57 protein-coding genes, 2 tRNA genes and 7 pseudogenes (1 of these 66 only partly in view) are annotated in these 55,059 nt (G+C 61.7%); 35 read left to right on the plus strand and 31 right to left on the minus strand.

Annotated features, from left to right (window positions below; genetic code table 11):
• The 5 genes and pseudogenes from QN413_RS05095 to QN413_RS05115 form a co-directional block, all read right to left on the minus strand.
• A pseudogene (locus QN413_RS05095) lies at nt 1-328 on the minus strand (IS6 family transposase); the annotation flags it as partial.
• Between the two features lie 283 nt (nt 329-611).
• The gene (locus QN413_RS05100) at nt 612-1,061 is read right to left on the minus strand and encodes a cupin domain-containing protein (RefSeq protein ID WP_323495563.1); all 450 of its coding nucleotides are present in this window, start codon (nt 1,059-1,061) and stop codon (nt 612-614) included.
• Nucleotides 1,062-2,134: 1,073 nt separating this feature from the next.
• A complete protein-coding gene (locus tag QN413_RS05105; protein WP_323495564.1) occupies nt 2,135-2,284 on the minus strand; it encodes a hypothetical protein in 150 nt (49 codons plus the stop codon).
• 724 nt (nt 2,285-3,008) lie between these two features.
• Nucleotides 3,009-3,791, minus strand: coding sequence for an anti-sigma factor (locus QN413_RS05110; protein ID WP_323495565.1), 783 nt, complete (start codon nt 3,789-3,791; stop codon nt 3,009-3,011).
• The gene (locus tag QN413_RS05115; protein ID WP_323495566.1) at nt 3,788-4,363 is read right to left on the minus strand and encodes a sigma-70 family RNA polymerase sigma factor; all 576 of its coding nucleotides are present in this window, start codon (nt 4,361-4,363) and stop codon (nt 3,788-3,790) included. Before QN413_RS05115 ends, QN413_RS05110 begins: the two co-directional genes overlap by 4 nt.
• 203 nt (nt 4,364-4,566) lie before the next feature.
• Here QN413_RS05115 and QN413_RS05120 point away from each other — a divergent pair, with 203 nt between their 5' ends.
• Genes QN413_RS05120 through QN413_RS05130 form a run of 3 tightly spaced genes read left to right on the plus strand, consistent with a single transcriptional unit; the run spans nt 4,567 to nt 6,163 of the window.
• Nucleotides 4,567-5,442: a metallophosphoesterase family protein gene (locus QN413_RS05120; protein ID WP_416352137.1), complete on the plus strand. Its 876-nt coding sequence runs from the start codon at nt 4,567-4,569 to the stop codon at nt 5,440-5,442.
• 4 nt (nt 5,443-5,446) lie between these two features.
• Nucleotides 5,447-5,812 (plus strand): cupredoxin domain-containing protein, encoded by a 366-nt coding sequence (locus QN413_RS05125; RefSeq protein WP_323495568.1) that lies wholly within the window; start codon nt 5,447-5,449, stop codon nt 5,810-5,812.
• Between the two features lie 48 nt (nt 5,813-5,860).
• The gene (locus QN413_RS05130; RefSeq protein ID WP_323495569.1) at nt 5,861-6,163 is read left to right on the plus strand and encodes a high-potential iron-sulfur protein; all 303 of its coding nucleotides are present in this window, start codon (nt 5,861-5,863) and stop codon (nt 6,161-6,163) included.
• A gap of 40 nt (nt 6,164-6,203) precedes the next feature.
• Here the strand turns inward: QN413_RS05130 and tnpC are convergent, their stop codons facing one another.
• The 4 genes from tnpC to tnpA form a co-directional block, all read right to left on the minus strand.
• On the minus strand, nt 6,204-7,982 hold the full coding sequence (tnpC, locus tag QN413_RS05135) for an IS66 family transposase (protein ID WP_323495570.1): 1,779 nt from the start codon (nt 7,980-7,982) through the stop codon (nt 6,204-6,206).
• The gene (locus tag QN413_RS05140) at nt 7,919-8,317 is read right to left on the minus strand and encodes a transposase (protein WP_323495571.1); all 399 of its coding nucleotides are present in this window, start codon (nt 8,315-8,317) and stop codon (nt 7,919-7,921) included. The genes tnpC and QN413_RS05140 overlap by 64 nt, the downstream gene beginning before the upstream one ends.
• Nucleotides 8,318-8,401: 84 nt before the next feature.
• Nucleotides 8,402-8,740: an IS66 family insertion sequence element accessory protein TnpB gene (tnpB, locus tag QN413_RS05145; protein WP_323495572.1), complete on the minus strand. Its 339-nt coding sequence runs from the start codon at nt 8,738-8,740 to the stop codon at nt 8,402-8,404.
• Nucleotides 8,737-9,132, minus strand: coding sequence for an IS66-like element accessory protein TnpA (gene tnpA / locus QN413_RS05150; RefSeq protein ID WP_323495573.1), 396 nt, complete (start codon nt 9,130-9,132; stop codon nt 8,737-8,739). The genes tnpB and tnpA overlap by 4 nt, the downstream gene beginning before the upstream one ends.
• 301 nt (nt 9,133-9,433) lie before the next feature.
• Between tnpA and QN413_RS27310 the strand changes: the two genes are divergently transcribed.
• From QN413_RS27310 to QN413_RS05180, 7 genes are all read left to right on the plus strand, one after another.
• Entirely contained in the window at nt 9,434-9,757 is a 324-nt protein-coding gene (locus tag QN413_RS27310) for an IS3 family transposase (protein ID WP_416352138.1), read from the plus strand.
• A gap of 43 nt (nt 9,758-9,800) precedes the next feature.
• Nucleotides 9,801-10,361: a DDE-type integrase/transposase/recombinase gene (locus QN413_RS27315; RefSeq protein WP_416352139.1), complete on the plus strand. Its 561-nt coding sequence runs from the start codon at nt 9,801-9,803 to the stop codon at nt 10,359-10,361.
• A 431-nt stretch (nt 10,362-10,792) separates the two neighbouring features.
• A complete protein-coding gene (locus QN413_RS05160) occupies nt 10,793-11,170 on the plus strand; it encodes a hypothetical protein (protein WP_323495575.1) in 378 nt (125 codons plus the stop codon).
• Nucleotides 11,171-11,206: 36 nt separating this feature from the next.
• Complete coding sequence (locus tag QN413_RS05165) at nt 11,207-11,731, plus strand: sigma-70 family RNA polymerase sigma factor (protein ID WP_323495576.1); 525 nt, start codon at nt 11,207-11,209, stop codon at nt 11,729-11,731.
• Nucleotide 11,732: 1 nt separating this feature from the next.
• Entirely contained in the window at nt 11,733-12,569 is an 837-nt protein-coding gene (locus tag QN413_RS05170) for an anti-sigma factor (RefSeq protein ID WP_323495577.1), read from the plus strand.
• Nucleotides 12,570-12,625: 56 nt separating this feature from the next.
• Complete coding sequence (locus tag QN413_RS05175; RefSeq protein WP_323495578.1) at nt 12,626-13,009, plus strand: class I SAM-dependent methyltransferase; 384 nt, start codon at nt 12,626-12,628, stop codon at nt 13,007-13,009.
• A gap of 9 nt (nt 13,010-13,018) precedes the next feature.
• Nucleotides 13,019-13,240, plus strand: coding sequence for a hypothetical protein (locus QN413_RS05180; protein WP_323495579.1), 222 nt, complete (start codon nt 13,019-13,021; stop codon nt 13,238-13,240).
• 18 nt (nt 13,241-13,258) lie between these two features.
• Here QN413_RS05180 and QN413_RS05185 read toward each other — a convergent pair whose 3' ends face one another.
• The 11 genes and pseudogenes from QN413_RS05185 to QN413_RS05235 all read right to left on the minus strand — a co-directional run bounded on the left by QN413_RS05185 (nt 13,259) and on the right by QN413_RS05235 (nt 20,978).
• Nucleotides 13,259-13,648: a hypothetical protein gene (locus tag QN413_RS05185; RefSeq protein ID WP_323495580.1), complete on the minus strand. Its 390-nt coding sequence runs from the start codon at nt 13,646-13,648 to the stop codon at nt 13,259-13,261.
• Between the two features lie 378 nt (nt 13,649-14,026).
• Nucleotides 14,027-14,440 (minus strand): annotated as a pseudogene (locus tag QN413_RS05190) (hypothetical protein); the annotation flags it as partial.
• 92 nt (nt 14,441-14,532) lie between these two features.
• The gene (locus tag QN413_RS05195) at nt 14,533-15,927 is read right to left on the minus strand and encodes a hypothetical protein (RefSeq protein WP_323495581.1); all 1,395 of its coding nucleotides are present in this window, start codon (nt 15,925-15,927) and stop codon (nt 14,533-14,535) included.
• A 56-nt stretch (nt 15,928-15,983) separates the two neighbouring features.
• A complete protein-coding gene (locus QN413_RS05200; RefSeq protein ID WP_416352140.1) occupies nt 15,984-16,406 on the minus strand; it encodes a DUF305 domain-containing protein in 423 nt (140 codons plus the stop codon).
• Nucleotides 16,385-16,705, minus strand: coding sequence for a high-potential iron-sulfur protein (locus tag QN413_RS05205; RefSeq protein ID WP_323495582.1), 321 nt, complete (start codon nt 16,703-16,705; stop codon nt 16,385-16,387). Before QN413_RS05205 ends, QN413_RS05200 begins: the two co-directional genes overlap by 22 nt.
• A 63-nt stretch (nt 16,706-16,768) precedes the next feature.
• The gene (locus QN413_RS05210; protein WP_323495583.1) at nt 16,769-17,458 is read right to left on the minus strand and encodes a c-type cytochrome; all 690 of its coding nucleotides are present in this window, start codon (nt 17,456-17,458) and stop codon (nt 16,769-16,771) included.
• 9 nt (nt 17,459-17,467) lie between these two features.
• On the minus strand, nt 17,468-18,739 hold the full coding sequence (locus QN413_RS05215; protein ID WP_323495585.1) for a molybdopterin-dependent oxidoreductase: 1,272 nt from the start codon (nt 18,737-18,739) through the stop codon (nt 17,468-17,470).
• A gap of 37 nt (nt 18,740-18,776) precedes the next feature.
• Entirely contained in the window at nt 18,777-19,604 is an 828-nt protein-coding gene (locus tag QN413_RS05220) for a substrate-binding domain-containing protein (RefSeq protein WP_323495586.1), read from the minus strand.
• 71 nt (nt 19,605-19,675) lie between these two features.
• Nucleotides 19,676-19,855: a putative sulfate exporter family transporter gene (locus tag QN413_RS05225; protein ID WP_323495811.1), complete on the minus strand. Its 180-nt coding sequence runs from the start codon at nt 19,853-19,855 to the stop codon at nt 19,676-19,678.
• 30 nt (nt 19,856-19,885) lie between these two features.
• A pseudogene (locus QN413_RS05230) lies at nt 19,886-20,550 on the minus strand (IS630 family transposase); the annotation flags it as partial.
• A gap of 95 nt (nt 20,551-20,645) precedes the next feature.
• Nucleotides 20,646-20,978 (minus strand): hypothetical protein, encoded by a 333-nt coding sequence (locus tag QN413_RS05235; RefSeq protein ID WP_323495812.1) that lies wholly within the window; start codon nt 20,976-20,978, stop codon nt 20,646-20,648.
• Between the two features lie 179 nt (nt 20,979-21,157).
• Between QN413_RS05235 and QN413_RS05240 the strand changes: the two genes are divergently transcribed.
• The 4 genes from QN413_RS05240 (at nt 21,158) to QN413_RS05255 (ending at nt 23,892) form a co-directional block, all read left to right on the plus strand.
• Nucleotides 21,158-21,859 (plus strand): hypothetical protein, encoded by a 702-nt coding sequence (locus QN413_RS05240; RefSeq protein ID WP_323495587.1) that lies wholly within the window; start codon nt 21,158-21,160, stop codon nt 21,857-21,859.
• 160 nt (nt 21,860-22,019) lie between these two features.
• Nucleotides 22,020-22,298 carry a hypothetical protein gene (locus QN413_RS05245; protein WP_323495588.1) on the plus strand — a complete coding sequence of 93 codons (279 nt, stop codon included), beginning with the start codon at nt 22,020-22,022 and terminating at the stop codon, nt 22,296-22,298.
• Nucleotides 22,295-22,594 (plus strand): hypothetical protein, encoded by a 300-nt coding sequence (locus QN413_RS05250; RefSeq protein WP_323495589.1) that lies wholly within the window; start codon nt 22,295-22,297, stop codon nt 22,592-22,594. The genes QN413_RS05245 and QN413_RS05250 overlap by 4 nt, the downstream gene beginning before the upstream one ends.
• A 137-nt stretch (nt 22,595-22,731) precedes the next feature.
• Nucleotides 22,732-23,892, plus strand: a complete 1,161-nt coding sequence (locus QN413_RS05255) for an IS30 family transposase (RefSeq protein ID WP_323495590.1) — start codon at nt 22,732-22,734, stop codon at nt 23,890-23,892.
• 127 nt (nt 23,893-24,019) lie between these two features.
• Here QN413_RS05255 and rpsU read toward each other — a convergent pair whose 3' ends face one another.
• Both rpsU and QN413_RS05265 read right to left on the minus strand, forming a co-directional pair.
• On the minus strand, nt 24,020-24,232 hold the full coding sequence (rpsU, locus tag QN413_RS05260; RefSeq protein ID WP_323495591.1) for a 30S ribosomal protein S21: 213 nt from the start codon (nt 24,230-24,232) through the stop codon (nt 24,020-24,022).
• A gap of 1,107 nt (nt 24,233-25,339) precedes the next feature.
• On the minus strand, nt 25,340-25,489 hold the full coding sequence (locus QN413_RS05265) for a hypothetical protein (protein ID WP_323495592.1): 150 nt from the start codon (nt 25,487-25,489) through the stop codon (nt 25,340-25,342).
• A 181-nt stretch (nt 25,490-25,670) separates the two neighbouring features.
• On the opposite strand from QN413_RS05265, the gene QN413_RS05270 reads away from it, so the two are divergent.
• The 3 genes from QN413_RS05270 to QN413_RS05280 are packed head-to-tail and all read left to right on the plus strand — an operon-like array spanning nt 25,671 to nt 31,287.
• Nucleotides 25,671-27,110 (plus strand): TolC family protein, encoded by a 1,440-nt coding sequence (locus QN413_RS05270; protein WP_323495593.1) that lies wholly within the window; start codon nt 25,671-25,673, stop codon nt 27,108-27,110.
• Nucleotides 27,107-28,171 carry a hypothetical protein gene (locus QN413_RS05275; RefSeq protein WP_323495594.1) on the plus strand — a complete coding sequence of 355 codons (1,065 nt, stop codon included), beginning with the start codon at nt 27,107-27,109 and terminating at the stop codon, nt 28,169-28,171. The genes QN413_RS05270 and QN413_RS05275 overlap by 4 nt, the downstream gene beginning before the upstream one ends.
• On the plus strand, nt 28,168-31,287 hold the full coding sequence (locus tag QN413_RS05280) for an efflux RND transporter permease subunit (protein ID WP_323495596.1): 3,120 nt from the start codon (nt 28,168-28,170) through the stop codon (nt 31,285-31,287). Before QN413_RS05275 ends, QN413_RS05280 begins: the two co-directional genes overlap by 4 nt.
• 72 nt (nt 31,288-31,359) lie before the next feature.
• Here the strand turns inward: QN413_RS05280 and QN413_RS05285 are convergent, their stop codons facing one another.
• Together QN413_RS05285 and QN413_RS05290 are read right to left on the minus strand one after the other, a co-directional pair.
• On the minus strand, nt 31,360-31,608 hold the full coding sequence (locus QN413_RS05285) for a hypothetical protein (protein ID WP_323495597.1): 249 nt from the start codon (nt 31,606-31,608) through the stop codon (nt 31,360-31,362).
• A pseudogene (locus QN413_RS05290) lies at nt 31,605-31,820 on the minus strand (transposase domain-containing protein); the annotation flags it as partial. The pseudogene QN413_RS05290 and the gene QN413_RS05285, both read right to left, overlap by 4 nt.
• Here QN413_RS05290 and QN413_RS05295 point away from each other — a divergent pair.
• Nucleotides 31,816-32,169: pseudogene (locus QN413_RS05295) on the plus strand (transposase); the annotation flags it as partial. The pseudogenes QN413_RS05290 and QN413_RS05295 sit on opposite strands and share 5 nt — an antisense overlap.
• A gap of 130 nt (nt 32,170-32,299) precedes the next feature.
• Here QN413_RS05295 and QN413_RS05300 read toward each other — a convergent pair.
• The gene (locus QN413_RS05300) at nt 32,300-33,262 is read right to left on the minus strand and encodes a LysR family transcriptional regulator (RefSeq protein WP_323495598.1); all 963 of its coding nucleotides are present in this window, start codon (nt 33,260-33,262) and stop codon (nt 32,300-32,302) included.
• Nucleotides 33,263-33,382: 120 nt separating this feature from the next.
• Here QN413_RS05300 and QN413_RS05305 point away from each other — a divergent pair, with 120 nt between their 5' ends.
• The 4 genes and pseudogenes from QN413_RS05305 (at nt 33,383) to QN413_RS05320 (ending at nt 36,322) form a co-directional block, all read left to right on the plus strand.
• The gene (locus QN413_RS05305) at nt 33,383-34,366 is read left to right on the plus strand and encodes a tripartite tricarboxylate transporter substrate binding protein (RefSeq protein WP_323495599.1); all 984 of its coding nucleotides are present in this window, start codon (nt 33,383-33,385) and stop codon (nt 34,364-34,366) included.
• A 29-nt stretch (nt 34,367-34,395) separates the two neighbouring features.
• Nucleotides 34,396-35,448: a methyltransferase gene (locus tag QN413_RS05310; protein ID WP_323495600.1), complete on the plus strand. Its 1,053-nt coding sequence runs from the start codon at nt 34,396-34,398 to the stop codon at nt 35,446-35,448.
• A 109-nt stretch (nt 35,449-35,557) separates the two neighbouring features.
• Nucleotides 35,558-35,653 (plus strand): annotated as a pseudogene (locus tag QN413_RS05315) (IS5/IS1182 family transposase); the annotation flags it as partial.
• 62 nt (nt 35,654-35,715) lie between these two features.
• Nucleotides 35,716-36,322, plus strand: a pseudogene (locus QN413_RS05320) (IS6 family transposase).
• A gap of 110 nt (nt 36,323-36,432) precedes the next feature.
• Here the strand turns inward: QN413_RS05320 and QN413_RS05325 are convergent.
• Nucleotides 36,433-38,310, minus strand: coding sequence for a potassium transporter Kup (locus QN413_RS05325; RefSeq protein WP_323495601.1), 1,878 nt, complete (start codon nt 38,308-38,310; stop codon nt 36,433-36,435).
• Nucleotides 38,311-39,089: 779 nt separating this feature from the next.
• On the opposite strand from QN413_RS05325, the gene QN413_RS05330 reads away from it, so the two are divergent.
• The 4 genes from QN413_RS05330 (at nt 39,090) to QN413_RS05345 (ending at nt 41,139) form a co-directional block, all read left to right on the plus strand.
• Nucleotides 39,090-39,467: a hypothetical protein gene (locus QN413_RS05330; RefSeq protein WP_323495602.1), complete on the plus strand. Its 378-nt coding sequence runs from the start codon at nt 39,090-39,092 to the stop codon at nt 39,465-39,467.
• Nucleotides 39,468-39,850: 383 nt separating this feature from the next.
• On the plus strand, nt 39,851-40,522 hold the full coding sequence (locus QN413_RS05335) for a hypothetical protein (RefSeq protein WP_323495603.1): 672 nt from the start codon (nt 39,851-39,853) through the stop codon (nt 40,520-40,522).
• A gap of 51 nt (nt 40,523-40,573) precedes the next feature.
• The gene (locus tag QN413_RS05340; RefSeq protein ID WP_323495604.1) at nt 40,574-40,774 is read left to right on the plus strand and encodes a hypothetical protein; all 201 of its coding nucleotides are present in this window, start codon (nt 40,574-40,576) and stop codon (nt 40,772-40,774) included.
• Nucleotides 40,771-41,139 carry an HIRAN domain-containing protein gene (locus QN413_RS05345; RefSeq protein WP_323495605.1) on the plus strand — a complete coding sequence of 123 codons (369 nt, stop codon included), beginning with the start codon at nt 40,771-40,773 and terminating at the stop codon, nt 41,137-41,139. The genes QN413_RS05340 and QN413_RS05345 overlap by 4 nt, the downstream gene beginning before the upstream one ends.
• A 115-nt stretch (nt 41,140-41,254) precedes the next feature.
• On the opposite strand, the gene QN413_RS05350 is transcribed toward QN413_RS05345, so the two are convergent.
• Together QN413_RS05350 and hrcA are read right to left on the minus strand one after the other, a co-directional pair.
• Nucleotides 41,255-41,331 (minus strand) — tRNA-Ile (locus QN413_RS05350).
• A gap of 26 nt (nt 41,332-41,357) precedes the next feature.
• Nucleotides 41,358-42,362 (minus strand): heat-inducible transcriptional repressor HrcA, encoded by a 1,005-nt coding sequence (gene hrcA, locus QN413_RS05355; RefSeq protein ID WP_187052970.1) that lies wholly within the window; start codon nt 42,360-42,362, stop codon nt 41,358-41,360.
• 28 nt (nt 42,363-42,390) lie between these two features.
• Here hrcA and QN413_RS05360 point away from each other — a divergent pair, with 28 nt between their 5' ends.
• Genes QN413_RS05360 through rapZ form a run of 3 tightly spaced genes read left to right on the plus strand, consistent with a single transcriptional unit; the run spans nt 42,391 to nt 45,843 of the window.
• On the plus strand, nt 42,391-43,287 hold the full coding sequence (locus tag QN413_RS05360) for an NAD kinase (RefSeq protein WP_323495606.1): 897 nt from the start codon (nt 42,391-42,393) through the stop codon (nt 43,285-43,287).
• Nucleotide 43,288: 1 nt separating this feature from the next.
• Entirely contained in the window at nt 43,289-44,971 is a 1,683-nt protein-coding gene (gene recN, locus QN413_RS05365) for a DNA repair protein RecN (protein ID WP_323495607.1), read from the plus strand.
• Nucleotides 44,968-45,843 carry an RNase adapter RapZ gene (rapZ, locus tag QN413_RS05370; protein WP_323495608.1) on the plus strand — a complete coding sequence of 292 codons (876 nt, stop codon included), beginning with the start codon at nt 44,968-44,970 and terminating at the stop codon, nt 45,841-45,843. Before recN ends, rapZ begins: the two co-directional genes overlap by 4 nt.
• Before the next feature lie 33 nt (nt 45,844-45,876).
• On the opposite strand, the gene mutY is transcribed toward rapZ, so the two are convergent.
• The 3 genes from mutY to mutM form a co-directional block, all read right to left on the minus strand.
• Nucleotides 45,877-46,947, minus strand: coding sequence for an A/G-specific adenine glycosylase (mutY, locus tag QN413_RS05375; protein WP_416352141.1), 1,071 nt, complete (start codon nt 46,945-46,947; stop codon nt 45,877-45,879).
• Nucleotides 46,937-48,898 (minus strand): dynamin family protein, encoded by a 1,962-nt coding sequence (locus QN413_RS05380; protein ID WP_323495609.1) that lies wholly within the window; start codon nt 48,896-48,898, stop codon nt 46,937-46,939. The genes mutY and QN413_RS05380 overlap by 11 nt, the downstream gene beginning before the upstream one ends.
• 72 nt (nt 48,899-48,970) lie before the next feature.
• Nucleotides 48,971-49,786, minus strand: a complete 816-nt coding sequence (mutM, locus tag QN413_RS05385; protein WP_323495610.1) for a bifunctional DNA-formamidopyrimidine glycosylase/DNA-(apurinic or apyrimidinic site) lyase — start codon at nt 49,784-49,786, stop codon at nt 48,971-48,973.
• Nucleotides 49,787-49,882: 96 nt separating this feature from the next.
• Between mutM and QN413_RS05390 the strand changes: the two genes are divergently transcribed.
• The 6 genes from QN413_RS05390 to QN413_RS05415 all read left to right on the plus strand — a co-directional run.
• On the plus strand, nt 49,883-51,721 hold the full coding sequence (locus QN413_RS05390; protein ID WP_323495611.1) for a tetratricopeptide repeat protein: 1,839 nt from the start codon (nt 49,883-49,885) through the stop codon (nt 51,719-51,721).
• A complete protein-coding gene (locus tag QN413_RS05395; RefSeq protein WP_323495612.1) occupies nt 51,718-52,230 on the plus strand; it encodes a lipoprotein insertase outer membrane protein LolB in 513 nt (170 codons plus the stop codon). Before QN413_RS05390 ends, QN413_RS05395 begins: the two co-directional genes overlap by 4 nt.
• Entirely contained in the window at nt 52,227-53,099 is an 873-nt protein-coding gene (gene ispE, locus QN413_RS05400) for a 4-(cytidine 5'-diphospho)-2-C-methyl-D-erythritol kinase (RefSeq protein WP_323495613.1), read from the plus strand. The genes QN413_RS05395 and ispE overlap by 4 nt, the downstream gene beginning before the upstream one ends.
• Nucleotides 53,100-53,151: 52 nt before the next feature.
• Nucleotides 53,152-53,228, plus strand: a tRNA-Gln gene (locus QN413_RS05405).
• A gap of 97 nt (nt 53,229-53,325) precedes the next feature.
• A complete protein-coding gene (locus QN413_RS05410) occupies nt 53,326-54,300 on the plus strand; it encodes a ribose-phosphate pyrophosphokinase (protein ID WP_187052977.1) in 975 nt (324 codons plus the stop codon).
• Between the two features lie 114 nt (nt 54,301-54,414).
• Nucleotides 54,415-55,059 carry the 5' portion of a 50S ribosomal protein L25/general stress protein Ctc gene (locus QN413_RS05415; RefSeq protein WP_187052978.1) on the plus strand. It continues 66 nt past the right edge of the window, so only the first 645 of its 711 coding nucleotides appear in the window; it begins with the start codon at nt 54,415-54,417; its stop codon lies beyond the right edge, outside the window.

Genomic DNA, 55,059 nt, shown 5'->3' on the forward strand with positions numbered 1-55,059 from the left:
AGTCGATGGTATTGCCATCGCGATCGACAGCTCGGTACAGATACTTCCATTGGCCGGCGACCTTGATGTAAGTCTCATCTATCCGCCAGCTCGTGCCAACAGGGCGTTTGTGCGGTCGGAACACGGCGGCCAGCACGGGCAGGATTTTGATCGCCCAGCGGTGCACGGTGGCGTGATCAACGACGACTCCGCGTTCGGCCATGATCTCCTCAATGGGGCGCAAGCTCAGCGGGTAAGCCGCCTACCAGCGCACACAGGTCAGCATGATTTCAAGCGGATAGTGCGCCCGCTTGATTACCTTGCGCAACGCCTTGATCATCGCCTTCATCCCGTTGTCAGTCTCGCCTCAGCTTAGCTGCAGCGGCTTACTGCGACAGAACCAGTTACTGCCGCATTGCTGGACGCCGGGCACGAACTGAATAGGTACCGCGTTGACGCTTGCCAGCGGTGCGGCGTCAAGATGTATTTGCCGGGTGCTTACGTTGGGCATGACCATCACCCGGATGAAGGACTACTTCGACCTGTGGGTACTTCTGGACGAAGGCACGCCAGAACGTGAATGCTTTGCGGTTACCACAGGCACGGCTAGAACGTTCTGCTGCGCAGACCCCCTAGGCTGCGACCGTAACCCCATGGCGCTTGAGCACCTCCAAAACCTTTGGGAAATCCGGTGGGCCAACAGGAATCTCATTGTTGATGGCCGTGAACATCTGAGCGGCCAGCGCGTCCTGGCCGGAAATCTCCAACATCTCACCACCACTCTTTCCGAAGCGAAAGCCGTGCACCGTTCCCCCTGGGACGTGTACCAGCGTGCCGGACTTGCAGGCCTGAGACTTTCCGTCGCAAAGAAATTCAATCTCACCCTTCAGGACGTAGAACGATTCGTCCCAGTGGTGGCTGTGCGGCGGCGGGCCGGTTCCCTCGTCGCCTTGTTGGAAGGTGATGCCGTAGCTTTGTGTTGTGGCGTTTGGCGCCAACACCGTCACCTTTGTGCCAATGACGTTCAAGGCGGGTTCGCGTTGATCGGGTCTTAATACAAAATACTGGGCCTTCTTGCTCATACTGCCTCCTATGAAAAGGGGATGAATGTGCTCAATGACGTCTAAGGAAGCGAGTGTTTTGTATTGAACGAGCACTGAGCGATGGCTCGCTACAAACTCATTGGCACCAACCAGTAGTTTCTCGCCGTGGGCCTCGAAGCCCAACCACTGGGCGGTGCCTTGTAGGCTGCGCTCAAACACATGCTTGTGTCAACTGTCTAGGGTTTCCCAGGCGGTTGAACTTTGCTAAATATGTACTCCTCGATCCGGCCCTGAACGTAACTTGCGCAGGTGTTTCTGCGTGTACGATTAAGCCTCGCGGAGTACTTGGCGGGTCTGTTAATCCGTAGGTCCCTGGTTCGAGCCCAGGTCGAGGAGCCAAGATAAGCCTCATAGGCATTGAAGACCCTGCTATCAATAGGTAGCAGGGGTTTTTCTTGTCTGTTGCTTGTAGGCGATCTGTAGGCAATTTGCCCAACTGCGGCAGTCCCGAAGGGTCATGGCGATGCGCCCTACGGTTGTGGCTGACGACCATTGAGGATCGCCCAGCCTCGCGCGCGCGGGCGAAAGGTCACTTCAGCTGGTCGAATCTGTTGAATATGTGGCGACGCAATCACTCGATCGATATCGCGGCCGCATGCGGCGTCACTTTCGCGTCCGGGGCGTCCATGTCGGGCGCCGCCGCCAGAGCGCATTTACCGTATCGACCTGTTTACTCGTCACGCGAAACAAGCGCGCCCAGATCCCTCGCGCAGGGGGTTTCGCTGGTGGAGGTGTTCGATCTTCGATGCTCATAAAGGTGCCGGTTTGGAACTGGATGAACTTTGTACGACGTTCATTCCCGTGATGCAGGACGACGTGCACGTCGCGAGCCAGACAACTCCACGACTCAGCCGAACAATGCCTTCGCCCGGTACGCGAGCGTCCGCAACCCTTTGCGTAAGCTTAGCGTCGCTGCGACCCTTGTGGAAACCTTGGGGTCCACACCTGGTGTTGCGCGCTACCCTTGCCGTAACCTTGCCGTAACCTTGCCGTAACCTTGCCGTATTTTCTCTGCGTGGATTGGCTCACCTATCCCCGCACCCGGTGCGGAGTTAATTGGCCGGTGTGCCGGCTCCATCGATCAGCGCCTGAAGCAAGATCGTCAGCTTCTCGATGCGGGCGATCATCCGCAGCATTGCGCCGACGTAACTCCTAACCTTTTGGGTCACCGTCTTCTCGCCCTTCGGCGTCTTGATGGTCACGGAGACGCTGTACACCTCCGACTGGCCCTCGGCCGCTTCCTCTTGCGCCAAGACCCTTGCGAGAAGGATGCGCGTTAGGCACAGAACGTCGTCGAGTGAACCGGGCTACAGCGCCTCTACCTCCGCCCATTTCTCGGGCGTGAAGCGGTTGCTGTAGATCCCGTGCTTCACCGCACGGGTGCCCGCGCATCTGAACAGCCGCATCGACGAACTGCTCCCACACAACTGGCAGCCCGGCGGCTGATCAGCACAGCGCGTACCGGGATTCGCCAACCGTCGTCAATGTGGGACGGCCAGCCGCTTACGAAACGACAACCGGCCGACGGGTAACATTAATTCACGAGGCAATACGACCGGACATCATGAGCGTCGCTATCTATCATTGATGGCAATGAGTTGACGCACACGGTCAAGAGGGGACAACTCAACAGCGCTGCAGGCCATGTCTGGCCCGCAGCATCGCAGGTCTACCGTCGGCCGTTTCTAACGGCAGGCGATGGGCTAGCGCCACTGGGCTCGGTGCCGCTACCGTGACAGAACCCGCTTCTGGTGCGCGGGCGCATGGTCAAAGCAGCGGCCATGCTATCCAATGTGCGTTGCGATGTCTCCATCGAGCGAGCAATCTCCAAGCGTACGCACGACAGTATTCCTCGCCTTGGTGCTTCAAAAGTTACTTTTGCGTCACTGATCAAAGCGCCCAACGTTTTACTGCGCTTCGCAGAGATCAAGGTTCGCTGCGGAACATTTCGATTGCACGAGCGATAGCGCTGAACTCTTCGCGGTTCACATCTGAGATCACCCAATGGCTCATTCCAGCGCGTGACCAGTGCGCTATCTGATATCCCCTTTCTGCTGAGAACAAGATGGCGCTGTCAGCGGCAGGCGTGGGCCACACAAACGAGTTAACGACATGCTCGCCTTGTTGGTAGACCAACGCTGCAACCGGCCGACCGTCAAGATAGTCAACACGCCCGCCCAAAAATACCGAACCCGGCAGCAGCGATTCCGGCATGGGTGGCGAGAAGTTGAGCTTTAAAGACAGCCATGGCTTGACCTTATGGCGGTCCGCCGACGCCACATCGACAAGATGCTGGCTGAGGGTCGAGCGAACATGGCTCGCAACCACTTCCTCACGAAGTCGGTCGTTCGGACTCAGTCCCCACCACGTCAGGTTCAAAGTCAAGACCGCCAACGACATCGCCGCGAACGAGACCAGCATCGGGCGCCAATCAAACCAATGTTGCACGATGCCCTTGCCAACCGACCAGCGTGTCGACAGGGGTGCCGACACCGGCACCATTGATTCGATGCGCTGCCGCAGGGCCTTTGGCGCGACATGGTAATCCGCAAGGTTACGCACGTTTTGGCGCAACTGCCGCAGCGCTGTCACCTCAGCGCGCAGCCTGTCGTCACGCGCCATGCGCTCCTCGATCGCGCGCTGGCTAAGGGCATCGAGCTCGCCATCGACAAATGCGTTCAAGGTCTGTGGTTCGATTTCGGGTCTCATGGTATTGATTCACTCTGTCTTGACTTCGGCACGGCACCGAGCCGGGACCATTCACTGGGCCGCAACGCCTGTTGCATCAGGCTGCGGGCGCGGGCCAGGCGCGACATCACCGTTCCGATCGGGATGTCCGCGATTCGCGCAATGTCCTTGTACGAGAAGTCCTCTAGTTCGCGCAGCACCAATACCTCGCGGTAGACGATGGGCAGCGCTGCGATCGCCTGATTGATCTGCAAGCGGTCAGCGTTACGCATCGCCATCGCCGGAGGCTCATCGGCGGCCGGCGCGGCAGTCGCATGCAAGACCTCGTCGGCGTCTTCGAGCACGACGAGTTCGACCGGGCGGTTCTCCTTCAGCCACGAAAAACAAGTGTTTCGGACGATTTGCAGGAGCCACGCCTTTGCACTCTCACCGCGAAACCCGTCGATGAAACGAATTGCACGCATTGCAGCCTCCTGCATGACATCCTGTGCATCCTGGTCGTTGTGCGTTAACCATCGGGCCAGGTTCAAGCCCGCGTCCAAGTGCGGAAGAACCAGCAGCTCGAAGCGCCGGCGCTTCTCTTCATCCTTCATATCGGCCCCTTTTCATCAAGCCTGACTCCACCCGGCCTAACTTTATTCCCAATCCCGAGTAATTCGGTCGGATGTTGGCAGCAGTCGGGAATATCGAGCTTGGCTTCTCCGTCTAAGCACTGTGCCACTGCGGGAAAAGCCGCCAGCACACCTTCACCGCTTACTTAGGAGATCCCATGAATAGCTTCGATCGAAGACAATTTATGCACTTGGCCGGCATCGGCGGCGCCGTGTTCGCGTCCGGGCTTGGCGGTGTTGCAAATGCCGCCGACCCGATGACTGGCGCGGTCTATGACGATTTCTTCTTCGTCCAGTTGTCCGACAGCCACTGGGGCTTCGAAGGTGATGTTGCAAACCCCGATGCCATGGGCACGCTGCCCAAGGCTGTGGCCGCCGTGAATGCACTCTCGGTCCCCCCCGACTTCGTGATTTTTACCGGTGACCTGACCCACACCACCGATGACCCAAAGGAGCGCCGCAAGCGAATGGGCGAAGTGCGCGATATCGCGGCCGAGCTGAAAGTCAAGACCGTGCGCTTCATCCCAGGAGAGCACGATGCCTCGCTGGACAACGGCAAGGCATTCAAGGAGTTCTTTGGCGCGACGAACTACACCTTTGAGCACAAAGGCGTGCACTTCATAGTGCTCGACAACGTCAGCGATCCGGGTGCCAAGCTGGGCGACGAGCAACTCGCGTGGCTCGCCTCAGACCTCCAGCGCCAGGCCAACGACGCGCGCATCGTTGTCTTCGCGCACCGGCCGCTGTTCGATCTGTACCCGCAATGGGACTGGGCCACGCGCGACGGCGCGAAGGCCGTCGAATTGCTGATGCCGTATTCCAATGTGACGGTGTTCTACGGCCACATTCATCAGGAAAATCATCACATGACCGGGCATATCGCCCACCACTCGGCCAAGTCGCTCATCTTCGCGTTGCCGGTGGCGGGCTCGCAGCCGAAGCGCACACCGGTGCCTTGGGATCCCGCGCGGCCCTATCAGGGGCTGGGGTTTCGTGAGGTCGGAGCGCAAAAGAAGCCCAGCGAGTACGCCATCACCGAATTTCCGGTCCAGAAAGCGTGATGCCATGAACATCGATACCAAGAGGCGGACCCTAGTGAACGCGGCCGGCGCACTGGCCCTGAGTTCGGTCGCGATACTTGCGCTCTCCAAGCCAAAAGAGCGCGTTATCAAGATCATCGCCAAGAAGTTCGAGTACGTGCCTAGCGAGATTCGAGTGAAGCAAGGTGAAACCGTGATGCTGCAATTCACTGCACCCGAAGTGCCGATGGGCTTCAGCCTGCCCGACTTCGCCGTGCGCGCCGACATCATGCCCGGCAAGGTCACGACGTTGCGGTTGACGCCTGACAAAACCGGTAGCTTTGCGTTTCTGTGCGATGTGTTCTGCGGCACGGGACACGAAGATATGAACGGCATACTGATCGTTTCCTGAACCCGATGCGTCACACAACGCAACGGCGAATACACAAGGTAGCGACAAATGAATCAAGTTCAGATTGGTGCTCTTTCGCGACGGGTCGCCTTGCAACGCGGACTCGGAGCGATCACGGGCGTGGCGCTCGTCGGCATCGCAGGATCTTCGGCTTGGGCGGCCGAGCCCAAGCTTGCTAAAACAGCGGTGCAATACGTGGATGCCGGCAAAGACGAAGGCAAGGACTGCAATAACTGCGCGCAGTTCTTGCCCGGCAAGACCGAGAAGGACAACGGCACTTGTAAGATCGTTGACGGCACGATCAATCCGCGCGGGCACTGTATCGCGTTCACACCGAAGCCGACGAGGTGAAGCCCTGCAAGCCGCGTCTGCTCTGCAGGCCGGCTCGCATTCAACACGACGTGACCGCCAACGCGCTGCCACCATCCCGGCGTGCAAGTCTTGTGGCGAGTAGCCGCACCTTGGATGCGCCGGATGAGGGTATTTGCATGAGCAACGGGACCACGCAGAACACGATCGTGCCCACCAGGACCGGGCCCGTATAAAGCGCGGGCGAGCCAATCGGATGCTGATCGGGCGGAAAGAACGCAACCAGAAAGCTGAAAAGCACCCCCCACGAAACCGATGCCTGCGACTGCCGCCCGCCATGGATGGCAGCCCAGTGCGACGGCTGGGTCAGACGCTGGAGGACACTTTCGAACCTGCGTCGGTCTACCACCCATGCAAGGCATTTCCGATCCACTAAAACGTCAATGAAGATGCGCGTGTCCATCGAGTGGCGCAAGGTGTCCGCCAGCGAGCACAGAAATGGCAGGACTTCCAGGCGGGTGGGTACCAGATGCCGCCGCGCGACGGGTGCGTCAGCCGGGCTGGGCAGGAAGTGGCCTAGGTCGGAAGAACCATCGTCACATTCCATTAGGGTAAGCGGCTGGCCGTCCCACATTGACGACGGACGGCGAATCCGGGTATGCGCTGCGCTGTTCAGATGCGCGGGCAGCCGCGTGAGTACGTCCTTGAGGTAAGCCCACGGATCGTGCTCGTTGAGCTTGGCCGACTGCACGAGGCTCATCACGATCGCGGCACGCTGACCCGCAAGCTCGCTGCCGCAGAAGAGCCATGCCCGCCTGCCCATCGCCCAGGGACGAATCAGATTTTCGCAATGGTTGTTGTCTACGGGCACGTGGCCATCGAGCAGGTTGCGCGTGAGCGCCTCCCAGGCATTCAAGCTGTAGTTCAAGGCCTTGGCTGTCGTGCTGCCATCAGGCACCCGGCCTCGCTCCAGCCGCAGCCATGCATGCAGCTGCTCCCACAGGGGCCGAGCAATGTTCATTCTTCCGGCCAGGCGCTCTTCGGTGGGCATCTCCGCCAGCTCGCGCTCGATCCTGTAGATCTGGGCAATGCGCTGCAACGCTTCGACCGCGACTGCGCTCTTGCCGGCGTCGCGCTGCAACTCGTCGAACTTGCGTCTGGCGTGCGCAAGACATCCGGCAGGAATGCGTCCGGGCTGGGCGACCATCACCCTGTCATAGGCAGCGTATTCATCGCGCACCAATGTGCCGCGCCACGCCGTTGCGCCGTGCCCGTCATCATTCGGGCCGAGGAAGGCCACGGGGTACTGCGCACCTCGCCCGACGCAGAAGTCATAGATCACACCGCGCACCGGATCGAAGGCGCCGCGTGCGTAGGTCCAGACATAGGCCCGTTTGGTCTTGCCCCGCCCCGGATCGAGCATGGCCACCGGGGTCTCATCGGCATGCAGCACCTGTGCCGACAGTACGAAGCGTTTGTGCGCGTCGTACAGCGGCATGAGGGCTGCGCTGCCTTGCCCGGACCAACTCCCCAGCGTGGAGCGCGGAGTGTGTACGCCTGAGCGGGCGTTGATCGCCTCTTGCCGGTAGTAAGGCAGGTGGTCCAAGAAGCGACTGATCAACGTGTGCGCTACGAGCCCGGCAGCAGGCATGCCGCCATCGATGATCTGCGGCAGAGCTGCTTCCTGCACCAAGCATTGGCAGCAGCGGCAGGCCCACTTGCCATAGATGTGGCGGTGCACGAAGAACTCTGCGGGCACGATGTCCAGGCGTTCGCTGATGTCTTCGCCCACGCGCGTCATCGGCTTGCCGCGCTCCGCGTTCGGGCAGTTCGTGTTCTCCGGTTCGTGGTGGTGCTCCACGCGGCGCAAGTGATCGGGCAGTGGTCGACGACGTGGCTTGTGTTGGTTGTCGCCCGCTCGCCCCTGGCTTGTTCCAGTTGCGCCTGCAGGCTGGCCTCGTCCTCGGCCAGCGTCTCCTCGAACAAGCGTCGCTGTTCGGCGTTCATCGCTTCGGTCTTCGCGCCGAACTTCCAGGCCTTCAGCCGTGCGAGCTGGAAGGTGATCTTCTCGATCTTGGCGTCCTTGAACCTGATCTCGTTGTCCTGCTGGCGCAGCCGTTGGAGCATTTGCTGCGCAAGTGCAGCGATGGCCTCGGGCGCCAGACCTTGGAGGTCTTCGTCCTTCAGATCGTGCAATGCTTGCATGTATGAATCATGCCGATTCCGGCGGCCCGTCGCCACTCGGGGATGCGCTGTCAACGACCCGCTGCGGGCTCGTCGTCAGAGCCGCGTGATGGTGCTCATCTCGGGCAGGCGCTGCCACGGCAGTCCGACCACAAGCGCGTCGAACTGCGCTTGCGTCAGCGCGATCGGCTGGGTCGCATCGACTTCGCGTGGCCACACGAAGCGCCCGGCGTTCAATCGTCTCGCAGCGCACCACACGCCGAAGCCATCATGCACGAGCATCTTGATGCGTGTGGCCCGCGCATTGGCAAACAGGTAGCCGTGATGCGCGTTGGCGCTGCCCAGGGCGTGGACCACGTGCGCGAGCAGTCGCTCGGCGCCAGAGCGCATGTCTACTGGCTTCGTGCACAGCCACAGCGCGTCGAGGCGGATCATCGCAGCACCTCGCGCAGCCACGCTGCGCAGTCGGCTGCTGCCGAGACCGGCCACGTCACGCTGACTCCGAGCGTGCCGCGCTTGAACTCAAGGCGGATGTCCGCGGCACCGGTAACCGCTGCCGCCGACGTTGAACGCGGCGCTGAAGGTGGCGGTGGCGAGGGCAACGACAGCGCGATGAACTGGGGCGTCGAATCGGCAACCGTCGTCGGTGTTGCCGGTGAGACTGGATTCGCCCCGCGTCCGCGGCGCCATTGATGCACCAGGTTGTCGTTCAACTTCAACGACATTGCGACTGCTGCGACAGACGCTCCCGGCTCTGCACAGGCAGCGAGGACCTGCGCCTTGAACTGTGCGCTGTGACGGCGCCGTTGCTTCGGATTGACGTCCATTGATGCTGTCCAGCTAAATTAGATGGACAGCATCGTCTCCGGCTTGGCCTCAGTTCTCAAGGTGGGGTGACTGGCCGCTTACTCCATATCGGCCAAGTGTGCCGGGACATGCGATTGGGCGAGACGGCTGTGAGGCGCTGGCTGGCACAGGCCGATGCCGAACAACTCGGTCAACCCGGAATAGGCAAGCCCTTGACCGCCGGGCATCAGCGCATCCGAAACTCGAAGCCGAGAACAAGCAACTGCGAGGCGATGTGGATACGTTAAAAAAAACCTCGGCCTTCTTTGCCCGCGCATTGCGATGAGCTTCCAACTCATCGAGCGGCTGCAACACAAGGACAACGCCGTGCCGGTGGAGCAACTCTGCCGGGTGCTGGAGGTCAGCCGCTCAGGCTACTACGCGGCACGCAAACGCAGGCAGATCCCGCCTGCAGTATGCCAAGCCAGCGTGCATTTGAAAGCTGCATTCGCCGCCAGTGGTGGTGCTTACGCAAGCCGTCGTCTGCGGGCGGCAGTGGCCTTGCGAGGCGTCGTAATGGGCCGCTATCGCATGCGCAGTTTGATGCGCCAGCATGGCTTGCGCTCGGCGTGGAAGCGCAAGTTCGTACACACCACCGACAGCTAACATGCATTGCCGATCTGACCCAACGTGCTGGATCGACAGTTCAATGCGACGCGGTCCAACCCAGCGTGGGTCGCTGACATCACCTACATCAGAACGCGCAGCGGCTGGCTGTATCTGGCTGTATCTCGCAGTGGTGCCAGACCTGTTTGCGCGCAAGGTCGTGGGCTGGGCAATGGCCCCAGACATGCGGGCGATGCTGTTGTGTCAGGCGCTGCAGTTGGCCATCGCACAGCGTCAACCGGCGAGCGGCTTGATCGTACCTTCGGACCGTGGAAGTCAATATGCAAGCAACGCGCATGGAGCCCTGCTCACCAAGCACGGGCTGGTGGGCAGCATGAGTCACAAGGGAAATTGTTGGGACAATTCGGTCATGGAACGCTTCTTCCTGAACTTGAACTTGAACCTGAACCTGAGCCTGAAGATGCAGCGGATCTGGCAGCGAGACTACGCCAATCATGCCGAAGCCATGAGCGACATTGCCGACTACATCGTCGGCTTCTACAACAGTGTGCGGCTGCACTCCGCACTGGGCGACTTGCCACCCAATGCCTTCGAGCAGAAATCGGCAATCAATCAACCTATCGATGTGTCCGAAATAACTTGACCAGGACAGACCTACTGGAGCGGGTGGTAGATACCCGCTTGCGTTGGGTCGCGGGATAAGCGCGTGACCCATAAGCACGTCTGCGCCTCGTGTAAGAGCGCGCAGTTGCTGCGCCGGCAACTCGTCCGAGACCAACAACCTCTACTACGTTTGGAGACGAGCAGCAAAGCGAAGGTCACGGGTGGTGAATTGTTCCTGTCGAATTGGCAAATCAGGTGGGCTGTTCCTCCTCACCGGCGCCGGCGGTCTTGCGGCGGCGGCCGCGGTGTACTTGGCTGCCAGGGCGATGAGCGACGACCGCCGGCGTTTGCGTACGGATCTGCTTTCTTGAGCCTCTCACTTCACCGAAAAAATTTGAAGGCCGGTGGAATAGATAGGAGACGCCACGCGTCTATGCAGTGCCTTCTTCACTCACCCTTCAAAGGACTCCCATGAACAAGCACCTCGCATCGACTTTGATTCTCGCCATCGCTGCCGCGTCGGCCGGTCTGGCTCAGGCTGCCGCGCCCGTCAAGACGGCCGGCGGCATGCTGGTCAACACCAGCGGCATGACGCTCTACACCTTCGATAACGACGTGGCAGGCAGCGGCAAGAGCGCCTGCAACGGCCCGTGCGCCGGACTCTGGCCGGCAGTCGCTGCAGACGCAGACGCCAAGCCAGAAGGCGACATGACCATTGTCGCGCGCGACGACGGCACCAAGCAGTGGGCCTACAAAGGCAAGCCGGTCTATCTCTACAAGTCCGACATGAAGGCCGGCGACATGACGGGCGACAATTTCAAGAGCGTCTGGCACGTCGTCAAGCCCTGATCGACAACGACCCAACAAAGGACGACTGCCCAGCCCATGCGCGCACAGGACGAAGCTGCGATCGTTGCCTGCATTCCCAGCCTTCGCCGTTATGCGCGCGGGTTGGTGTCGGACCCCGCACGTGCCGACGACCTGGTGCAGGACACGCTCGAGCGGGCCTGGAGTCGCTTTTCCCTTTGGCAAAGGCGCGGCGAGATCCGCGCCTGGATGTTCGGCATCATGCACAACCAGTTCATCGATGGCGTTCGCGCGCGGCGCAGCCGCCCCGAGGACAGCGCCGGCGACGATCTGCCCGAGGTCGCGCAACGTGCGACGCAGTCGGACCGCATCGGAGTGCGTGACCTGGACCGGCTCTTGCAACGACTACCGGCAGAACAACGTGAAGTGATGCTGCTCATCGCAGTCGAAGAAATGACCTACGCAGAAGCCGCCATCGCACTCGTCGTACCGATTGGCACGGTGATGTCCCGGCTGGCACGCGGCCGCGAAAAGCTGCGCCAGGAATTGCAAGGCCGCGAGCCATCAGCCCACGTTGCGACGCCATTGCGCAGGATCAAGTGACATGGACTCCCCCCCCCTCAAACCCATTTCCACCGACGGCAGCCAGCCGGTGACCGGAGCCGATCTGCACGCTTATGCGGACCATCTTCTGGACCCCGCGCGGCATGTCGAAATCGATGCTTTCCTGGATGCACATCCAGCCGAACGCCAGCGCGTGGACGACTGGCGTGCCCAGAACCTGATGCTCAAACAGATGCTCGATCCGGTCATGTCCGAGCCCTTGCCATTGCGCCTGCCTTTGACGCCTGCGCCAAGGGCTGGCTGGCACGAATGGCCATTGCGATCGCTGGCAGCCGGCGTGGCAATCGCCGTCGTCAGCACCGGGTCGGCCTGGTGGGGCCGGGGCGCCTACGACGGGCAGCTGCAACGCACTGCCACGCTGGCCGCGGCGCAGGCCGGCACGCTCAACGGTTTTGCCCACCGCGCGGCCGTGGCCCACGTGGTCTACAGCCCGGACGTGCGTCGCCCGGTGGAGGTGGGCGCCGACCAGGAACAGGCGCTCATAACCTGGCTGACCAAACGCATGGGCACCGAAGTGAGACCGCCCGACTTGCGCGCCCTGGGCTACGGGCTCATCGGCGGGCGGCTGCTGCCGGGTGACAAGGGGCCGGTAGCGCAGTTCATGTTCGGCGGCGCAAAGGGTGAACGCCTGACGCTGTACGTCACCCGCGAAGACGCCGGACGGGAGACGGCCTTCAAGTTCGGCCAGGACGGCCCGGTGAATGTCTTCTACTGGGTCGACAAGAACTTCGGCTACGCCATCTCCTCTGGCGACAGCAAGAAGGAAATGCTGCGGGTCGCCGAGGCGGTGTATAGCCAGCTTGAAGCGCGCAAATAGCCCGGTCGTTTGAATGGCAAGATGGCGGGCTGGCACGCACTCAAAGAATCAGAACGATGCAAGACCAGTCGCATTGGGACCGTGTCTATGGCACTAATTCGTCCGATACCTTAAGCTGGTTTCAACCGCATGCGGACCAATCCCTCGGCCTCATCCAGCGAATTTCCAGTCGCGAGCGGAATCGCATCATCGACGTCGGGGGCGGTACTTCGACGCTGGTGGACGATCTGCTCGGACTGCATGGCTTCGACATCACCGTGCTCGACATCTCAGAGAGTGCTCTCGAAGTGGCACGTCAACGCCTCTCTTCAAACGCCCGGCGGGTGCGATGGCTGGTGGGAGACATCACCCGACTGGCCTTGCCTGCCCATGCGTACGACATCTGGCATGACAGGGCCGTTTTTCATTTCATGACCACGCCGGAGCAACGTCAGGCCTAGGTCACGCAAGTGCGTCGGGCCGTGCGGCCCGGCGGTCACGTGATCGTTGCGGTGTTCGGGCCGGACGGGCCACTGCAGTGCAGCGGACTCCCTGTGATGCGGTACGCACCAGACGCTTTGCATGCCGAGTTCGGCGATGCCTTCGAGCTGGTCGAACATACGTCGGAAGCCCACCGGACACCAGCCGGCGTGGAGCAGCAGTTCGTCTACTGCCACTGCGTGATGCACTGAACCTGGGCCCGCACGACTTCACAGTCCGTCAGGAAACGTGTACGCAACGGGAATCACCGAGGGCTGCCCGATCACAAGCGCGATCTGGTCGTGCGGCTTCAGCGGAAGGTCACGTACCGGCGCGAACTGCATCTTGCCGTTGACATACACCCGCAGCGCGCCCTTGAACCCCGCCACGTTATCTGACGCTAGCGACTGCCCCCAGACATCGAAGAAGTTGCCCAGCAGGTAGACCAGGGCGTTCGGCGCTTCGATGTGCAGGATGCCGCTGGCATCGTGTGTGTGCAGCCAGTACAAGCCCTTGCCACCGCTGACGAAACCGTGGTCGATGCGCAGCGGCGCAATGATGCCGATGCCGCGCGGCACTGCGATCTGTTCGGCCTTTGTAGGAGATGGCCAGGTGGGCATGGAAATGGGTCTTGAGCATCTCCTGGCTTGAACCTTCGATGCCATGCACCGGCTGGCCCTGGCCACCGCGGGCGGTGTTGCCGTCCGGGAACACGGCTTTGCCGAGTTGCCTGCCCAGTAGGAGCAGGTTGGTAGCGCCGGAGGCGGCTGCAGCGGGGCCGTCCGCGCCATGCACGAAAGGGGCCGGGACACCGGATGCCATGGCAATGGCGAATGCCGCTGCGGCAAAAGGGAAGAGAGTCATCCGGAGTGTCATCAGAAAAGTTGAAGAATAAACAGAGCTCGACCATCGCGGCCTCAGGCCTCCTTTCTGGCGACGATGCGTGGCCGCCAGGCATCGGCAGGCGCTCCGTTGCGGCCCATCGGCCAGTGGTCCAGTCAGTGCTGCGGCGCGGCGACGTCGTCAGCCCGACGACGCCGGTGCAGTGCATGGCGCTGGCCTGAATGCACCAGGTGCACCAACTCGTTCGACAAGGGTGGGCTCTGGTCGCCGAAAGAATAGAAATGCCACAACACCAGTGAGTTGAGGCTGGCGATGTCTCGCGCGGCCTCCCTGTCGTCATGCAGCGCATTGGCCACCCTCTGGGCAGAGCCGTTCGCCATCGCACGGTAAAAGGTGTCCGGGGGCCCGTCGCCCCCGGGTCGTTTGGCAACAAAGCGCGGGTCCCTCCAGTAGTCGCCCAGCGGCATGGCTTCATCGATGCGCATGAAATAGATGACCTGGTCGTTTTGGCGGCTGGGCAGACCGAGGATCCATTCGCCCACACACGCCGTGCGCCGGCTCTGAGGTTTGCATACTGCGAGCTAGCACCTGCCATGGAACGGGTTGGCTGAACAGCCCCGATCCTGCGGCACCACATAGCGGAATATGCGCGGCGCGTCGGTCACATCGGGCTGCGAAGCACGGCCTTGGTGGTGTCGAGCAAACCCTCGCCTTCGCTGACGATGATCGGCGACGCCTTCGGGTCAGCTTCCGAACGCAGGCGTGCCACTTCTCGAATCGGTCCAATGGCCGTGCCGTTCGCCATGCCCATCGTATTGGTCCTGAAGCTCGCCACCGGTGCCTCTTGGCCGCCGACGAACACACTGTAGACGGTTTCGGGCTTGAGTTTGTAGAGGAAGACCTCCAGTGCATCGACCACCCCGAAGCTGCGCGCCACTACGAAGCCCCTTGCGTCACCGGAGGCGGGCACGAGCGGGATATTGACCGGCGCCGCGTTCGCTAGCGGCTTCAGGTTGTCCGTGCCGGCGCCGGAAGGCACGGCGTTCGAAACGTAGACCAGCGCCTGCGGTGCCTGACCGATCGGCACCGTCGCCACGACCTTGTCGCTGGCGGTGTCGATCACCTGGACCGCATCGCCGTTTTCCAGCCCAACGTACATGCGCTCACCGTCGTCCGAAGGCCAGACGCCATGTGGCAAGGCGCCGGTCGCAATGGTGTTGAGCAGCTTCGCTTCGCCGTCGGTCGAGTACACCTTCACGACGTTCTCCCCGCCCACCGCAACATACGCCAGCGTGTCGCGCGCGGTCTTGGCGAAGCCGAGATGGTTCGTGATGAAGCCGGTGTCGATGACGCCGGTCACCTCCATCGATTTCACATCGATGCGCGTGACCTTGCCCACATCCTTGTGGCCCATCCAGACTTCCTTGCCGTCCGGCGTGAACTGCAGGAACGGCGAGAACGGACTGACGACCGGAATACGCTTCACGATCTTGTAAGAGCGGGTATCGACCACCGCCACTTCGGGCGTGAAGCTCGACACCACGAAAGCGCGCCCACCGTCGGGCGTGAACAGCACCATGCCGGGTCCGGGCGCAGTCTCGATCCGGCGTTTTTCCTTGAAGGTCTTGGCGTCGATCACCGAGACGTAGTTCTCTCCGCGCACCACCGCCCAGACCTCCTTGCCGTCCCGCGTGAAGAAGGCTTCATGCGGCGAGCGGCCGACATAGGTGATGCCCTTGACCTTGTGGGTCGCGGTGTCGATGAAGGTCACCGAGTTCGATCCGTTTGCAACGGCGACCAGCGTGCGGTGGTCGGGCGAGAAACCCAGTCCGTGGACGTTGATCTCGCCCTTGTAGAGCGGTGACAACACGTCGGGTCGTTGGTTGCCCAGCTTGATCTGCCCGAGCAATGTGTTGGTGTTCGGGTCGACCACCGACACTGTGTTGGTGTTCTGGTCTGCGGTGTAGACGCGGTCACCGGGATTGGAGGTTGCCGATGCCGCGAAAGACGCGACTGCCAGCGCTGTGGCGATAACTAGGGGCTTGAGTGAATTCATAGAGAACCTTTTTTCGACGTCCCTGGACGCCGGGGGTGGAAACGGGCGAAGTGGGATCACTTGGGAGGTGATGCGTGGCGCGCGAGCCAGGCCTGCATCAGCCGGATCTCGTTGGCCTGCTCGGTGATGATTCCCTGTGCGAGGTTGCGCACTTCCGGGTCTTGCGTGTTGAGCAGGATCGACTTGGCCATGTCGATGGCGCCCTGGTGATGGGGAATCATCATGGTCATGAAGTCGTGCGCGGGCTGGCCGTTCATGGGTGCGGCGCGCATGTCGTGGTCCATTGCGGCCATGGCATCACCCATCAGCGCATCGAAGGGCTTGGCCGTGCTGGCCATGAAGCCGGGTGGCGCGACGCCTTCGGCATGCATACCGTGCGCGTGCATATCGGCCGCCTGCGTCAACGTGCTCACTGCGACCAGCAACCCGAGGATGCCCGCGCGAACGAAGCCGCTGCTCATGCCGCTTTCTTGTTCCATGCGCTGCACCAGCCCGTGGCGGCAACCTGCTTGCCGTCGAACAGCGGGCAGCCGCCCGTCGCGTCCTTGGGCTTGCCTTGAAACAGCTGACAGTTCGCGCAGTTCTGGCTGGCCGCGTGATTGGGGAATTTCTTGGCGTCGACCTTGGTGGTGTCTTCCTTGTAGCCGAGCGCCACGGCCTGAAGATCGGTCTCGGCCAGCTTCGGGCCGCCTGACTCTGCGTGGGCGGCGGAGACGCACAGCGCAGTTGCCGCGCCAGCAACTTGCAAGATGAAAAAGCGGCGATTCGTGAGGGTCATTTTTGGATCTCGTGGGGGTTTTTTTCGTTGCCGGAATCTTTGCTTCGGTGATCGGGGGCGTGCTTATTGCTTCAAGACGAACGCGGCCAGCGCCTTCACCTCTTCGGGCTTCAGAGCTGTGAATGCCGGCATCGGCACGCTGCCCCATTTGCCGACGCTGCCGCCATGGATGCTGGCCTCCAGCTTCGACTGGGCCTGCGGATCGGCCTTGTACTTTTCGGCGACGTCGTGGTAACCCGGACCGACGATCTTCTGGGTCAGGCCATGGCAACTCAGGCAGGCGTTGCTCGCGAGGAGTGCCTGCACATTGATGCTGCCGTCAGCAGCCGATGGCACGGCGGATGCACCTGGTGACGTTGGCGGAGTCGACGGCGTTTCCGCTGGGGGCGCTGGTGTCGATGCGGCGATCACACTGGCGTCCGTGGCCTTTGCGGCGCCATAGGCAACCGCCAGGTAAGCACCGACCTGTTTGACTTCGTCGTCGCTGATCGGTGCGCCGTAGGTGTGCTGCATCTTGGCCATCTCGGCGGTCCACTGCGTCTGCGTCATGCCGGGTGGCTGGTATTTGACGTAGTCCGCCGAATGGCAGATCGCGCATTTCTGCATCGCGATGGCGTAGCCCGGCAGCTTCGATGGGCGCAGCTTCGACGTGTCGGGCTGCAGTTTGATGTCGGGCGGCGCGGCTAACGCGTTGAACGCGATCAACACGCAGCTGCCGAGAATGGCGCGGGCCAGGAACGTGGTGGTTTTCATGGCGGGTTCTCAGGCGATGGTGACGGGGGTGGACTCGATCACATGGCGCCGGTAACCGGCAGGATTCCAGTCGGCGGTGGCGGGCTGGCCTTCGCCTTTCTGGTTGGTCGCGCGGACCATGAGCACGGCGCGTCCCTTCCTGGCAAAGCTCACCGGCGCACGCCATTCGCGAAACGAGAAACGCCCGAGATCCTTCCCGAGCGTTGCCGCCTTCCAGCTCTGGCCGCCGTCGATGGAGATCTCTACCGTCTTGATACCGGCCCCGGCGTCGAATGCGATGCCCTTGAGTTCAAGCAATCGGCCGGAAGGCAGCATGCCGCCAGCCAGGACGCTGGTGATGAAGCTGCGCACGGCCAGCGTGGAGATCGGCCGCGTCTTCGCCGCTGCCGACCCCGGTGCAACGCACTGGCAGTCGTTGTCGGGCACACGGTAGGCGGTCGTCATGAACAGCGCGTCGTGCCCGTCGAACACATGGTCGATGACCTTGATCTCCGAGAGATGCTTGACCCAGTACGTGCCGAAGTAGCCCGGCACGATGAGCTTGACCGGATAGCCGTTGAGGAAGGGCAGGTCCTTGCCGTTCATTCCCCAAGCGAGCATCGGCTCGTCCTGCAGCGCATGGTCGATGTCCAGTGCCTTGCGGAAGTCCGAGGTCGCCGGCAGCACCGGCGTGTCCAGGCCGTTGAAGGTCACCTGCCGGGCACCCGCCGCGACGCCCGCCTTTTCGAGCACTTTGCGCAGCGGCACACCGACCCACCGGGCATTGCCCATCGCGCCGTTGGCGAGCTGCGCGCCGAACACGCGTGGCGACGAGTAACCGCGGCTGTTGCCGGAACACTGGTTAACGGCAACCACTTCCACCGGCTCGGCCAAGGCTTTGAGGTCGGCCAGCGAAAGATCCAAAGGCGTGTTGACCTTCCCCTTGACCGTAAGGCGGTAGGTGGCCGGGTCGACCGACAGCGGAATGTTGGCCAGGTGATACCGCACGAAGAAAGCGTCGTTGGCGGTGATCGGTCCTTCGTTGAAGACCGAGAACGGGGTTTCCAGGTGCGGCGGCCGTGTCGTCACGCGGATCAGCGGACGCTTCTGCGGATACGTCACCAGCGGTCGCGGCCCATCCGCGAAGGTGACGCCATCACCGGTATCGCGACTGGCCGCCAGCGCGCCGAGCGGTGATGCACCCAGCGCCAGAAGACCGGCGCCCTGGACAAAGCGCCGACGCGAGGGCGCAAGTTCGGATGCAGGTGCTGCGGTGGGGGAAATATCGTAGTTCGATCTCATGGTTTGTCTCCATTCGTTTGAAAAACGCTGTGACGGTTCAGGGTGTCTTCCATCCCCACTTTACGAAGATTGCTTGTCCTGCTGGCGATTTCAGATAGTCCACAAACGCTTTTGACTGTGGTTCTGACGCTCCGCGGTGCGTGATGACAACGCCTGCGTCACGGTAAATGCGGAATGGCTCATCCATTTCCACCAATTGGGCCAATTCGGGGTTCGAAACCTGCCAGATGTTCCAAATTAGCCAAACCTCGATGTCGGGCTGCTGCGCCCAGCGCTGGCGTGCCTCGGCGCTGTTGCGTGCTTCGGGCAGCAGCAAGTTCTTGCGCAATGCGCGGACCAAGGCGATGTCACCCATGCGGCCGGCGACATCTTCCCAGAGCCCGGTCTGCCCTGCGCCTGCAACCGCCATGACCTTGATGCCAGGGGCCAGGAGGCTGCGAAATTCCTGAATGTGCTTGGGGTTTCCGGGGCGAACGAGGATGGCGGCCGGTCGCAGGTACGACGGCTCTGCTTTTTTTAGGTCGAATGCGCCGGGCAGAGCCTTGGCGAAGTCGCTCATCGTGTTTTCAGCGCTGCTGAAGACCACGTCGGCGTCCCGCCTGGCTTTGTCGATCCACTTTGGCGTAGGGCCTGCCGTCACGTGGACATCGACGTTGTGTGCTGTGCCGAAGTTTGCCGCCTCTTCCATCATCGCCGGCGATGGCCCACCGGGGCCATAGACGTTGAGCGTTTGTGCAGCCCACACCGGATTGGCAGACACCAGGAGCATCGACACTGAAGCGAGCAGGCAGGCCACAGTTTGGCGAAATGATTTCACACCATTTTCTTCGCGCAGTGAGAGATGAACAGAAGGGGTCGGGTGCATGGCAATCTTGTCGGGTAACTGGGTGCCCGGACGGTTGACGTTTGGCGATACGGGTTTATTCCCTCAATCGATCAATTCAACAGCGCCGTGATGTCCGCGTTGATGGCGAACCCGCCGCATACCAGCCACACAAAGAGCACAGCCGCCAGCGCCAGTGGCTTGATGCTGGCCTTGCGGATGGCCGAGACGTGCGTCGTCAGGCCCAGGCCGGCCATGGCCATCGCCAACAGCACCGTGTCGATGTCGATCATCGGTTGATCCTGGTACGGCCGATAGCAGCCGACTTCGCCGGTGGCAGTGTTCAGCGCGGCGAACAGGCTCAAGGTGCCGTTGCGCTTGTACTCAAAGCCGTGGCTCTCTGCACGCCCTGGCGCCAGCGGCAGCATGCGGCCCTTGCGATCGAGCGCCTGGATGGCTGTCTTCTCGTCCACGCAGAACACCGCCGCGTGCGCAGGAGGGTTCAGGTACAGGCCGATGCCATCGGCCGCCTTGGCCTCGAAGTCCGGGTCGTTGGAGACGAGGTGGCGTTCAAGCCGGTGCGGCTGCACACCGTGCTCTCGCCAGATGCGCTGCGCGGCCGAGAACGACACGTCGCCCAGCGCGGCGGCCACCTTGGCGACTGGTCCAATGCGTGGAGCCATCCGGGAGTTTGTGTTTGAGCGGCTTGTCCGGCACCCGCGCCTCCTGCCTGGCCACAGGCTGCCAGGGCGCATGGCCCGAATGCACAGACACCGGTCCGGCCAGTCCCTCAAACTTGAACGCCCGCGTCCAGCGGCTCACAAAGCCATCGTTGCAAGCCAGCTTGGCGCGGATGTCCACGCCATTCCCCATCGATCCACAGGAGCATGCAGCGCGCCCTGCGAGCAAACGCCGCACTCCCGTGCCGCTTGCAGACAACAGCCTCAAGTTCTTAGCGCTCTTGCTTGGTCAGCTTCATTCCGTACATGCTCTTCAAAATAAAGCATACACAACCGGTCTCAAGGATTCAGTGGACTAGATCGACAGACAGCGCCCGCGTCGACAGCCCGTTCCACGTGGGTCTCAATCGTCGTGGTCGTCTCGGTCCCGATGGTTGTGATGACGGTCGCGATACTCGCTCCGGTAGTCCGGCCCGTAGTAGACCGGCGGCGGTCCGTAATACACCGGCCCCGGCCGGTAATACACCGGCGGCGGCGGACGGTAGTACACGCGGGGGGCAGGTTGATAGTAGACCGGCGGCGGTGCCACATAGACGGGTGCCGGCTCGTAAAACGCGGGGGCGCCGATGCCGATGGACCACGACACTTGGGCACTGGCTGACGCGGCGGCGAATAGGGCGGCAGCAGCCACAGCAGTTACCGCGGCCCATTTGAAAACGAAACGACGGACGCTCACGGTGGGATCTCCGGAAGACGGCGAATTTGCCGAGAGCCCAATAAACGCTTCAGCCGCGAAAGACGTGCACACGTTGACGTTCCGTAACAGGCCGAGGATGCCGCGGGTCGGCGAAAAAAGGCGCGCCAGGCGTTCAAGAGCGGTAAGCTCAGGTTGAGCATCGCGCAAAGGGCACATTCATGCAATTCAGCACTCAGGACCGAACACATCGGACAAGGCAACGCCCGAAGGCAGCTTCTTTCCTGCTTACGGCGGCTTTTGTCCTGACGGCAAGCATCGCAATGCCACAGATAAGTGCCGCTGCCGAGATCAAGCTCTCGGGCAGCGGTACTTTTAAGGCGCCAAAGGCCGAACAACTCGCTGCCCTACCGACCGATTTGGGTTTCTCGCAAAGCGACCTCGCCACGGGCAGCTGGTCATTTTCAGTGCGCTATGAAGACAGCACTCCTGGCGTAGACCTCGACCCTTATGTGGGGCGTTATGTCGGAGCGATCCGTTCGTTCCGTCTTGTGATTGGCAGCACGACCCTTGACCTACCCATCGATCAAGCGGCCATTGTCATAAGTGATGGCGGGGGCGGATTCCCAAATCGCGAGTCGATTCGGGTGGAGGCCAAGGCGTTGATGCCCTCCGGGCTCCTGCACCTCAGTTGGGTTCAGGTCAATCAGCAGCCGAAGGGCACTGATTTGCGCGGCCCTGCAGGGGCGTTGCCGAACGACGCTATGCCCCCCTCCACGATGGTTGCCAACATGGCCACTGCGAATCCGTCCGACAGATTTTTGGAACTGCGCATCGACCGCCCGAGTGGCGATCCGCGGCCGGTGCTCTACCTCAGTTCGTCAAAGCTTACGGTGACGGCTGGCCCTGCCACAGCGCCCTGAAGAGTTACAGATGTCAAATATCATCGCACTCACGCGAAGTTTTATGCTTCGCAGCGTCGTCGTAGCAATGGCCACGGGGGGGCTTGTCTCCGGATGCGGTGGAGGTGGAGGCGGAGGCGGAGGCGGAGGTGGTGGCGGTATTGTGGGCGTAGGAGTGGGGGTGGTCGTCCCCGTCCAGCAGCCTGACGTCGCGCCGCTCTCGCTGACGCTGACACGCGTCGGTCCGGAAGCAGTCGAAGTGGACTGGAGTGATGATCCCCGAGCGGCCAGCTTCCTTGTCATTCGCGATGGCTTCGACCTAGCGACGGTCACGTCCACATCACTCGTCGACAACTCGGTCATCTTCGACGAGACCTACTGTTATCAGGTGGAGGGGCACGACGCGTCAGGGCGGTTGGTCGCAGCCAGTAGCAACGGGTGCATCACGATCTTTCCTTGAGCGGAATTACGCTCGCCGGGGCCGAGGTGATGGCGGTGCGCCATGGCTGCGACGGCTTCGTTGTGATGAACCTGTGCCCGATCCGCACCAGCTCGTCGCACGACCTGCCCTGGTCGATCGGCGCGGACGCCTACCAGCGCAACATGCTCGAGCTCGCCAGGACGATCACGAGCGCCGCAGTCGCAACCGTTTGGGGTGACTGGGAAGATGCGGGTGTCAGGGACTACCTTGGGCGCGCACGCGAGGACCTCCTGGAACGGGTGGAGGACATCCGCGTGCGCTGGGTCGCGGGATAGATGCGGGTGTTGAAGGCACGGCTGTGCAGGGAACGCTTGCGAGATCAACAGCTTTTGCGACCGGCTGCTTCCGGGCGGCGGATTCAACGGGTCGATGCAACACACTAAGAACTGCGTAAGCAGATGGAGTGTTGCAGATGAAGTACCGGACTCGGACTTACTACACAGATAGCCAGAAGGCATTGATGTGGGAGCGCTGGAAAGCTGGCTGGACTCTTCATCAGATCGCTCACCTGTTTGATCGATCGCATGGGTCCGTACGAGGCATCCTGGCTCAGTCGGGCGGTATCCGCCCGCCCGAACGACATCGCTCGAGGCTGGCGCTGACACTAGCTGAGCGGGAGGAAATCTCTCTCGCGCTGGTGATCGGTCACTCGATCCGTTCGATCGCAGTGCGAATGGGACGAGCGCCTTCTACGGTCAGCCGCGAGATCGAGCGCAATGGAGGGCGAGTTGGCTATCGGGCGACTCAGGCTGACAGCGGAGCTTGGGATCGGGCGCATCGTCCCAAGCGCTGCAAACTGGCTGAAAACCGTGTCCTGGCGCGCGTCGTGACCGACAAGCTGCGCCTGCTGTGGTCGCCGGAGCAAATCGCTGGGTGGCTCAAGCATACTTACCCGTGCGACGAAACTTTCCACGTGTCACACGAGACCATCTACCGCAGTCTGTTCATTCAAGCGCGTGGAGCCTTGAAGAAGGAGCTGCTGGAGCACCTGAGACGTACTCGCAGCATGCGTCGTTCTCGTCATCACACGCAGAAGACGGCAATCCATGGGCAGATCGTTGATGCCGTATCGATCAGCGAGCGACCCGCCGCTGTCGAGGATCGGGCGGTGCCTGGTCATTGGGAAGGAGACTTGGTCTTCGGCAACGCCAGCAGTCAAATAGCGACGCTGGTTGAGCGCCAAACGCGATACGTAATGTTGGTGAAGCTGGAAGGCAAAGATACGCAGACGGTCGTCAACGCGCTCATCAAGAATGCTCGCAAATTGCCGCAGGAACTCTACAAGTCACTGACCTGGGACAGAGGCACGGAGATGCATGGGCACAAGCAATTTACGATGGCCACCGACATCCAGGTCTACTTCTGCGATCCACGCAGCCCCTGGCAGCGCGGAAGCAATGAGAACACGAACGGGCTGCTCAGGCAGTACATGCCCAAGGGCATCGACATCTCGGGCTACTCACAGGCTCAGCTCAACGCGATCGCGCGACAATTGAATGAGAGGCCGCGCAAGACGCTCGGCTTCAAGACGCCCGCTGAGATGTTCAGCGAATCCGTTGCATCGACCCGTTGAATCCGCCGCCCGCACTCAAATTTTTTTGCTGAACTGTTTTTTACAAAGGCCGGGCCTATTTTGCAGACCTTCCCTTGAGAAAAATCCCGCCCTGGACAGCCAAGCGGGTTTTCGATTCGGTGTCGGCTCAATACATTTTCTTCGGCAACTGCGAAGAGCGAACCAACTTGCGCTGGCGACTCACTGCCGCAGCCTTCTTGCGCTTGCGCTCCGTCGTGGGCTTTTCGTAGAATTCGCGGGCACGAAGCAAGGTCAGCAGACCAGCCTTCTCGATCGTGCGCTTGAACCGTCGCAATGCGACTTCAAAGGGTTCGTTGTCTTTGACGCGAACAGTAGTCATGCGAATTCTCGATTTGCTTTGCGTCTAAGAGACTCCAGCGCGCAATGCGCCGAGCCCCGAAAAACGGCTTTTTGAGTTATTTTCGATTATCGAGGGTTATGGTCACGTCCTGCTGCCGTGATCGCTATATCAAGTGGGAATTCGAGATCGAAGCGCGGCCAGTCGAGAATGAGGTCCAGGGCAGTTCTGACCATAAGCGCCACTCTGTTCGGCCTGGATGCGGCATTCGAAGGCGTGGGATTGGCATACACGTTCGGATCGCTTGCTGGGCCAAACGTCAAGTCGAAGCGCTTGGCGCGAGTTCTGACCAAGTTCTCCCCGACCTTAGCTGGCTTCTAGCTGTATTACCCGAGCCGGCATGACCAGCCGACTAAGCTCAAAGCATTGATCGAGTAGGTTAGCCAAATGTGAGCTAGCGACCCGTCCGGGTTGCGGATCAAAGCCGACATTGGTCACGGCGAATCGGATGAACGCAATTGCTGCATTGCAGCCGTTCATTTCTCCGGGACGCGGGCGTCCTTGCGCGGTCATTCTTCCATCGTGGCGCTGGTCGGCTGATGCGAATTTTCTGGCAACACGGGGTTAGTTCAACCTCGCCTGTCTAAGCGCGCGATCTGGCGTTTTGCAGAGCTCCCACAGCGTCATTATCGTTTCTGGAGGATAAGGTGCTACACGGTCGACCTCACCAAGTCCGGTGACTTCTCCAGCGGTTATCTGACCCAAGTGTGGGACCCTCTATAGAAGGTTTCGCCCAAACCTTTTGGCGCTGACGCATGGTGTGGGCGGGCTTCTTTCTCGCCCACTTTGGGACTCAACAGCGACGCGCGAAACGCGATGTCGACGCCTTTCTCGACCGGGTGAAAGACGCGGCGCTCGCCCGCTTCGCGGCCACCGGTTGGCCATCGTTCCGTCTCGCGCTCACGCGCACCGACGCCCGTTTTCATCTCAGCCCGAGAGCCCGCGCAGATTTGTTGGTTGCGGATGAACGCCGCGGCACTAGGACGGCCAGACCTAGTCGCCTGAGTCCAGGCGCACGACCAACACAAGGATGTCTTTTCCCGCTTTCGCAAACTCGTGTGTCGCGACCCTCGGAGTCTTGACCGGCATCTAGAACGGCCAGTACACCGCCCGGATGTGCTCGCCAGCGTTGCCACCGGCCTCGCCGTCGCCGTAGGCATCGCCGACCGTCGCGCAAAGGCCGACCACATCAGCCATCAGATCGATCATATTGCCGTCGAGCTTGTCGCCCGGTCGCATCAGCCCGTGCTTTACGCGGTCGCATCAGAAAACGGAATTCAAATTTCATCCGAGCCGGCTTGTTGAACCGTTCGACGATGGGCGACACTGTCAAGACTTCGGGCGGCGCTGGCTAGGCAATGTGCCTTTCTTGCCCTTCGTAGAACGCAACGGTGAACGCAGGCTTCATGAGACGTACCCTTTGGCTTCTTTGTTCGTAGACATCGTCGATTTGAAAACCTGGCTCCAACCAAGCTGGCGAACGCCGCTAGTTGTGCTTGCCGCCTGTTTTTTAGCGAGTTGCACGACACCCCCTGAGACAAAACTGGCGGCGAGCGAGGCTGCGCAGGCTTACCGGGCAAGGAGCCTGGACGATCCCAGCCTGCGCGCCTTCGCTGCCCGCCTTGATGAGGAGTATTCGATGTGGCCGCCAGCGCTCTTCGACGCACAAGCGCTGCACGTCGTCGCTCTCCACTTCAGCCCGAACATAACGGTCGCCAAAGCGAGATGGCATGTAGCCCAAGCCGCAGTGACAACCGCGGGGGAGCGACAGAACCCGACGCTGAGTCTGAATCCGCTCTATGTGACAACCGCGGCTGCCGGCATGTCGCCCTGGTTCCTGTCGGCAGGCCTGGTCCAGCTTCTGGAGACGGGGAGCAAGCGCTCCTACCGTGTCGCCCATGCCGAGTATCTCGCTGAGGCTGCCCGGCTCGAAATACTGGCCGCAGCATGGAGCGTCTTGAGTCGGGTCGACAACTTGCTGCTGGACACAGCCTCCGCGCAAGGGCGGCTCGCCGCGCTCGACGAGCAGATCGTCATCCAAACAGAACTGGTCGAGGCCGCCCGGAAGCGCCTTGCTATGGGGCTGGGCTCCAGTCTCGAGTTGGTGACGGCACGTAGCGTCCTGACACGCGCAACGCTCGACCGACAAGCGACCTCGGTCGCGCTCACGGAAACGCTGCACCAGCTCGCGATCGCGGCCGGCATCCCGGCCGCTCAGCTGACCCTCGACCGGCTCGCGCTGCCTTCGTTGACGCGGCCTCTTCCGCCCGACTTCGCGGCTCGTGTCCGTGGCGCCGCGCCGCTCAATCGCGCCGATCTGCTCGCACGTTTGGCGGACTACGCTGCGAGCGATGCAACCGTCCGCTTGCAACTTGCCGGTCGCGCTCCCAATTTTGATGTCGGCCCGGGCTTTGAATACGATCAGGGAAACCGCAAGTGGGGTGTGTCGTTGGCTGTTGCCTTGCCGATCTTCAACCAAAACGGCGGAGCGATCAGCGAGGCCCTCTCCACACGCCGGCAGGCCGCTGACCAGTTCACCGCGGCCCAGGCCGCCATCATCGGCGAGGTCGACCGGGCGACCGCTGCTTACGAGCAGAGCACTACGTCGCTGCAAGTGGCCGAGCAGCTCTATGCCGAGCATGCCGTTCGTGCACGCATCCAGGAAACACTGTTCGCGCGTGGAGAGATCGACAAACTGGAACTCCTGGTCGTGCGCTCCGAGCTGGCCGCTGCGGTGACCGCGCGAGCGGACGCGCAAGGGACAGTTGCAAAGGCCGCGCTCGCCGTTGAGGCTGCCGGCAAGCTTGCTGTTGACGAAGTCGATCTGACCACCAATTTTCTTGCCCAAGTGCAACCATGATGCGCCGCTCAGCCTTCGTTCGCTGGGCCGTTCTCGTCGGTATTGCCGCAACCATCGCTGTGGGTGGCGCTTTCGGACTGCGCGGGCTCGGCGCTCAGGGTACGGGCGAGAAGAGCACCGAAGCGGTCGCTGCTTCGGTGCAGACAAAGACCACCGAGGGTCAGACCCGTGTTCTTGCCCCGTCCTCCGCGCAACAGGCGGGCGGGCTCGAAACCCGCGTCCTTGTGGCTGCATCTGCCCGGCAAGAGATTCAGGCGCTGGCGAATGTCGTCGCCCTTCAGCCGCTCATCGATCAGCGACGCAGCATCGTCATGACAACGCTAGATGCACGAAGGGCGGCGCTCGCCGCCGCCGCCGCGGACCTGGAGGCACGCCGGCTGGGATCGCTCAACGCCGACGGAAAGCTCGTCTCCGACAAAGCGCTCGAGGTAGCGCGAACCACGGCCGCGACCGAGGCCGCCAACGTCGCGGCCGCACGCAGTCAGGTTGCGCTTGCGACGGCCACGCTCACCAGCCAGTTCGGACCGGTGATCGCCGGATGGTTGGTTCACGGCGCGGCGCCACTCGACCGTCTCGTGAGCGGGCGAGCCGTCTTGCTGCAAATCTCGCCGGTCTTGTCGAGAGCGCTGAGAACGCTCCCGGGGAATGCGGAGTTGCAGCTGCCTGACGGGAGCCTCCTTCGGGCAACGATAGTCTCCGCGGCTGCTCAAGTCGATCCCAAATTCCAGACGACAAGCTACTACGCGACCGCACCGGCCAACCCGACGCTCGTTCCCGGCGCGGCGATCGCTGCCCTCCTGTCCAACGGGGAAATGGCGCAGGGCGTCGCCGTTCCCGAGGAGGCAGTCGTCAGGACGGACGGGCGGCCTTACGTCTATGTAGCCATCGCTGCCGACCAGTTCGCGCGACGTGAGATCGTCACCGACACCCCGATCGCCGAGGGCTGGCTGGTTCGTTCCGGGCTGGCACCGGGAACGCACGTTGTCGTTCGCGGCGCACAACTTCTGCTGTCGCAAGAGGGCAAGACGGCATCGAATCCGGAAGCCGTCGGCAATAAATGAAGCCGACTGGCCTGGTCGGCTCGATCATCACTGGCTCGCTCGCACACCCCGTTGTTGTGCTCGGACTCGCGCTGATGCTGGCGGCGTATGGCGTCTTGCGGCTGGCCACGGCCGACTTCGACGTTTTTCCGGACTTCGCGCCGCCACGCGCGTCGATTCAGACTGAAGCGCCAGGGCTCACCGCCGAACAGGTCGAGGCGCTGGTCACCCGGCCGATCGAGACGCGCACGCTCGGCGTACCCGGCTTGGTATCGGTTCGCTCGAACTCAATTCAGGGCCTTTCGGACATCTCCGTCGTCTTCGATCCGGCGGTCGACATTTTCCGCGCTCGACAACAGCTAAGCGAGGCATTGGCAGGGCTCGGACAGGGGTTGCCCCAAGGCGTGCTGGCGCCGAGCTTGGCGCCGCTCACCTCATCGACCGGTGTGGTGTTGATCGCTGGTGTCACCTCGCCGACGCTCTCGCCGATGGCGCTCCGCTCACTCGCCGATTGGACGATCCGGCCGCGGCTCCTCGCCGTGCCCGGTGTGGCCCAGGTTTCGATCTACGGTGGGGCGACCAAGCAATATCAGATTCTGGTCGAGCCGATGCGCCTGGCGCGGTTCGGGCTGTCGCTCGAAGACGTGGCCGTCGCCGCCCGTCGCACACTCGGAGTACGGGGCGCGGGTGTTATTGACAATGCCAACCAGCGCATAGTCATCGAGACGAACGATGATGCGGGTGCTATCCAGCGATTGGCGCAAACCGTGGTCGCCCAGTCCGCCGGACGGCGCCTGACGCTCGGCGACGTCGCAGTGGTCCGGGCCGGTACCGCGCCACCGATCGGTGCGGCGCTGATCGACGGTCAACCAGGATTGCAAGTCATCGTCTGGGCGCAATACGGCGCCAATACGGTCAAGGCCGCCAAGGCGGTGAACGCGGCGCTGGCCGGCTTGAACCGCGAGCTCGCGCCGCAGGATGTGAAGATACGAGGCGATCTTTTCCGGCCGACCGGTTTCATCACCACGGCGGTCCACAACCTCGCGTTCGCGCTCGGTATCGGCGGCGTTCTGGTCATCGCGGTGGTCTTTCTGTTCCTTTGGAATGTGCGGATGGCAGTGATCGCGCTGACCGCGATCCCGCTTTCGCTCCTGTCAGGCACGCTCGCTCTCGACATGTTGGGCTACAGCCTCAACACGATGACGCTCGGCGGCCTCGGCATTGCCGTCGGGCTGCTCGTCGACGACGCGGTCATCGTCGTCGAGAACGTCTACCGGCGCCTGCGTCTGGACCGCGCCACCGGAGCTTCCAGGCCGCTGGCCGAGGTGGTCGCCGACGCGACCTTCGAAGTGCGAAGCGCCGTCGTCTTCGCCACGCTGGCCATCGGTATGATCTTCATCCCGGTTCTGACGATTCAGGACGTGGCCGGACGACTGTTCGGTCCTTTGGGGCTGGCCTACATCCTGGCGACGCTAGCGTCGCTCCTTGTCGCCCTCACAGTGACGCCGGCGCTGTGCTCGCTCCTCATCCGCATGGACCGACTGCCGGCCGAGGAACCCAGGCTGACCCAGTGGCTCAAGGCCCGCTACACGCGGCTCCTGGAAGCAACTGATCGTCGGCTGGCACTCGTCGTCGCCGTGGTCGTCGGCGCGTCGATCGCTGTGTTTTCGCTTGTGCCGCTGCTGGGCACGAGTTTTATTCCCGAGCTGAAGGAAGGGCACTACGTTCTGCAGATGCGCTTGGCCCCCGGTAGCTCCATCGAGGCTTCGGAACGGGTCGGGCAAGAGATCGCGCGAGCCATCCTCAAGGCGCCTCATGTGCGCCTGGTGGCGCAACGAACCGGCCGTTCCGAGCAGGCGGCCGACGTGTTCGGCTCGAACTCCAGCGAGCTTGATATTGACCTCGAGCCGACCAATGCGGCCGGCCAAGCCCAAGCGGAGGATGCAATCCGCGATGCGCTCGTACTCGTTCCAGGTGCGACTTTCGCGCTTAAGACCTTTCTCGCCGACCGACTGGATGAAGTCGTCTCGGGCGACACGGCGCCCGTGGTCATTCGCATGGAAGGCGGGGATCTCGACGCGCTCGACCGTGCGGCGGCGGCAATTGCCAGCGCAGTGCACGACGTGCCGAGTGCGATCGATGTCCAGCAAGTGAACCCGTCCGGCGTCCCGAAGCTCGTGATCAGCCTTCGCCATGACGCGCTGGTGCGCTGGGGCTTCAACGCGCTCGATGTGTTGGATGCGATCCAGGCGGCTTACCAGGGCGGAACGATCGGTCAGGTCTACGAAGGCAACCGGGTGGTCGAGGCCACTCTTCTGCTCGCACCTGCACTGCGCTCGCAGCCGGAGAACGTCGGGTCGCTGCTGTTGCGAACTCCCGATGGGGCGTACGTCCCGGTACGCGATCTCGCTGACATTCGCCAGGCAAGCGGCCGCTATGGCGTCCTGCACATTGGTGGTCGACGGCAGCAGACCGTCACCGCAAACACGAACGATGCCGATGTAGGCGCTTTCACGACGCGCGTCGAAGCCAAGCTGAGGAGCCTGCGTCTGCCCACCGGCGTCGCCGTCACGGTCGAGGGTGCCGCGGCCGTTCAGGCGAAATCGGCGCGCACTCTTCTCGTCAATTCACTCTTGGCTGGGACTGGCATGGTCCTGCTGCTGTCGCTTAGCATTCCACGCTTTCGAAATCTTGGCCTCGTCTTGTTAAACCTGCCCTTCGCGATGGTCGGCGGCGTCCTTGCACTGTTCCTGACAGGCGGAATTGCCTCGCTCGGTGCACTGGTCGGGTTCGTAACTCTGTTCGGTATCACGCTGCGCAATGCCATCATGATGGTTTCGCACTACGAACTCCTGACCACAAGCGAGCAGCATCCGTGGAATCTCGGCACCGCCACCGAGGGCGCTGCCGACCGACTGTCACCAATCCTGATGACCACGCTGGCAACGGCGCTCGGGCTACTGCCTCTGGCCTTGGGAAGCGGCGAGCCCGGCCGAGAGATCGAAGGGCCGATGGCGATCGTCATCTTGGGCGGTCTCTTCAGTTCGGCAGCGCTTAACCTTCTGGTGCTTCCTGGAATTGCCTTGCGCTTCGGCCGCTTTGGTTCGACGACATCGAGCCCCGAAGCTACGCCGTGAGCCACTGGGCCTAATTGGTGCATGCGGGCATCCGGAGACTGCGCTGACGGCACACTCGGCCCGTCCTAGACACTAACGAAAGCCGTCGAGTGCAGCTGCGCATATTTTGCGCACTGAGCCGATGGTTTCCCCATCGTCATAGAACTTCGCGATGGCTTTGTCGAATCGCTTTAGCAAGGCGTCCAGCGTCCCGCCTTTCCTGCGTACAAGCATGGCCACGCTGTTGTGGCCGTCCGCGGCGGTGGCTGCGCACTCGATCGGGTAGACCGCCCCGAGGGTGATGTCGCCGCCGTCAGCAATCAGTGCTTCGATGTTCTTCATGCGCCGGCATTTTGCCGGGCTGCAGTAGGCATCCAACGATGCGGAAGCAGTTCATCGCTGCGGCTGTTCAGATGTGTCGGCAGTCGCGTGAGCACGTCTTTCAGGTAGGCCCACGGATCGTGGCCATGCAACTTGGCCGACTGCACCAGGCTCATCACGATCGCAGCCCGTTGACCCGCCAGTTCGCTGCCGACGAACAACCAGTGTCTGCGCCGGTTGAATCTTGACCCACCGGGGGTGCACCTGATCGTGGACAACTACGGCACCCACAAACACCCGCAAGTTCAGGCCTGGCTCGCCAGGCATCCGCGCTTTGTCATGCATTTCACCCCCACGAGCGCCTCGTGGCTGAACATGGTCGAGCGCTTCTTTCGGGACACCTCCGAAAACCGCATCCGGCGCGACAGCTTTGCCAGCGTCCCTGAGCTCGAACTTGCCATCGATCTCTACGTCCTGCATCACAAAGCCAACCCAAAACCCTTCATCTGGACGGCCACAGCAACGGACATCCTAACCAAAGTCACGAGGGCCAAGGCGGCGCTGGCGCGCACCTTCAAATAGGCATTGTTACTTAAGGCGCACTACACTAGTTCGCCTAGCGAGCAAATACAAAAACGATTGCTTCGCCGTCGCGATCGATCATTCACCCAAAGCATCATCATGTTCGCGGGGCGATGGCCGATGCCCGCACTTAGTGACGCCGCAGCCAATTGGGCCTTCCTGTCCCGATAACATCTTCACCACGTTTTTGAGCGATTTCACGAAACAGTTCAGTTGCAAAGTCGATGAAGAGTCGCACCCTTGGAATACGGCGCACGCTCGGCCGATAGAGCAAATTGACCGGCGGCGCCTCGGTCGACTCCCAGTCTTCCAGTGCCCTCACCAAAGAGCCGCAAGCCAACTCTGGCAGGTTCGCCCAATCCAGTATCCGAATGACGCCATGTCCCGCCAACGCTAGTTCGATCACCAGATCACGATGGGCATTGCTGGTGGTCAACCAACCGCGAATGTGCACGGACTCTTGTTCCGCACCTCTCGTGAAGGACCATGTATCCATCACCGAGCCGTCAACGGAGCGAATTGGCAAACACACGTGTCGTTCGAGGTCCCGTGGGCGACGGGGCCTGCCATGCTCGGCCCAGTAGGCCGGAGAGGCCACAACTAAAAAGCGCCCTGCTGCGATCTGATTCAGCACCATGTCCTCAGCTTGAGGCCATCCAAGAACCATCATGACATCGACGCCGATGATCTGTTCGTCAGTGACGCGTTGAAAATCGCGGATGTCGATCTCAATGTCCGGGTACCGTACATGAAAGTGGGGCAACGCAGCGGTCAGACAGCCGCGCGCAATGACATGTTGGACGCCGATCACCACGGTTCCTTTTGGCCGAAGTGTCGATTCGCGCAGCCGCTCGTCAGCCTGGTCCAGCTGCATCAGAGCCGGCCTGCATGCGTCTAGGTACCGGGTGCCTTCGGCAGTAAGCGTCAAGCCCCGCGACGTTCGATCAAACAACTTGGCACCCAGACTCTTCTCCAGAGAGTTGATCAGCTTCGCTATGGCTGTAACGCTGACCCCTAGCCGGCGGGCCGCTGAAGACAGACTCTTTTCAGCGGCGGCTGCTGCGAAATATTGCAATGCCCGCAACTTGTCCATGAAACTCCAAATCCGAGCTTGAACCAAAGGTTGCAACAGGGTGCGACCCAGAGAGTATTCCGGCGCCTCCCGTCCGTGCCTAGAGTTAAAGCACCTTCAATCATAGGGCAGGAGATTTGAATGAAACGCGAGAAAATGATGGTGCTTACGCTTGCATTCAGCTTGGCCCTCACGATCGGCTGGTCAGTCGCGGCCGAAGAACCACCGTGGCCTACGAAGCCGGTCCGCGTCATCGTGCCGGGTGGAGCGGGTGGGGTTATCGACATACGAACGCGATGGTTGGCAGTGCGTTTGGCGCCGCTGCTTGGTCAAAGCGTCATCGTCGAGAACAAACCCGGCGCCGGCGGAAACCTAGGCATGGAGTTGGGGGCCCATAGCTCCCCAGACGGCTACACCTTGACGATCATTCATATGGGCGTCATGACAGCCAACCCGCACTTGTACAGCCGGCTCGGCTACGACCCCCTCATCGACTTCACGCCAATCACTTACCTTGGGGTCGGCCCGCTGCTGCTGGCCGTTCATCCGGACGTGCCCGCAACTACAGTCGCCGAACTGGTGCGACTTGCAAAGGAGAGCCCCGGTAAGTTGAATTTCGGATCGCCCGGGATTGGGACACCGCCGCATCTGGCCGGTGAATTGTTCAAGCGTGTAGCGGCTATCGAAACGGTGCATGTGCCCTACAAAGGAGGTGGGCAGGCGGTATCAGACCTCATCGCGGGCCACATCAGCTATTCGATTGAAGGATTGACGGTGCAGCTGCCGCAGGTCCAGGCAGGCCACCTGCGTGCGCTGGCAGTTACCGGCCCGCACAGGGCCGCATCGTTGCCCGATGTCCCGACTATGGCTGAGGCCGGCCTGGCAGGCGCTGAGTTTCAGGGTTGGGTTGGCATTGCAGTCCCAGCGGCCACCCCGAAGACGATTGTCGCGCGACTGTATCGGGATATCGGCAGCATTCTTGCCACTCCTGAGGCCCATGCATGGTTTGGCGAGACCGGTGCCGAGGCCCGTGCCGATCCGCCCGATGTGTTTTTAGCCGCGATCCGCGCCGAGCACGCGAAGTGGGGCAAGGTCATTCGTGAAGCCGGCATCAAGATCGAATGAGGCAGCACAGTGTTGCAATAGGATTTCCAATGACAACGCACAAGTCGGCCGCTTTCGCCACAAGGCAAAACGTTGATGAGCGTGCGCGGCTGCTCTTGCTCATCAACGCGAACTGGACAACACAGGCGGTGTCGACGGCCATACAACTGGGCCTTCCCGAACTACTGCGCGAAGGGCCCCAGACCGCTGACACACTTGCGCAGGCCGCCCACTGCCATGGGCCCTCGCTAGCTCGACTGCTGCGAGCACTGACAAGCATCGACGTATTGACGGAATCAGCCAAGGGACGGTTTGCGCTCACGGAAGTCGGGGCGTTGCTGCGCGCCGATGTTCCTAACTCGCTCGCGGCGTGGGGCGAGTTTTGCGGCACTCGTTCCTGGAGCAGTTGGGGCCTCCTCGTGCAGAGCGTCCGTACGGGCGAAAGCGTTCGCAAGCAGATGAGTGGCATCGATGGCTTTCACCATTTGGACAATGATGCGCAAGGGGCATCGTTGTTCAATCGCGCAATGGTCGACTTGACCCAACCCGTCGCGCTTGCCGTCGCCAAACAAGTGGACTTTTACGGGATGCGCCTCATCGTCGACGTGGGTGGCGGCTACGGCGAGCTGATTGCATCGATTCTCTGCCAACACCCTTCCTTGCATGGGATCCTGTTCGATCTCTCACATGCGACGACCACCGTATCCGACCGGCTGACCGCTACCGGAGTAGAGGGCCGTTGCAAGCGGATCACCGGAAGTTTCTTTAACGCCATCCCAGATGGAGCGGATGCTTATCTTTTAAAGAGTGTTCTGCACGATTGGGATGACCATCAAGCTGTAAGAATTCTTGAAAATTGCCGCCGCGCAATGACACCGCACGCAAAGCTGTTTGTGATAGAGCGCATCGCGCCTCAGCATTTTTCCAATTCACCGCACGATCAGGATATCGCCCGGTCCGATCTCAACATGCTTGTGGGCACAGGCGGACATGAGCGGACGGAGAGTCAGTATATGCAACTCCTGAGAGCTGCGAAACTGAGACTTACGCACTCGCTGCAATTGAAGGGCCCGTATTGCGTAATTGAATGCGCCACAGTCTAGGGAAGACGATTTATTGACCAATCCCGGCACGCGTCGTGCACCCAAGAGAGAACCTTTTTTGTAAGGTGCGCGCATGATCTAAGGTAGCTGTGCCAGCGCCCAATACGCCGAGAAGAAGCGCAGTCGCCGCGAGCAGTTTCTGGCCGAGATGGAACGCGTCGTGCCCTGGGCCCGCTTGATTGCCGAGATCGAGCCGCGGTACCCCCCAGTGGAGGTTCTGTCGCAGTAAGACGCGACGAGTAAGCTGAAGCGCTGGGCAAGAACAAGATGAACGAAGCACTACGCAGGATTTTGAAGCGGCTGCACTACCCCATTGAGGTGATGCTGGTGTGCGTTCGCTGGTACGCGGCGTACCCGTTGAGCCTGCGACAGATCGAAGAGATGATGGCCGAGCGTGGGGTGGTGGTCGATCACACCACGATTCATCGGTGGTCGGTCAAGATGATGCCGGTTCTTGCCGCCGTCTTGAGGCGGCGCAAGCGCTCGGTCGGCACGAGCTGGCGAATGGATGAAACGTACATCAAGGTCAGCGGCGAGATGCTTCTTCAAGCGTGCCATCGGCCTGCACGGCGTGCCCGAGAAGATCACGATCGACAAGAGCGGCGCCAACACGGCGGCGATCCTCGGCATGCGCTCTGACAGCGGCGCGGACATCGAGATGCGTCAGTCGAAATACCTCAACAACCTCATCGAGCAAGACCATCGGGCGATCAAACGCATCGTGCGACCCATGCCCGGATTCAAGTCGTTTCGCTGCGCTCGCGCCCTCATCGCAGGCATCGAGACCATGCACATGATCAAGAAGGGCCAGCTCGATTCGCTCAAAGACAGAGCATCGTTCGCTGCTGACGAGTTCTACTCTCTGGCCTTTTGAGGCCAGCCACTCCAGCTCCCGTCTCAACCTCGCTCTGCTATTGCGACAGAACCCAATGTTGGCATCTGGGTCAAAAACGCGCCGGCGCCAAGAGTCCATATCGACATGCATCAGATCTGCACCTGGCGACCCAAATCAACAAGCCGCTCGGGCGGAATCCGCATAGAGTCGGTCACATGTGCCGAATTTCTCGCCATGGCCGCGAAGAGGTGCGTCATCCAGCGCGCAATCCCGTGGCTCCCCGGCTTCGGGACAATTTTCTCGACCCCGATGAAATAGGTCAGATCGTCTAGATCCACCGGGCATTCGCGCGCAGATATCTCGGCCAGTAGACTCGGCAAGTCAGGAGTCTCCATGAAGCCATAGGAAGCAATTACGAACCAACAGTTGGGCGCGATTTGCTCGAGGTGTGCGCGCCGATCGCCGGCGACCCAAGGAGACGATGTCGTCTGCACCGTGATGGCCACGACCTTCTGGGGAAGCGCCCGCGCGAGATGCACATACCATTGGATAATTGGTGGGATGCCCTCCCTTGCCCGTGTCAAAAACACGCCTGTACCGGGGACGCGCGCCACGTAAGTTCGCTCGAGCCCGGCGAAGAACTGCTGAGCCGGGACGCTGCTTCCCCCGGCAATGTCTGTGATCACGGAGATGCCCCGATGCCAGACGTACATGATTCCGTAGACCCCCGCAGCGAGCAGTAGTGGCACATAACCGCCCTGCAGAAGTTTGAGCAGATTGGATGCGAAGAACGATGCATCTACGATCATGAAGACGCCCGCGACGGCTGCGCTGGCGACCAGACTCCAGCCCCAGATTTCCCGCATGGCGATGAATAGCAAGACCGTCGTCAGGATCATCGTTGCGGACACGGCAATGCCATAGGCGCCCGCGAGGCTGTCTGATTTTCCGAAGGCGAGCGTCAAGCCGACCGTCACGATCATCAGTACCCAGTTCACCGTGCCGACGTAAATCTGCCCAAAACCTTCCGCAGATGTCTGGGATATTTTCATGCGCGGCATCCAACCGAGCTGGATGGCCTGGCGCGTCATCGAGAAGGCCCCCGTGATGATCGACTGGCTGGCGATGATCGTCGCTACGGTCGACAAGACGACTAGCGGGAGCAAAAGCGCCGGGGGACAAAGACGATAAAAGATATTGCCATCGGTTGACGCGCCCGAGAGAACGATCGCACCTTGCCCGGCGTAGTTCAACACCAAGCTCGGGAAGACGAGCGTCGACCATGCAAACTTGATCGGTCTGGCTCCGAAATGTCCCATGTCGGCATACAAAGCCTCAGCTCCGGTCACGCACAAAAATACGCCGCCCAAGACCATGAAACCAATGTATCCGCTGTGGAACAGGTAGCTCACCCCGTAATACGGATTCAACGCGTAGAGCACGGCCGGATGCTTTGCGATCCCCCAGATTCCGAGCGCAGCCATGGTCACGAACCAGACGGCCATGATGGGCCCAAAGGCCCGGCCGATTTTGGCGGTTCCGACGCCTTGAACGGCAAACAACGCCACCAAGATCCCGACCGTGACCGGCAGCACAAAGGGCTGCATCGTAGGCTCGACCAGCTTGAGACCTTCAATAGCCGAGAGCACCGAGATCGCGGGCGTGATGGCTCCGTCTCCATAAATGAGCGCGGCCCCAAAAAGTCCAACAGCGACAATCAGAGGGCGCTTTGCTCGCTTGACGGCCAGAAGTGCGAGCAACGCGAGGATGCCACCTTCGCCGTCGTTGTCGATGCGCATAGCGAAGCCGGCATATTTGAGGCTCGTTACGATGATGAGGGTCCAAACCAAAAGCGAAACCACGCCAAGAATCGTCTGCGACTGGTTCCCCCCGGTCATGTCGAGCACCGTCTTGAACGTGTACAGCGGGCTCGTGCCGATGTCGCCAAAGACAACGCCCAGAGCCCCAACCGCACCTGTGGCAGTTGCTAATTCCTTCGGGCGGCTTCCTTGAATCAAAGAATTCATATTTGCAAGTTCGTCAGTTTTTTTGAAATCATCGGCTCGCCGCGAAAGGTTCAACGGATAGAGGCAACGCAATGTGACATTTGGTGGCGCGGAAGTCTGTCAGAGGAAGGCTTCCTCCAGCGGTCTGTGCCCTTGCCGACAAGAATCGGGCTTCCTTTGCGTTAGCGGACATCAGCCAGCCAGGCTAGGCGAAGAGTTGCGACTGGGAAGGCTTGATCGTGATGCTGGCGACCAAAGGAATGCGCTTCCCGCTGAACGTCATCCTCGTGTGCAATCCCCTGTACGAAGCCGGTCAGTTGAGCTGCCGACTTCTTGAGGGGTAGACGCTGAGCGGCACAACAGCGGAGTGCCCGGTGTTCTTGGCGTTCGCTGGGAGCTGTTCATGGCGCTGTAGAAAGAACAGAAAAGCGCCGTGCTTCAGGCGCCTGCTTTCAATGGCATGACAATCTCTTTGTAATGCTCGCCATGCCTTCAAGGACGTCCGTACAGTTCGGTTGTGCCCGTTCTCTCGTCAGCCAATTGCGGCTCCATCGCGCGAGGCGATCTGCTTCGAAGCGGAGCTTGTGGTCACGCGCACGGCAACCGTAAAACAAAAACGAGCGCTCGAATCGCGGACAAGAAGTTTCCAGAAGCGGCGCTGTGAATCGCCTCGCCCTTTTTTGCCGTCGTCGATATGTGCTTATGTGCATGTAATTGGGCGTGAGGGCAATCCGGATGGTCAACGCATGCGTCTGCAAAGCGTTGGAAGCGGACCACGTATCTCGTGACCCGGAATTCCCATGAAAAAGTCCCTCGTTTTTGCTGCTCTGAGCATCGTCGTAGCCGGCTCCGTCTTTGCCCAAGCGCCTGCTGCTGGCGCCCCCCCGGCCGCAACGCCAACCTCGGCCGCGACCACTGCACCAAAGGCCCTGACCGCCGCTCCGGCTACGGCCGCACCGGTTGCAGTACCGACCACGAAAAAGGGCAAGCCTGACCTCGCGCTCGTTACCCAGGCGCCAGGCGGCGGTGCCGACAAGGTGTGGGCAAACGAGAAGAACAAGGTCTATCACTGCCCGAGCGACAATTATTACGGCAAGACCAAGCACGGCAAGTATTTAACCGAAGCGGATGCCAAGACCCAGGGCTTTCACGGCCCGCATGGCAAGGCCTGCAGCTAAGCAGCTGCCAGTGACTTCATACCCATTTGTGGGCTGGCGGCTTTGCAACGGGCCGTCGTTTAAGCGCTGCACGACTTTGCAAATATAGATGCGAGCAAGCACCCGCAACCTTGACACACCTCGACGCGAGGACGGCCTGAAAGTTCGGTCAGAACCCGCGACCGAGCTACCGTTCGACTATTGACCGGTAGAGCCGGGCTGAGACTTCAGCCGACTGCGAGGCGGCAAGCGTGGGCGCGATGTGTGGCAGCGCGTCGGCTTACGCCACGGGCAGGGCGGGCAGGGCCTTTCCCCGAGCCCATTCGGCGGGCGGCAACTTTGCGCCGAGAGCACCGAACCGCGCAAGCGCGGGCGATGCCCAAAGGCCGGGAGTTTGTGCGGGCGTGACCATCTGCGGTCTCCTCAATGCATGGAATAACGAAAACGCCCTTGAAGGCGCCTGCGGGGGCGACCGTCCCACTACCGAATCCCCGCAGAATGCCAGTCCAATGAACGCACAAACGTTGCCCGCCGGCCTGCCTGCGCTGACCATGGAACACGCTCGACGGTTCGAACGCAACAGCCGCGACGCCTCGCGAGTCGGCTTTTTCACGAAGCTGGTGCGCTTTGCGTTCGCGCCTGTCGAGTTCATGAGCAACGTTATCGACGGGCAAACTCGGCGCATACGTGGCCAAGTCGTATGGTTCAACGGTCTGCGCGCATCCATTGAGGACGGCGCAAAGCTACTTAAAAGCGAAGGCGTCACCGTCGCCGTAAAGCTCGACAAGATGGCCGACCTGCAGACCAGCATCTCGACCACGCACATGACACTCGCAGAGATTCAACTGAGCGTCGCGAAACCTAGCCCGCAGTCGCGAATCAATCTGAGCCTGCACGGCCTTGTCGCCGCGCTGCTCGAGGTTTTCAACGCCGTGGAGGGTGCGCGCTGGGCCGTGATGGAACGCGAGGCCGATCACGATATCGCCGCCGGCCGCGTCAGCCTTTCATTTGCTGACGCCGACGACGCTATTGCTTTCCTGCGCATGAGCGCGTACTTGGGATGGCCGAGCATCTAGTCCGTCAACTTCACCAGCCGATTCATTCGGGATCAAAAAGGCCTCGACGTCGTGCAGCGTGCCTCCCTTGCCGATTGTTTCCAGGACCTGCTGGCCGACCCACTCTCGGCTGCGCGCCGCTTGTACCTGCTGAACCCAAAGCGCGCCGATGTCTATTCCGTCGACCTGTTCACCAAGACCACGACGCACAAAGTGACCCTGACCATACCGGACGGCGCCGCCACGTTCCGGCGCGTCGACGAGCACCCATGACTAACACCACGATCAAAACCAAAGGCGTTCGCGCCATAGTTACTGGCATCGGGTTCGAAGGGCGTGCCGATCGCATCCGTCGACACTGCCGAGAGGGCATGCCGCTGCAACTGCGTAGGGAGCCGAACAACGTGCACGACAAAGACGCCATTACGGTCTACATGCAATGCAGCCGGCTTTTCGGCTTGCTGAAGTCGTGGGAGTCAATCGGCTACATCAAAGCCGCGCGCGCCGATGGTCTCGCGCCGAAGCTCGACAGCGGGAGCTACACCGTGACATCGGCGACCGTCGTCAGCTTTTACACCCCTGTCGGCAGGGATCACCCGCGCGTGTCTGTGCAAATCGAGTTCGCGGTGCGGACTTAGATGCTGACGAGGGCAAGACGTCAGTCTGTCACCAGACTGTCACCGCGCATGAAAAAGAGAAAGGGTCTGCTACAGAATATGTAGCAGACCCCTCAATGCCGGCGCAGGTTATGAATGGTAGGCCGTGATGGGCTTGAACCATCGACCAACGGATTATGAGTCCGCTGCTCTAACCAACTGAGCTAACGGCCCACGCGCCGCCGATTCTAGTGGGGCGCCTACTTCCGATGGCTCAGCGCGTTGGTCACCAGCCTCGAAGTGATATCGACGATCTGAATCATTCGCTCGTAGGGCATGCGAGTGGGGCCAATGACACCCAGCGTGCCGACGACCTTGCCGTCGACTTCGTAGTTCGCACTGACGATCGACAAATCGTCGAACGGCACGACCTGACTTTCCCCACCGATGAAGATCCGAACGCCGTCGGCCTTGCTCGACACGTCCAGCAAGCGCATCAATTGCGCCTTTTGCTCGAACAGTTCGAAGGCCCGGCGCAGCTGGCCCATGTCGCTCGAAAAATCAGAGACGGCGAGCAGATTGCGTTCGCCCGAGATCACGACTTCGTCTTGCGCTTCCGTCATCACCTCGGAGCTCGCCTGAACGGCCGCCTGCATCAGCAACACGATTTCGCCACGGAGTTTTTCGACTTCGGATTGCAGTCGATCGCGCACCTGTTCGATCGTCAACCCGGCGTAGTTGGCGTTGATGTAGTTCGACGCCTCCACCAACTGCGACTGCGTGTAATCCGCCTCCGGGAAGATCACCCGGTTCTGCACATCGCCGTCGGGCGACACGATGATGACCAGCAGTCGGCGGTCCGACAGTCGCAAAAATTCGATCTGCTTGAACACCGAAGCGCGCCGCGGCGCCATGACGACGCCAACGAACTGCGACAGGTTCGACAACAGGTTGGCCGCGTTCGCGATTACCTTCTGCGGCTGGTCTGGCGCCAACGTGGCAGCGCTGAACTGGTCGCGTTGCGCGGTCAGCATCGTGTCGACGAAAAGGCGATAGCCGCGCGCGGTCGGGATGCGCCCGGCAGACGTGTGCGGGCTCGCAATCAGGCCCAGATTCTCGAGGTCGGACATCACGTTGCGGATAGTCGCCGCAGACAGTTCGAGCCCCGAAGCGCGAGACAGCGTGCGCGATCCCACCGGCTGTCCTTCAGCGATGTAACGCTCAACAAGAGTCTTGAGCAGCAACTTGGCGCGATCGTCCAGCATCAATGAATTTTAGTGTTGTAATTTGTGAATGACCTCCCGCTTTCGACGCGTTGCGCTGATTGGCAAGTACCAAGCCTCGGGCGCGCGCGCTCAGGCCGGGGCGCAAGACGGCGTGATGGAAGACATCGGCGCATTCCTCGAATCGCACGGTTGCGAGGTCGTTGTCGAGCAGTCGACCGATGAGCATCCGGAGATCAGCCGCTATGCGGCCTTGAGCGTCGGAGAAATCGGCCGAACCTGCGATCTTGGCTTGGTGGTGGGGGGTGACGGAACGATGCTGGGCATCGGCCGCCAGCTCGCTTGCTACGGCGTGCCATTGGTCGGCATTAACCGCGGACGACTCGGATTCATCACCGACATCCGGCTGGAAGACTACAAGGCGACGCTGGTGCCAATGTTGGCCGGCGACTATGAAGAAGACCATCGCAGCCTGATGCACGCGCGCGTGCTGCGCGAGGGCAACGTCGTGTTCGACGCGCTTGCAATGAACGACGTGGTGGTCAACCGTGGCGCGACATCCGGCATGGTCGAACTGCGTGTCACGGTCGGTCGACACATCGTCGCCGTGCAGCGCGCGGACGGGTTGATCATTGCCTCGCCGACCGGCTCGACCGCCTATGCCTTGTCCGCCGGCGGCCCTTTGATGCACCCGGCCATTCCAGGCTGGGTCATGGTCCCGATCGCGCCGCACACATTGTCGAACCGCCCGATCCTGCTGCCGGACGCCGACGAGATATCGATCGAATTGGTGTCGGGTCGCGACGCCAGCGCGAACTTCGACATGCAGTCGCTCGCCACGCTAATGCTCGGTGACACAGTTGTGGTTCGCCGGTCGGATCATCGCGTGCGCTTTCTGCATCCGAAGGGGTGGAGTTACTTTGACACGCTGCGCAAGAAATTGCACTGGAACGAAGGAGGTTCCTGAGGTGGCTCTGCGACGTATTGCGCTGCGCGATTTTGTGATCGTGCATGCGCTCGAACTGGATTTTTCGACCGGCTTCTCGGTATTGACCGGTGAGACGGGCGCCGGCAAGTCGATCCTGATCGACGCACTTCAACTGGCATTGGGGAGCCGGGCCGACGCCGGTTCAGTGCGCGAAGGCGCCGAGCGGCTCGACGTGAGCGTGGAGTTCGACGCTGCACCAGCGTTGGCGTCGTGGCTCGACGAAGGTGGCTTCGAAGCCAACGAGGCTTTACTGCTGCGCCGAACGGTCGACCTGCAAGGACGCAGCCGTGGCTGGATCAACGGCGCCCCGGCCACCGCCGCGCAATTGCGCACCGTGGGCGACCTGCTGCTCGATATTCATGGCCAGCACGCTTGGCAGAGTCTGACCCGGCCCGACGCGGTTAGGCGTCTGCTCGATGCGTATGCCGACGTGAACACGAGCGCGCTGGAGGCGAGCTGGCACGGCTGGCGCCAGGCGCTGACCGCGCTGGATGTCGCGCGCTCAGCACAAGATTCCTTGCAGCGAGAACGCGAGCGCCTGCAGTGGCAACTCGGCGAAGTCAGCAAGCTCGCGCCCGTCGAAGGCGAATGGCAAGAGCTGTCGGCCAATCACAGTCGCATCTCCAATGCACAGGCGCTGATCGAGGCTGCCGAAGGTGCCATCGCGGCGCTGGAGGACGACGACGCCGGCGCGCTGTCCGCCCTCGCCCGTGCCGTCGCCCTGCTGCAGGACGCCGAGCATATGGAGGCGGAGTTCAAGGCCCTCGGCGAAGTGCTGGCGTCCAGCGTTGCGCAAGCTGCGGACGCTGCGCATTCGCTGCACGGCTACCTTCGGCATACCGACACCGATCCGCAGCGCCTGGCCGAACTCGATTCGCGCATGGGTCTCTGGATGTCGCTGGCACGGCGCTACAAGCGGCCGCCGGCAGAGCTGCCCGCGCTGCTCACGGGGTGGCAATTGGAATTGAAGGCGCTGGATGCGCAAGGCGACCTCGATGCACTCGATCGCGCCGAGCAAGCCGCCAAGCAAGGCTACCTACGCGAGGCAAAGGCGCTCAGCAAAGCGCGCAAGCAAGCGGCGCCGCGCCTCTCCGAATCCGTCACCAGAGCGATGCAGGGTCTCGGCATGCAAGGCGGTCGCTTCGAAGTCGAACTGCAGCCCCTCGATCAACCCGGCCGTGCCGGCCTCGAAGAAGTGATCTTTCTCGTCGCCGGTCATCCCGGCAGCACGCCCCGGCCGATCGGCAAGGTCGCCTCGGGCGGTGAGCTGTCGCGCATCGCGCTCGCCATCGCTGTGACGACAAGCGAACTCGGCGCCGCACAAACGCTGATCTTCGACGAGGTCGATGCCGGCGTCGGTGGTGCCGTGGCCGAAACGGTGGGACGTTTGATGGCGCAACTCGGCCGCAGTCGGCAGGTTCTGGCGGTCACGCACCTGCCGCAAGTGGCGGCCTGTGCCGACCATCATCTTCTGGTCGCCAAACGGCAGACCCGCAGCGGCAAGGGAGCGGCAGCGCGCACCGAAAGCACTGTCGCGCCACTCGATGCCGATGGCCGCACGCAGGAAGTCGCCCGAATGCTCGGCGGCGAGCGAGTTTCGCAAACCTCTCTTGCCCATGCCCGCGAGATGCTCGAAAAGCAGGCGCCGGCGACTGCGCCATGAGCCTCGACATCGTGCTCATCACCGGTATGTCCGGGTCCGGCAAGTCGGTCGCGTTGCATGCGCTGGAAGACGCCGGCTACTACTGCGTCGACAATCTTCCGCCGGAGTTGCTCACTGCCTTCGTCGCATTGCAAAAGCAGCAGAACGCGAGCCACGTTGCGATTGCCATGGACGTGCGCAGCGGCGTGTCGTTGCCGCTCGTGCCGCAGCAGCTCGACAGCTTGCGACGCGAAGGCGTGGTGCTGCGATCGCTGTTTCTGGATTCGACGACCGATGCACTGGTGCACCGTTATTCCGAGACACGGCGCCGCCATCCGCTCTCACGCCAAGACCCTCTGACCGACCTGCCCGAGCAACAACGCGCACTGGTGCAGTCGATCGAGCTGGAGCGCGAACTGCTGGCCGATCTGCGCGACGGTGCCGACGTCATTGACACCAGCATCATCCGGCCAGCGCAGTTGCAGAGCTACATCAAGGCGTTGATCGCGGCGCCGCAAAGCGCATTGACGCTGGTCTTTCAATCGTTCGCTTTCAAGCGCGGTGTGCCGCTCGATGCGGACTTCGTATTCGACGTGCGCATGCTTCCCAACCCGCACTACGTGCCTGCCTTGCGCGCGCTCACGGGACGCGATGTGCAGGTGATCGACTGGCTGCGTTCGCATGACGACGTCGCGCGCATGTACGGCGACATCGAGCAGTTCCTGGGCCGCTGGCTGGATGCGCTGGCGCACGACCATCGCAGCTACGTGACGGTGGCGATCGGTTGCACCGGCGGCCAGCACCGCTCGGTCTTTCTGGTCGAGCAATTGGCACGAGGATTCGGCGATCGGTGGGCCGCGCTCAAGCGGCATCGCGAACTCGACGCGACCTGAGGTGGGCTTCCGACGGCCCCGGCGTGGGTCCGGTCAACCGCCAGCAACCAGCAATTTGCGCACCGGTGCGGGCAGCCCGAGTTCGGTCCATTCGTGCGCATCGAACCAGCGCCCGTGGTCAGACAAGGCGAGCGCGCCCATCCATTCGACCTTGACCGGATGCAGATGCAGATCCTTGTGCGTCAACACGTGAACGAACGGCACTTCGTCTTGCACCGTATTGCACGACGACGGCAAAGCCTCGAGAAGTGCCGCTCGACTTTCGAAGACCGGCAGCGAATACAGGCCCGCCCAGATGCCGCGCGCCGGTCTCTTCTCGAGCCAGGCGCGTCCCTTCGAATCACGTGCGCGAAGCATCCACAGTGACTCCGAGCTACGTCGAAGTTTGCGCAGCTTGACCGGATAGCGCTCCGGTGCGCCTTCGCGCAACGCAGCGCAGGCATCGCTTACCGGGCATAGCAAACAGGTGGGTTTCCGTGGGAGGCAAATCGTCGCGCCCAAGTCCATCAAGCCTTGCGTGTAACGCGTAATCTCCGCCGGCTCATCGGCGGGCGGAAGCAAGGTCGTCGCATCGTTCCAAAGCGCGCGTTCGTTGGCCGCCACTGACAAGTCGTCGCCAAACGCCAGCATGCGCGTCAGCACACGTTTGACGTTGCCGTCGAGGATGGCCACGCGTTCGCCAAAGCAGAAAGCCGCGATTGCTGCGGCGGTCGATCGGCCGATGCCGGGCAGTGTCTGCAACTGCGCAGCCGTGTGTGGAAACGCGCCGCTGAAACGCTCGACCACTTCTTGCGCACACCGGTGCATGTTGCGCGCGCGGCTGTAGTAGCCGAGGCCGCTCCACAGGCCGAACACCTCGTCCTCGGTCGCTGCAGCGAGCGTTAAGACCGTTGGAAACTTTTCTAAAAAGCGCGGGAAGTAGCCGAGTACCGTGACGACCTGCGTCTGCTGCAGCATGACTTCCGACAGCCAGACTCGATACGGATCGCGCGTGTTCTGCCAAGGTAAGTGGCTACGGCCATGGGTTGCCTGCCAGCCCGCAATGCGCGCGGCAAAGGTCGGCGCCAGCCGCTGGGCGGCCGACGCGGTCGGTTCAGACTGCACTCAGTTCGCTGCGGACTGAAAAAGCGGTGGGTGCTTCGTTACTGGTGAGCATGGAGGTAAGTTCGCGCAGGCGCTTCTGCAGTTCGCCCAGCCCACTCTCTTGCACAGCCAGTTCGGTGAGCCGCTCTTCCAGGCTGCCGGCTGCATGCTGGATGCGCTCGACCGCTTCGATTCGCTTGCCGAAGTTGCGGCGACGTTCTTTCAGTTGCGCATCGAGTTGGGCGCCAGCTCCCTTGCTCCAGCGCTCGACCTCGGTCATTGCCGCTTCGTTGACCACCCGCAGGCGGCTGGCCAGTGCGCGCACGAGTTTGTCGCAGAAGTCGGGCTGCGCCAGTTTGATCAAGTTGCCGACGCCGAGGTACTGCGTGTGGCTGACTTCGATCTGCGTCAGCTGACGTTCGAATCCGACCAAGTCAGGCTCGGCCGGCGCCTGCAATGTGAAGCCGTGCTCTGCGTTCAGCTGTCGAAAGGTCGCATGCAACATGGCCTGAATTTCGGCCGTGGTGGCCTGCACTTCACGCAGGTTGTTGCGCAGCGCATCGAAGGTTTCCGCGTAGATCTTGCGGACGTTGAACTTGATGCCGGGCCGTTTCAACGCCGCGGCAAGCCGGCCCATGTCGGCCTTGAGCGCCGTGCTGCCCAGCACCGCATACACCTCGCGCAGCAGCTTTCCCTGGACCGAGCGCAAAGCAAGAATTCGCGTGTTGCTGCCTTCGAACTCGGTTTGCTCCTGTTCGATGCGCGTGCGCATGTGGCGGATGACCGAGACGTTTTTGCCGCGAAGGCCTTGCAGTTCGAGCGCTTGCTCAGATAGGTCGCGCTGGCGCACGGTCAGGATCCGCGCCGCTTCGGCCCTGAGCGCCGCAATGCCCGAATCGACAGCGAGTCGCAGCATCGTTTCGCGTTTTCCCAGCAAACCTTCGCCCAGCACCGATTCGAGCGCCGGCAAGCGGCTCGCCTGCAACAACGGTGGGTCGCGGCGGATCTTGGCTTGCAGGCCCTTTTGCGCAGATACCGGCAGCACGCGCGCGAGTGGAACGCCCAGCAACTCTGCGGCACCGACGCGCTGGCGTTCGATTTGCGCATCGATCTGTGCGGGCGTGCTCAGCGTGTCCCACATCGTGTCGATTTTGTTCAGCACGACGATGCGCGTCTCGCCGGCGTCGCCTTCGGTAATAAGGTGTTCGCGCCAGATTGCCAAATCGGAGCGCGTCACGCCGGTGTCGGCGCCCAGAATGAAGACGACCGCATGCGCCTGCGGAATCAGGCTGACGGTGAGTTCGGGCTCTGCACCGATCGCATTGAGACCCGGCGTGTCGAGAATAACCAAACCCTGCTCCAGCAAGGGATGCGGCATGTTCAGCAGCGCATGCCGCCAGCGCGGGATTTCGACGCGGCCGCCGGAGTCGCGCACCGGGTTGTCGTCCGGCGTATCGTCGCTCCAGAAGCCCAGCGCCTTGGCTTCGTCAATAGGAACCCAACGCACCTCGGCGACCTTGTTCATCACGCCGCCGAGCTGCTCCGCGTCGTCGACATCGATTGGAATGTCGGTCCAACGCTGGGGCTCGTCGCGCCAATGCGCCAAAGAATAGGCTTCGAGCCGCGTTTCAATGGGCAGCAGGCGCAGGCTCGGCAGCTGGCCGGCCGTGTAGCCGAGTTCCGTCGGGCACATCGTCGTGCGCCCGGCGCTGGCCGGCATAATCCGCCGCCCATAGCCGGCAAAGAATATCGCGTTGATGAGCTCTGATTTGCCGCGCGAGAACTCGGCAACGAAAGCCACCATCACTTTGCTGGTCCGCATCTGCGATTCGAGTTCGCGCAGTCGCTCGGCCACGGCCTGGTCGAGCAACTCGTTCTCGTCTAGCCAACCCGCAAGCCATTTCAGGCGGTGCGCGAAATTGCGTCGCCAAGCGCCATGCTGGTCGAATTGCTGGTTGAAGGAGCGGCTCAATTGGAATATGTAAGTGGGCTTACAAAATATAGCATCCACAGCCCAAGCGGCGGGGTCAATACCCAGACTGTTTTAGTACTTTTGACAGTTGTTGCAGAAAAATGTCGAGCGCTGCCCTTGCTTGATTTGTCGGATTTGCGTTCCGCAAACTCGGCACGGCTCGCCTGCGCGCCCATAAACCGTGGCTTCGAGCTGAAAGTAACCGGATTGCCCATCGATATTCGAAAAGTCACGCAGCGTGCTGCCACCGCGCTGCACCGCCCGCGCCAGGATCTCTCGGATGGCGGCGTGCAGGCGCAAGGCCCGCGGGCGACTGATCCGTGTTGCAGACACCGTCGGCCGGATTTCCGCCATGAACAACGCCTCGGACGCGTAGATATTTCCGACCCCCACCACCACGTTGCCGGCGAGCAGCACTTGCTTGATTGCGGCTTTGCGGCGGCGCAGGCCGGCATGGAAAGTTTCGAAATCGAAGGCATCGCCCAGTGGCTCCATGCCGAGCCCTCCCAGCAACTTGACCGCTAGCGGCGCCCCCTCGTCTTCGACATACACGACGGAACCAAAGCGCCGCGGGTCGTTCATGCGCAACGTGCCCTTGTCGGTCATCAAATCAAAATGATCGTGCGGACCGGCTGGCGGTAGCCCTGATGTGAAGCGCAAGCTGCCGGACATGCCGAGATGCAATAGCAAGAGCCCCCGGTCCATGTCGACCAGAAGATATTTGCCTCGCCGGCGCACCGCCGTAACAGTTCGCCCGACCAAGGCCGCGGGCGCTACCGATAGCGCCCAGCGGAGCGGCTTTCCGACCTGCACGGCCGAAATGCGCGCGCCCGCGATCCGATCGGCAAATCCGAGCCTTGTGACTTCAACTTCGGGTAATTCGGGCATGCAGAGCCAAGCAATCGATAAACACTGACACGAATTCGGGCAGGCTCCTAAGCCCTCGCTCAACGTGACGCAAAAGCCTTGGATTATTATGGTTCGATGACCTTACCGCCCCGCCGACTCCGCCTTGCGGCGGCCGCGCTTCCCATGTTTCTGGCAGTGACCGCCTACGCCCAGCCCGCAACGCCCCCCGCCGCGGCGCCGACCAGTCCGGCGCCGATCATTGAACCTGCCAAATCTCCTGTGACGACGCCTGCGGCAACGGCAGCGCCGCCCGCAGTGGAAGACACCTCGCCCCCCGATCAGTCAGCGCTGACTGCGCAGCTGTTCTATGAAGTGCTGCTCGGCGAACTGACCGCACGCTCAGGCGAGCCAGGCGATGGCTACGCGTTGATGCTCGACGCGGGTCGCAAGACAGGCGACGGCAAGCTCTTTCAACGTGCGGTCGAAATCGCGCTGCAGTCGCGCTCCGGCGATGCAGCGCTCGCTGCGACGCGCGCCTGGAAAGTGGCGGTACCGACGTCTCGCGAAGCTCGTCGCTTCGAACTGCAGATCCTGATCGCGTTGAATCGCATTGGCGAAACCGTGGAGCCGCTGCGAATCGAACTGGCCGCGACGCCGCTGCCCGAACACCCGTTTTTGATGGCGATGATCGCGCGCAACTACGCACGCGCAACCGACAAAAAGGTCGCCGCAGAGGTGGTCGAAAAGGCGCTCGCCGACGACCTTAAAAATCCCGCGACGGCTGGTCTGGCCTGGACCACAGTTGGCCGATTGCGCCAGTTAGCTGGCGATAATTCGGGGGCGCTCGACGCAGCGATCAAAGGCCAGGAGGCCGATCCCTCATCTGATGGCCCGCCTGTGCTGGCGCTGGAGTTGATAGACCCAGCACAGCCCTTGGCCGAGCCCATCGTCAAGCGCTATCTGGCAAGCCCGAAAGCCGTGCTCGAAGTTCGCATGGCTTACGCGCGCGTGCTGACGGAGGGCCGCCGCTATACCGAAGCCACTGCCGAACTGGCGAGCCTCACGTCAGCACGCCCCGACATGCCCGACCCATGGCTGCTGCTCGGCTCGCTTCAGTCGCAAGCGCGGCAAGACTCGGCCGCCGAAACCTCGTTGAAGCGCTACATCGAACTCTCGAACGGCCAGCGCGATGCCGACGAACGCAAGCGCGGTGAAACGCAGGCGTATTTGATGCTGGCGCAGTTGGCGGAGCGCCGCAAGGACTTCACGGGAGCCGAGCGTTGGCTCACGAAGATCGACAGCACCGACGACATGGTGTCTGCGCAAAGCCGCCGCGCCGGGCTACTGGCGCGCCAAGGCAAGCTGGCGCAGGCACGGGAAATCATTCGCGCACTGCCCGAGGGCACCCCCGAGGACAAAAAGCAGAAGTTCATGGCCGAGGTGCAGTTGCTGCGTGACGGCAAGCAGTACCAAGCGGCTTACGACATGCTGGCCAAGGCCAGCGCCGACGAGCCGGAAAACAGCGACCTCATCTACGACCAGGCGATGGTCGCCGAGAAGCTCAACCGCCTTGACGACATGGAGCGCCTGCTGCGTCGGCTGATCGTGCTGAAGCCGGAAAACCAGAACGCCTACAACGCCTTGGGCTACTCGTTTGCGGATCGCAAGGTCCGACTCGATGAGGCGCGCACGCTGATCCAGAAAGCGGTGCAACTCGCACCCGAAGATCCTTTCATTGCCGACAGCCTCGGCTGGGTTGAATTCCGGCTGGGCAACACGGCCGAGGCCACCCGCATCCTTCAAGCGGCCTACAAGCAGCGCCCTGATCCGGAAATTGGCGCCCACTACGGCGAAGTGCTCTGGCATGCAGGCGACAAAGAGCGCGCTGTCTCAATTTGGAAAGAGGCGGCATTGGCGGATGCCGAAAACGAAACCTTGCAGGAAACGCTCAAGCGCCTGCGCGTCAAGTTGTGATCGGTGCCGCGGCCCAGCCGTCGCGTCGATTTGCGCTGACGCTGGGTGGCGTTGCGATGTTGGTGATGTCGGGCTGCGCCACGGTGAAGAATCCGTCGAACGGCTCCGATGCGCAGGCATGGACGGGCCGCATGTCCCTCAGGATCGAAAGTGAACCGGAGCAGACCTTTTCCGCCCTTTTCGAGCTGCGCGGCACTGCCGAAACCGGCGAGCTGACGTTGACCAGCCCGATCGGGAGCACGCTGGCAGCGTTGCGTTGGGCGCCCGGCGAGGCGGTGTTGAACGACGGAAGCCGAACACGCCGGTTCGATTCGGTCGACCAGTTGATCCAGGCTGCCACTGGTGCAGCCATTCCTGTCGGCGCGCTGTTCGGCTGGCTCGTCGGCCAGGATGCGCAGGTGTCCGGCTGGAGGGCCGAACTGGGGGAGTTGGCGCAAGGGCGACTGCAAGCGCGCCGCGAAGCGCCCTTGCCGCGCGCCGATCTGCGCGTCGTTTTCGAACGGGCATGAAGGCGCTCTACGATCTCCCGGCGCCCGCCAAGCTGAACCTGTTTCTCCACATCACGGGGCGACGAGCCGACGGCTATCACCTGCTTCAATCGGTCTTCATGATGATCGACTGGTGCGACACGCTTCACGTTGAATTGCGCAGCGATGGGGGCCTCAGCCGCGAAGACCTCACCACGCAGCTACCCGCCGAGGACCTAATACTGCGCGCGGCGCGTGCCTTGCAGCGATTCGCATCGCCCGGACAGGGTGCGCACATCGGCGTAGCGAAGGATGTCCCTGCGGAGGCCGGCATGGGCGGTGGCTCTTCTGACGCGGCCACCTGTTTGCTGGCACTGAACCGGCTCTGGAAACTGCATTTGCCTTTGGCACGGCTCGAAGAAATCGGGCTGGCGTTGGGCGCAGACGTGCCGTTCTTCTTGCGCGGGCGCAACGCTTGGGTCGAGGGCATCGGTGACCAAATTACTGCGATCGACGTGCCCGCAGCCCGGTTCGCCGTCGCAAAGCCGGCCGAGGGACTCGAAACCCGTCTCATTTTTGAAGCGTCGGACCTGAACCGCGCTACGCCCGCTGCTATAATCTCGGGCTTTGCTGCAGATAGCGCGGCCTCAGGTTCCAACTCCGGTAAATCGGGTTTTGCCTTTGGTCACAACGACCTGCAGCCGGTTGCACAAAGGCTTTGCCCGGCGGTTTCCGATGCCATCGACTGGCTCGGAGCTCAAGGACTTTCGGCCCGAATGACCGGCTCCGGAAGTGCGGTTTTTGCGGCAATGCCGCACGATGTTGAACTGGCAGATGCCCCTGAGGGCTGGCGAGTTCGCAAGTGCAGCAATCTGGCGGTTCATCCTCTTGTCGGGTGGGCCGCTGATTAGTCAGGATTTTCGGTAGGCGTCCGCTCCAAAAGAGCTGGTCGTCCACCCGTGTAGGGGCGTCGCCAAGCTGGTTAAGGCACTGGATTTTGATTCCAGCATTCGAAGGTTCGACTCCTTCCGCCCCTGCCAAACGTTTTGAACTTGCAGCCGTCGGGCTGCAAGACCCTGGACCTAGCGGCTCGACCGGGCCATTTCGCATTGCCGGATGCATTCTGCCGAGACCCTCATGCAGGTTCATCATCCTGATTTCATGGTTTTCACCGGCAACGCCAATCCTGGCCTTGCGGCGGAAATCGCGCAGCACCTCGGCACCACCTTGGGCGCGGCCCGGGTCGGCCGCTTTTCCGATGGTGAAGTCACGGTCGAGATCAATCAGAACGTCCGGGCGCGCGATGTCTTCGTGGTGCAGTCCACCTGCGCACCGACCAACGAGAACCTGATGGAACTGCTGATCATGGTCGACGCGCTCAAGCGTGCTTCGGCCGACCGGATCAGTGCTGTCATTCCCTATTTCGGCTATGCCCGGCAAGACCGTCGCCCGCGCTCGAGTCGCGTGCCCATCTCGGCGAAGGTCGTTGCCAATCTGCTTGAAACCGTCGGTGTCGAGCGTGTGCTCACGATGGACCTTCACGCCGACCAGATTCAAGGCTTCTTCGACATTCCGGTCGACAACATCTACGCGTCACCGGTCTTGCTCGGCGACTTGCGCTTGAAGAACTACGAAGACCTGATCGTCGTGTCCCCTGATGTCGGTGGCGTGGTCCGCGCCCGTGCACTGGCAAAGCAATTGAACACCGATCTGGCCATCATCGACAAGCGTCGCCCGAAGGCGAACGTGAGCGAAGTGATGAACGTCATCGGCGAAATCGATGGCCGCAATTGCGTGATCATGGACGACATGATCGACACCGCCGGCACGCTGGTGAAGGCGGCCGAGGTCTTGAAGGAACGTGGCGCAAAGAGCGTCTATGCGTATTGCACGCACCCGATTTTTTCGGGTCCTGCGATCGAGCGCATCGCCCAGGGCTCGGCACTGGACGAAGTGGTCGTGACCAACACGATTCCCCTTTCCGAAAACGCGCTGGCGTGCGGAAAGATTCGCCAACTCTCCGTGGCACCGCTGATTGCCGAGACGATCCAGCGCATTGCCAAAGGTGAGTCGGTCATGAGTTTGTTCTCGGATCAAGACAACTTGTTCTGAGCAAAAAGCCGGCTTCTCTTTCAGGGAAGCCATTTTGAAACCGGCGCCGCACTGGTCGCGGTCGGCGCTTAAGAAGCGAAACGGCAATTGCGCCATCGCTCCAAGGAGTTAACTATGAAATTCGTCGCTTTTGAGCGCGCCAAGCAGGGCACGGGTGCGAGCCGCCGTCTCCGCATTTCGGGCAAGACGCCCGGTATCGTCTACGGTGGTGAAGGCCAGCCGATGCTGATCGAACTCGATCACAACGCGCTGTGGCATGCCCTGAAGAAAGAAGCTTTCCATTCGACCGTGCTCGAAATGGAAATGGACGGTGCCGCCAGCAAAGTGCTGCTGCGCGACGTGCAGTACCACCCGTTCCGACAGCTGGTGCAACACATCGACTTTCAACGCGTCGACGCCCGCACGCGCCTGACCATGAAGGTGCCGGTTCACTTCAAGAACGAAGCCGAATCCGATGCCGTCAAGCTCGAGCACAACCTCGTCAACCACGTGACGACCGAACTCGAATTGAATTGCCTGCCGACCGACTTGCCTGAGTTCATCGAAGTCGACCTGTCTGGCTTGAAAAAGAACGGCACTGTTACGCTGAAAGACATCAAGCTGCCCCGTGGCGTGAAGTGGGTCAGCCGCGGCAAGCTCAACCCGGTGCTGGCTTCGGCTGTGGCACCTGCGGCTGAAGAAGTCGACGAGCCGGCCGAAGGCGCTGCAGCCGACGCCGCTGCGCCCGCGGCAACTGGCAAGGGCGGCAAGGCACCTGCT

It is taken from the genome of Variovorax sp. LG9.2, assembly GCF_035018885.1.
Lineage (GTDB): Bacteria > Pseudomonadota > Gammaproteobacteria > Burkholderiales > Burkholderiaceae_C > Variovorax.

Coding starts and splice junctions, on each gene's coding strand:
- QN413_RS05100 (WP_323495563.1), bottom strand. CDS start 1,061: ATGAGCAAGAAGGCCCAGTATTTTGTATTAAGACCCGATCAACGCGAA.
- QN413_RS05110 (WP_323495565.1), bottom strand. CDS start 3,791: ATGAGACCCGAAATCGAACCACAGACCTTGAACGCATTTGTCGATGGC.
- QN413_RS05115 (WP_323495566.1), bottom strand. CDS start 4,363: ATGAAGGATGAAGAGAAGCGCCGGCGCTTCGAGCTGCTGGTTCTTCCG.
- QN413_RS05120 (WP_416352137.1), top strand. CDS start 4,567: ATGCACTTGGCCGGCATCGGCGGCGCCGTGTTCGCGTCCGGGCTTGGC.
- QN413_RS05125 (WP_323495568.1), top strand. CDS start 5,447: ATGAACATCGATACCAAGAGGCGGACCCTAGTGAACGCGGCCGGCGCA.
- QN413_RS05130 (WP_323495569.1), top strand. CDS start 5,861: ATGAATCAAGTTCAGATTGGTGCTCTTTCGCGACGGGTCGCCTTGCAA.
- tnpB (WP_323495572.1), bottom strand. CDS start 8,740: ATGATCCGCCTCGACGCGCTGTGGCTGTGCACGAAGCCAGTAGACATG.
- tnpA (WP_323495573.1), bottom strand. CDS start 9,132: ATGGACGTCAATCCGAAGCAACGGCGCCGTCACAGCGCACAGTTCAAG.
- QN413_RS27310 (WP_416352138.1), top strand. CDS start 9,434: ATGAGCTTCCAACTCATCGAGCGGCTGCAACACAAGGACAACGCCGTG.
- QN413_RS27315 (WP_416352139.1), top strand. CDS start 9,801: ATGCGACGCGGTCCAACCCAGCGTGGGTCGCTGACATCACCTACATCA.
- QN413_RS05160 (WP_323495575.1), top strand. CDS start 10,793: ATGAACAAGCACCTCGCATCGACTTTGATTCTCGCCATCGCTGCCGCG.
- QN413_RS05165 (WP_323495576.1), top strand. CDS start 11,207: ATGCGCGCACAGGACGAAGCTGCGATCGTTGCCTGCATTCCCAGCCTT.
- QN413_RS05170 (WP_323495577.1), top strand. CDS start 11,733: ATGGACTCCCCCCCCCTCAAACCCATTTCCACCGACGGCAGCCAGCCG.
- QN413_RS05175 (WP_323495578.1), top strand. CDS start 12,626: ATGCAAGACCAGTCGCATTGGGACCGTGTCTATGGCACTAATTCGTCC.
- QN413_RS05185 (WP_323495580.1), bottom strand. CDS start 13,648: ATGCCCACCTGGCCATCTCCTACAAAGGCCGAACAGATCGCAGTGCCG.
- QN413_RS05195 (WP_323495581.1), bottom strand. CDS start 15,927: ATGAATTCACTCAAGCCCCTAGTTATCGCCACAGCGCTGGCAGTCGCG.
- QN413_RS05200 (WP_416352140.1), bottom strand. CDS start 16,406: ATGGAACAAGAAAGCGGCATGAGCAGCGGCTTCGTTCGCGCGGGCATC.
- QN413_RS05205 (WP_323495582.1), bottom strand. CDS start 16,705: ATGACCCTCACGAATCGCCGCTTTTTCATCTTGCAAGTTGCTGGCGCG.
- QN413_RS05210 (WP_323495583.1), bottom strand. CDS start 17,458: ATGAAAACCACCACGTTCCTGGCCCGCGCCATTCTCGGCAGCTGCGTG.
- QN413_RS05215 (WP_323495585.1), bottom strand. CDS start 18,739: ATGAGATCGAACTACGATATTTCCCCCACCGCAGCACCTGCATCCGAA.
- QN413_RS05220 (WP_323495586.1), bottom strand. CDS start 19,604: ATGCACCCGACCCCTTCTGTTCATCTCTCACTGCGCGAAGAAAATGGT.
- QN413_RS05225 (WP_323495811.1), bottom strand. CDS start 19,855: ATGATCGACATCGACACGGTGCTGTTGGCGATGGCCATGGCCGGCCTG.
- QN413_RS05240 (WP_323495587.1), top strand. CDS start 21,158: ATGCAATTCAGCACTCAGGACCGAACACATCGGACAAGGCAACGCCCG.
- QN413_RS05255 (WP_323495590.1), top strand. CDS start 22,732: ATGAAGTACCGGACTCGGACTTACTACACAGATAGCCAGAAGGCATTG.
- rpsU (WP_323495591.1), bottom strand. CDS start 24,232: ATGACTACTGTTCGCGTCAAAGACAACGAACCCTTTGAAGTCGCATTG.
- QN413_RS05265 (WP_323495592.1), bottom strand. CDS start 25,489: ATGCGACCGGGCGACAAGCTCGACGGCAATATGATCGATCTGATGGCT.
- QN413_RS05275 (WP_323495594.1), top strand. CDS start 27,107: ATGATGCGCCGCTCAGCCTTCGTTCGCTGGGCCGTTCTCGTCGGTATT.
- QN413_RS05280 (WP_323495596.1), top strand. CDS start 28,168: ATGAAGCCGACTGGCCTGGTCGGCTCGATCATCACTGGCTCGCTCGCA.
- QN413_RS05285 (WP_323495597.1), bottom strand. CDS start 31,608: ATGAAGAACATCGAAGCACTGATTGCTGACGGCGGCGACATCACCCTC.
- QN413_RS05300 (WP_323495598.1), bottom strand. CDS start 33,262: ATGGACAAGTTGCGGGCATTGCAATATTTCGCAGCAGCCGCCGCTGAA.
- QN413_RS05305 (WP_323495599.1), top strand. CDS start 33,383: ATGAAACGCGAGAAAATGATGGTGCTTACGCTTGCATTCAGCTTGGCC.
- QN413_RS05310 (WP_323495600.1), top strand. CDS start 34,396: ATGACAACGCACAAGTCGGCCGCTTTCGCCACAAGGCAAAACGTTGAT.
- QN413_RS05325 (WP_323495601.1), bottom strand. CDS start 38,310: ATGAATTCTTTGATTCAAGGAAGCCGCCCGAAGGAATTAGCAACTGCC.
- QN413_RS05330 (WP_323495602.1), top strand. CDS start 39,090: ATGAAAAAGTCCCTCGTTTTTGCTGCTCTGAGCATCGTCGTAGCCGGC.
- QN413_RS05345 (WP_323495605.1), top strand. CDS start 40,771: ATGACTAACACCACGATCAAAACCAAAGGCGTTCGCGCCATAGTTACT.
- hrcA (WP_187052970.1), bottom strand. CDS start 42,362: ATGCTGGACGATCGCGCCAAGTTGCTGCTCAAGACTCTTGTTGAGCGT.
- QN413_RS05360 (WP_323495606.1), top strand. CDS start 42,391: ATGACCTCCCGCTTTCGACGCGTTGCGCTGATTGGCAAGTACCAAGCC.
- rapZ (WP_323495608.1), top strand. CDS start 44,968: ATGAGCCTCGACATCGTGCTCATCACCGGTATGTCCGGGTCCGGCAAG.
- mutM (WP_323495610.1), bottom strand. CDS start 49,786: ATGCCCGAATTACCCGAAGTTGAAGTCACAAGGCTCGGATTTGCCGAT.
- QN413_RS05390 (WP_323495611.1), top strand. CDS start 49,883: ATGACCTTACCGCCCCGCCGACTCCGCCTTGCGGCGGCCGCGCTTCCC.
- ispE (WP_323495613.1), top strand. CDS start 52,227: ATGAAGGCGCTCTACGATCTCCCGGCGCCCGCCAAGCTGAACCTGTTT.
- QN413_RS05410 (WP_187052977.1), top strand. CDS start 53,326: ATGCAGGTTCATCATCCTGATTTCATGGTTTTCACCGGCAACGCCAAT.